This is a genomic window from Pseudomonas sp. MNR3A (genome assembly GCF_009650575.1).
GTDB lineage: Bacteria > Pseudomonadota > Gammaproteobacteria > Pseudomonadales > Pseudomonadaceae > Aquipseudomonas > Aquipseudomonas machongensis.
The window spans coordinates 1-55968 of sequence record NZ_VZZS01000006.1; the positions used below are offsets into that span (position 1 = coordinate 1).

The 55968-nt window shown below is 63.2% G+C and carries 51 protein-coding genes, 2 tRNA genes, 1 pseudogene and 1 riboswitch (1 of these 55 only partly in view); of the genes and pseudogenes, 31 read left to right on the plus strand and 23 right to left on the minus strand.

Annotated features, from left to right (window positions below; translation table 11 throughout):
- Window positions 1-615 (plus strand): DUF4113 domain-containing protein (locus F6X62_RS04310; protein WP_153772790.1); only part of this gene is annotated, 615 nt, incomplete at its 5' end.
- Window positions 616-675: 60 nt separating this feature from the next.
- Here the strand turns inward: F6X62_RS04310 and F6X62_RS04315 are convergent.
- Together F6X62_RS04315 and F6X62_RS04320 are read right to left on the minus strand one after the other, a co-directional pair.
- Window positions 676-2490 (minus strand): DUF4365 domain-containing protein, encoded by a 1815-nt coding sequence (locus tag F6X62_RS04315; RefSeq protein WP_153772791.1) that lies wholly within the window; start codon window positions 2488-2490, stop codon window positions 676-678.
- 397 nt (window positions 2491-2887) lie between these two features.
- Complete coding sequence (locus tag F6X62_RS04320) at window positions 2888-3094, minus strand: hypothetical protein (RefSeq protein WP_153772792.1); 207 nt, start codon at window positions 3092-3094, stop codon at window positions 2888-2890.
- Window positions 3095-4003: 909 nt separating this feature from the next.
- On the opposite strand from F6X62_RS04320, the gene F6X62_RS04325 reads away from it, so the two are divergent.
- Window positions 4004-4273 carry a DUF3077 domain-containing protein gene (locus F6X62_RS04325; RefSeq protein ID WP_153772793.1) on the plus strand — a complete coding sequence of 90 codons (270 nt, stop codon included), beginning with the start codon at window positions 4004-4006 and terminating at the stop codon, window positions 4271-4273.
- A gap of 97 nt (window positions 4274-4370) precedes the next feature.
- Here F6X62_RS04325 and F6X62_RS04330 read toward each other — a convergent pair whose 3' ends face one another.
- The 3 genes from F6X62_RS04330 to choX all read right to left on the minus strand — a co-directional run bounded on the left by F6X62_RS04330 (window position 4371) and on the right by choX (window position 7676).
- Window positions 4371-5663, minus strand: a complete 1293-nt coding sequence (locus F6X62_RS04330; RefSeq protein ID WP_153772794.1) for an MFS transporter — start codon at window positions 5661-5663, stop codon at window positions 4371-4373.
- Window positions 5664-5820: 157 nt separating this feature from the next.
- Complete coding sequence (locus F6X62_RS04335; RefSeq protein WP_256673896.1) at window positions 5821-6741, minus strand: alpha/beta hydrolase; 921 nt, start codon at window positions 6739-6741, stop codon at window positions 5821-5823.
- Window positions 6741-7676 (minus strand): choline ABC transporter substrate-binding protein, encoded by a 936-nt coding sequence (choX, locus tag F6X62_RS04340; protein ID WP_153772795.1) that lies wholly within the window; start codon window positions 7674-7676, stop codon window positions 6741-6743. The genes F6X62_RS04335 and choX overlap by 1 nt, the downstream gene beginning before the upstream one ends.
- A gap of 322 nt (window positions 7677-7998) precedes the next feature.
- Here choX and hda point away from each other — a divergent pair, with 322 nt between their 5' ends.
- The 3 genes from hda (at window position 7999) to F6X62_RS04355 (ending at window position 10142) form a co-directional block, all read left to right on the plus strand.
- Window positions 7999-8703 (plus strand): DnaA regulatory inactivator Hda, encoded by a 705-nt coding sequence (gene hda, locus F6X62_RS04345; protein ID WP_054890953.1) that lies wholly within the window; start codon window positions 7999-8001, stop codon window positions 8701-8703.
- 125 nt (window positions 8704-8828) lie between these two features.
- A complete protein-coding gene (locus F6X62_RS04350; protein ID WP_153772796.1) occupies window positions 8829-9470 on the plus strand; it encodes a C40 family peptidase in 642 nt (213 codons plus the stop codon).
- A gap of 135 nt (window positions 9471-9605) precedes the next feature.
- Complete coding sequence (locus F6X62_RS04355; protein ID WP_054890951.1) at window positions 9606-10142, plus strand: C40 family peptidase; 537 nt, start codon at window positions 9606-9608, stop codon at window positions 10140-10142.
- A 35-nt stretch (window positions 10143-10177) separates the two neighbouring features.
- Here the strand turns inward: F6X62_RS04355 and F6X62_RS04360 are convergent, their stop codons facing one another.
- Window positions 10178-10756, minus strand: a complete 579-nt coding sequence (locus F6X62_RS04360) for a hypothetical protein (RefSeq protein WP_063545852.1) — start codon at window positions 10754-10756, stop codon at window positions 10178-10180.
- A gap of 136 nt (window positions 10757-10892) precedes the next feature.
- Window positions 10893-11113: riboswitch (cobalamin riboswitch) on the plus strand.
- 144 nt (window positions 11114-11257) lie between these two features.
- On the opposite strand from F6X62_RS04360, the gene cobO reads away from it, so the two are divergent.
- The 14 genes from cobO (at window position 11258) to F6X62_RS04425 (ending at window position 22838) form a co-directional block, all read left to right on the plus strand.
- The gene (gene cobO / locus F6X62_RS04365) at window positions 11258-11869 is read left to right on the plus strand and encodes a cob(I)yrinic acid a,c-diamide adenosyltransferase (protein WP_125931596.1); all 612 of its coding nucleotides are present in this window, start codon (window positions 11258-11260) and stop codon (window positions 11867-11869) included.
- Complete coding sequence (locus F6X62_RS04370; protein ID WP_153772797.1) at window positions 11866-13164, plus strand: cobyrinate a,c-diamide synthase; 1299 nt, start codon at window positions 11866-11868, stop codon at window positions 13162-13164. Before cobO ends, F6X62_RS04370 begins: the two co-directional genes overlap by 4 nt.
- On the plus strand, window positions 13161-13811 hold the full coding sequence (gene bluB / locus F6X62_RS04375; RefSeq protein ID WP_054890947.1) for a 5,6-dimethylbenzimidazole synthase: 651 nt from the start codon (window positions 13161-13163) through the stop codon (window positions 13809-13811). The genes F6X62_RS04370 and bluB overlap by 4 nt, the downstream gene beginning before the upstream one ends.
- Window positions 13808-14716 carry an adenosylcobinamide-phosphate synthase CbiB gene (gene cbiB, locus F6X62_RS04380; RefSeq protein ID WP_054890946.1) on the plus strand — a complete coding sequence of 303 codons (909 nt, stop codon included), beginning with the start codon at window positions 13808-13810 and terminating at the stop codon, window positions 14714-14716. The genes bluB and cbiB overlap by 4 nt, the downstream gene beginning before the upstream one ends.
- The gene (cobD, locus tag F6X62_RS04385) at window positions 14709-15701 is read left to right on the plus strand and encodes a threonine-phosphate decarboxylase CobD (protein WP_153772798.1); all 993 of its coding nucleotides are present in this window, start codon (window positions 14709-14711) and stop codon (window positions 15699-15701) included. The genes cbiB and cobD overlap by 8 nt, the downstream gene beginning before the upstream one ends.
- On the plus strand, window positions 15698-17152 hold the full coding sequence (locus tag F6X62_RS04390) for a cobyric acid synthase (RefSeq protein ID WP_153772799.1): 1455 nt from the start codon (window positions 15698-15700) through the stop codon (window positions 17150-17152). The genes cobD and F6X62_RS04390 overlap by 4 nt, the downstream gene beginning before the upstream one ends.
- Before the next feature lies 1 nt (window position 17153).
- On the plus strand, window positions 17154-17675 hold the full coding sequence (gene cobU / locus F6X62_RS04395) for a bifunctional adenosylcobinamide kinase/adenosylcobinamide-phosphate guanylyltransferase (RefSeq protein ID WP_153772800.1): 522 nt from the start codon (window positions 17154-17156) through the stop codon (window positions 17673-17675).
- Window positions 17672-18727, plus strand: coding sequence for a nicotinate-nucleotide--dimethylbenzimidazole phosphoribosyltransferase (gene cobT / locus F6X62_RS04400; protein ID WP_153772801.1), 1056 nt, complete (start codon window positions 17672-17674; stop codon window positions 18725-18727). Before cobU ends, cobT begins: the two co-directional genes overlap by 4 nt.
- A complete protein-coding gene (gene cobC / locus F6X62_RS04405; protein ID WP_112898973.1) occupies window positions 18724-19293 on the plus strand; it encodes an alpha-ribazole phosphatase family protein in 570 nt (189 codons plus the stop codon). The genes cobT and cobC overlap by 4 nt, the downstream gene beginning before the upstream one ends.
- Entirely contained in the window at window positions 19293-20027 is a 735-nt protein-coding gene (locus F6X62_RS04410) for an adenosylcobinamide-GDP ribazoletransferase (protein ID WP_153772802.1), read from the plus strand. The genes cobC and F6X62_RS04410 overlap by 1 nt, the downstream gene beginning before the upstream one ends.
- 428 nt (window positions 20028-20455) lie before the next feature.
- Complete coding sequence (locus F6X62_RS04415; RefSeq protein WP_151926335.1) at window positions 20456-20860, plus strand: MarR family winged helix-turn-helix transcriptional regulator; 405 nt, start codon at window positions 20456-20458, stop codon at window positions 20858-20860.
- 63 nt (window positions 20861-20923) lie between these two features.
- Window positions 20924-22126: an MFS transporter gene (locus tag F6X62_RS04420; RefSeq protein WP_153772803.1), complete on the plus strand. Its 1203-nt coding sequence runs from the start codon at window positions 20924-20926 to the stop codon at window positions 22124-22126.
- On the plus strand, window positions 22123-22245 hold the full coding sequence (locus tag F6X62_RS25345) for a hypothetical protein (protein WP_256673900.1): 123 nt from the start codon (window positions 22123-22125) through the stop codon (window positions 22243-22245). The genes F6X62_RS04420 and F6X62_RS25345 overlap by 4 nt, the downstream gene beginning before the upstream one ends.
- A 41-nt stretch (window positions 22246-22286) precedes the next feature.
- Window positions 22287-22838 carry a glutathione peroxidase gene (locus tag F6X62_RS04425; protein WP_153772804.1) on the plus strand — a complete coding sequence of 184 codons (552 nt, stop codon included), beginning with the start codon at window positions 22287-22289 and terminating at the stop codon, window positions 22836-22838.
- Between the two features lie 24 nt (window positions 22839-22862).
- On the opposite strand, the gene F6X62_RS04430 is transcribed toward F6X62_RS04425, so the two are convergent.
- Entirely contained in the window at window positions 22863-23120 is a 258-nt protein-coding gene (locus F6X62_RS04430) for a DUF2798 domain-containing protein (protein ID WP_153772805.1), read from the minus strand.
- Window positions 23121-23238: 118 nt separating this feature from the next.
- Between F6X62_RS04430 and F6X62_RS04435 the strand changes: the two genes are divergently transcribed.
- The gene (locus F6X62_RS04435; protein WP_054890936.1) at window positions 23239-24168 is read left to right on the plus strand and encodes a LysR family transcriptional regulator; all 930 of its coding nucleotides are present in this window, start codon (window positions 23239-23241) and stop codon (window positions 24166-24168) included.
- A 43-nt stretch (window positions 24169-24211) separates the two neighbouring features.
- Here the strand turns inward: F6X62_RS04435 and F6X62_RS04440 are convergent, their stop codons facing one another.
- The 3 genes from F6X62_RS04440 to F6X62_RS04450 form a co-directional block, all read right to left on the minus strand.
- Window positions 24212-25474 (minus strand): OmpP1/FadL family transporter, encoded by a 1263-nt coding sequence (locus tag F6X62_RS04440; protein WP_065862202.1) that lies wholly within the window; start codon window positions 25472-25474, stop codon window positions 24212-24214.
- Between the two features lie 145 nt (window positions 25475-25619).
- Window positions 25620-26102: a hypothetical protein gene (locus tag F6X62_RS04445; protein ID WP_153772806.1), complete on the minus strand. Its 483-nt coding sequence runs from the start codon at window positions 26100-26102 to the stop codon at window positions 25620-25622.
- Between the two features lie 246 nt (window positions 26103-26348).
- A complete protein-coding gene (locus F6X62_RS04450) occupies window positions 26349-26573 on the minus strand; it encodes a hypothetical protein (RefSeq protein ID WP_054890933.1) in 225 nt (74 codons plus the stop codon).
- Window positions 26574-27528: 955 nt separating this feature from the next.
- Here F6X62_RS04450 and F6X62_RS04455 point away from each other — a divergent pair.
- Complete coding sequence (locus tag F6X62_RS04455) at window positions 27529-27951, plus strand: tetratricopeptide repeat protein (protein ID WP_153772807.1); 423 nt, start codon at window positions 27529-27531, stop codon at window positions 27949-27951.
- A 168-nt stretch (window positions 27952-28119) separates the two neighbouring features.
- Window positions 28120-29493 carry a DNA recombination protein RmuC gene (gene rmuC, locus F6X62_RS04460; protein ID WP_178117523.1) on the plus strand — a complete coding sequence of 458 codons (1374 nt, stop codon included), beginning with the start codon at window positions 28120-28122 and terminating at the stop codon, window positions 29491-29493.
- On the opposite strand, the gene F6X62_RS04465 is transcribed toward rmuC, so the two are convergent.
- Window positions 29465-32941: a NahK/ErcS family hybrid sensor histidine kinase/response regulator gene (locus F6X62_RS04465; RefSeq protein WP_153772809.1), complete on the minus strand. Its 3477-nt coding sequence runs from the start codon at window positions 32939-32941 to the stop codon at window positions 29465-29467. The genes rmuC and F6X62_RS04465 overlap by 29 nt on opposite strands.
- Before the next feature lie 113 nt (window positions 32942-33054).
- Window positions 33055-34239: an MFS transporter gene (locus tag F6X62_RS04470; protein ID WP_153772870.1), complete on the minus strand. Its 1185-nt coding sequence runs from the start codon at window positions 34237-34239 to the stop codon at window positions 33055-33057.
- Window positions 34240-34402: 163 nt separating this feature from the next.
- Here F6X62_RS04470 and F6X62_RS04475 point away from each other — a divergent pair, with 163 nt between their 5' ends.
- The 4 genes from F6X62_RS04475 to F6X62_RS04490 all read left to right on the plus strand — a co-directional run bounded on the left by F6X62_RS04475 (window position 34403) and on the right by F6X62_RS04490 (window position 38745).
- Complete coding sequence (locus F6X62_RS04475; RefSeq protein ID WP_153772810.1) at window positions 34403-35542, plus strand: TDT family transporter; 1140 nt, start codon at window positions 34403-34405, stop codon at window positions 35540-35542.
- A 209-nt stretch (window positions 35543-35751) separates the two neighbouring features.
- Window positions 35752-36483 (plus strand): GntR family transcriptional regulator, encoded by a 732-nt coding sequence (locus F6X62_RS04480; protein ID WP_153772811.1) that lies wholly within the window; start codon window positions 35752-35754, stop codon window positions 36481-36483.
- Window positions 36484-36611: 128 nt separating this feature from the next.
- Window positions 36612-37886 (plus strand): MFS transporter, encoded by a 1275-nt coding sequence (locus F6X62_RS04485; RefSeq protein WP_153772812.1) that lies wholly within the window; start codon window positions 36612-36614, stop codon window positions 37884-37886.
- 16 nt (window positions 37887-37902) lie between these two features.
- Window positions 37903-38745, plus strand: a complete 843-nt coding sequence (locus F6X62_RS04490) for an amidohydrolase (protein ID WP_371926208.1) — start codon at window positions 37903-37905, stop codon at window positions 38743-38745.
- 145 nt (window positions 38746-38890) lie between these two features.
- Here the strand turns inward: F6X62_RS04490 and F6X62_RS25580 are convergent, their stop codons facing one another.
- Both F6X62_RS25580 and F6X62_RS25585 read right to left on the minus strand, forming a co-directional pair.
- Window positions 38891-39754 carry a methyl-accepting chemotaxis protein gene (locus tag F6X62_RS25580; RefSeq protein WP_371926213.1) on the minus strand — a complete coding sequence of 288 codons (864 nt, stop codon included), beginning with the start codon at window positions 39752-39754 and terminating at the stop codon, window positions 38891-38893.
- A pseudogene (locus F6X62_RS25585) lies at window positions 39746-40810 on the minus strand (methyl-accepting chemotaxis protein); the annotation flags it as partial. The pseudogene F6X62_RS25585 and the gene F6X62_RS25580, both read right to left, overlap by 9 nt.
- 268 nt (window positions 40811-41078) lie before the next feature.
- On the opposite strand from F6X62_RS25585, the gene F6X62_RS04500 reads away from it, so the two are divergent.
- On the plus strand, window positions 41079-42953 hold the full coding sequence (locus tag F6X62_RS04500; protein ID WP_112898963.1) for an MFS transporter: 1875 nt from the start codon (window positions 41079-41081) through the stop codon (window positions 42951-42953).
- A 15-nt stretch (window positions 42954-42968) separates the two neighbouring features.
- Here the strand turns inward: F6X62_RS04500 and sugE are convergent, their stop codons facing one another.
- The 4 genes from sugE to rdgC all read right to left on the minus strand — a co-directional run bounded on the left by sugE (window position 42969) and on the right by rdgC (window position 46064).
- Window positions 42969-43286, minus strand: coding sequence for a quaternary ammonium compound efflux SMR transporter SugE (sugE, locus tag F6X62_RS04505; protein ID WP_063545829.1), 318 nt, complete (start codon window positions 43284-43286; stop codon window positions 42969-42971).
- Between the two features lie 154 nt (window positions 43287-43440).
- Complete coding sequence (locus F6X62_RS04510) at window positions 43441-43902, minus strand: hypothetical protein (RefSeq protein ID WP_153772815.1); 462 nt, start codon at window positions 43900-43902, stop codon at window positions 43441-43443.
- A 140-nt stretch (window positions 43903-44042) separates the two neighbouring features.
- Entirely contained in the window at window positions 44043-45005 is a 963-nt protein-coding gene (locus F6X62_RS04515) for a bile acid:sodium symporter family protein (protein ID WP_153772816.1), read from the minus strand.
- A 138-nt stretch (window positions 45006-45143) separates the two neighbouring features.
- Window positions 45144-46064 carry a recombination-associated protein RdgC gene (rdgC, locus tag F6X62_RS04520; protein ID WP_054890921.1) on the minus strand — a complete coding sequence of 307 codons (921 nt, stop codon included), beginning with the start codon at window positions 46062-46064 and terminating at the stop codon, window positions 45144-45146.
- 185 nt (window positions 46065-46249) lie between these two features.
- On the opposite strand from rdgC, the gene F6X62_RS04525 reads away from it, so the two are divergent.
- Window positions 46250-46325 (plus strand) — tRNA-Val (locus F6X62_RS04525).
- Between the two features lie 13 nt (window positions 46326-46338).
- Window positions 46339-46415, plus strand: a tRNA-Asp gene (locus F6X62_RS04530).
- Between the two features lie 131 nt (window positions 46416-46546).
- Here F6X62_RS04530 and F6X62_RS04535 read toward each other — a convergent pair.
- Window positions 46547-46927, minus strand: coding sequence for a hypothetical protein (locus F6X62_RS04535; protein WP_054890920.1), 381 nt, complete (start codon window positions 46925-46927; stop codon window positions 46547-46549).
- Between the two features lie 266 nt (window positions 46928-47193).
- Between F6X62_RS04535 and F6X62_RS04540 the strand changes: the two genes are divergently transcribed.
- On the plus strand, window positions 47194-48900 hold the full coding sequence (locus tag F6X62_RS04540; RefSeq protein WP_153772817.1) for a molecular chaperone HscC: 1707 nt from the start codon (window positions 47194-47196) through the stop codon (window positions 48898-48900).
- On the opposite strand, the gene F6X62_RS04545 is transcribed toward F6X62_RS04540, so the two are convergent.
- The 4 genes from F6X62_RS04545 to F6X62_RS04560 form a co-directional block, all read right to left on the minus strand.
- The gene (locus F6X62_RS04545; protein ID WP_153772818.1) at window positions 48901-51579 is read right to left on the minus strand and encodes a DUF805 domain-containing protein; all 2679 of its coding nucleotides are present in this window, start codon (window positions 51577-51579) and stop codon (window positions 48901-48903) included.
- The gene (locus F6X62_RS04550; RefSeq protein ID WP_153772819.1) at window positions 51576-52268 is read right to left on the minus strand and encodes a DUF1266 domain-containing protein; all 693 of its coding nucleotides are present in this window, start codon (window positions 52266-52268) and stop codon (window positions 51576-51578) included. The genes F6X62_RS04545 and F6X62_RS04550 overlap by 4 nt, the downstream gene beginning before the upstream one ends.
- 69 nt (window positions 52269-52337) lie before the next feature.
- Window positions 52338-53114 carry a type I methionyl aminopeptidase gene (gene map / locus F6X62_RS04555; protein ID WP_153772820.1) on the minus strand — a complete coding sequence of 259 codons (777 nt, stop codon included), beginning with the start codon at window positions 53112-53114 and terminating at the stop codon, window positions 52338-52340.
- A complete protein-coding gene (locus F6X62_RS04560) occupies window positions 53111-53314 on the minus strand; it encodes a ParD-like family protein (protein ID WP_054890915.1) in 204 nt (67 codons plus the stop codon). The genes map and F6X62_RS04560 overlap by 4 nt, the downstream gene beginning before the upstream one ends.
- Window positions 53315-53650: 336 nt before the next feature.
- Between F6X62_RS04560 and F6X62_RS04565 the strand changes: the two genes are divergently transcribed.
- Window positions 53651-55968: the 5' portion of a bifunctional nitrate reductase/sulfite reductase flavoprotein subunit alpha gene (locus tag F6X62_RS04565; protein ID WP_153772821.1), read on the plus strand. The gene runs 1711 nt beyond the window's last position; only the first 2318 of its 4029 coding nucleotides appear in the window; the start codon lies at window positions 53651-53653; the stop codon falls past the right edge of the window.

A 55968-nucleotide genomic window follows, 5' to 3' on the forward strand; every position in this document is an offset into this window, starting at 1 on the left:
GTGGTGGTGGAGAAGACCGCGCGCGAGCTGGCTGGCGTTCCCTGCCTCGAACTGGATGAGGCGGCGCCACCGAAGCAGGAGATCTGCTGCAGTAGGATGTTCGGCAAGCGGCTGACAGAGCTCGCCCCGATCAAGCAGGCCGTGGCCACCTACACCGGGCGAGCGGCTGAAAAACTGCGGGCTCAGGGCTCGGTATGCAAGCGCATGCGAGTGAGTATCCGTACCGGCATGTTCAACCCTGGTGAGCTGCACCATGCACAGGGAGCGCTTGTGGAGCTGCCTTACCCCACGAACGATACGCTGCTGCTCACCAGGGCGGCGACAAATGCGGTGGAGCGTGTTTTCAGGGAGGGCTACCGGTACAGCAAGGCGGAAGTGTTACTACTCGACTTGTGCCAGCCAGGTGACTTCACGGACGATCTGTTCGCGATCTCGCAGCCCATGGCGAGCGGCAGACTGATGTCGGTGGTGGACCAGATCAACGAGCGGTATGGGCGAGGGACAATGAGGTCGGGTAGCGTCCCCCGCACCCCCGATTGGGGGATGCGCCGGGAGATGAAGAGTCAATCTTATACGACTCGGCTCGACCAGTTATGGACTGTCCCTGCGCGCTAGGTTGGTTAATCATTACTGTTTGATGTCTTTGCCGAATCTCTAGGTGGTAGTCCAAGGCAGTTAAAACTGGTACGTGTCGATTATGTCCTTATTTAAGTTTCTGATCTCGTAATGCCATTTAAAGCTCCACTTCCACTCACTGGGTCTGGGAGAGCAATCGTTGCAGTTTTGGCAGTGTTTATTCTCAAAGCTAAGTGCAGGGACAGAGTGAGTGCCCAAATACAGATCTTTGATGCTCCCCCCGCTGGCCATCGCGTACTTATGCTTCAAACATATAAGCAGCTTAATTCCTCCAGCTGAATGCATTTGCAACGACTGAGCGACTATTCCGCCTGGTCTATAGTCTACGAATAAATGTTCGCATGTTTTCATTATCTCTGAAGGGTCATAGTTGGCCAGTGCCAGAGATACGATTTCTCCCAGTTCGTTATTCGGGTCGTCAGGATCCATTCCAAGGTTTTTGGCCATATCAATAAAGAATTTTTTTTGCTCGTCGACGCTCGCGTCAAGAAAGGAAGTTGGATTGAGGACTTTTTTGCATTCCTCTTCAATGCGTCCTAGAGCGGGGGACAATTCAGGGAGATTCTTTATTATGAAAGCTTTGGCTTCGGGTTTGGTTTTAGTGTTTTCTGGGTCTGAGGCTATGAGGCGGTATATGCATTGTGTGTAATAGGTGTTGTTTGTGTATACACAGTAATGAAGTACTAGTGATGAAAGGCTTTGGTGCCAGTGTTCAATAAATTCAATTGACTCAGTGGTGCCTCTTGCCTCATGTATTTGACGGAAAACTAATATAGAGGGTGATATCTCAATGAATAGGTCAGCAAGTATATGATACTGGCTGCTATTAAAAAGCCTGTTGCAAAGGTCGACCAGTTTTTGCAAAGCAAAACAGCATGCTCTATAAACTTGTTGTGTCTGCCCATCGAAGATCAAGTATTCCAACGAAGAATCGTTAAAATGATTCGTTGCATGATGTGCAGAAAATAATGTATCCATGCTGATTTTAAACTGCGTGCGACGCGCTTTCCCTAAGGCGATTAGTCTGAGTGGTTTTGATCGATCGAGCCGAGCCAAGTAAATAAGATTGTGACAGATTCGGAAAAGGCGATCAAAGTAATCTTGCTGGTTTCGAGTGTTAGGGGCTATCTGAAATGCGTGCCAGTAGTACAGGGTGGCGACAAACCGATCTTCTGAAGGTACTACAGGAGATGCAGATAGCGTTTCAGCTTTATCATAGAGGGAATTGTAATCCTTTGCGTGGAGCAAGTTGTCAAGTTGTTGGTGGTGCGCCTTGTAAAGAGCGTCACCAATTACATGTATTTTATGATCGAGCTCCGCTGAGGTCATCCTAGGATACTGAGCGATGGATGCTTTTATCCCAAGAATACTAAGATGATCCCAGCATAAGTTAACAGATGTCAGAAGGCTCTCTGCTAATGACGGTGAGCCTCTCGATAGTGTATTTGTCGTCGGAAGATGAACCTGAATGTAACTTTGATCTGTTGCGGTGAGTACTTTGCTCTTGAGTTCTTCGTCGATAGTTAAGGCCTTCCAGAATATTTTCTGGGTGGATACCTCTACGACAACTAGTACCACTGGGATTTTAAAGTTGTAGTAATATTTCAGTCGTTCTGTTGTTAGGGTGAATGATAGAGTTTGATTGTTATTGATGTAGGTGGAAAATTCCTCCCCCTTTATTTGGACTTTAAAGATGCTTTCTTTACCAAGTGCCTTCCCGTTGCTGTCTTTTAATTCAATTTCGCCGTCAATGCCAAAATCATTTTGATCCTCTTGGCTGCGGTAGATCCAAGCACTTGGTAAATTGTATGCGAAAATGCGCCCGGCTTCGGTGCCAATTTCACCTGCATTCATGCCAGATTCCTTTGATTAAAGCTGCCAAGGTAATGCTTTGAAGTAATGCAATAGTTACAAAAATATTCGAACAGCTTGGATTTAGGAGTTTTTTTAGGGTATTGGTATTCTTTTTTAATTGTTCGATATTTTTTTTGATAATGAGATGCATGGCTATCCATTGCGGTGGCTGTTGGCTAGGTGCCAGTATGCCACCACTACGTTAGCATTCGGTATAGATTAGGGTAACGATGGACGCTCAGCACCATGCCTTCGGAGCTGAGCTGGAGTGCAGGATGGCAAATGAGGTGCTATAAAAGTGGTACGATCAAGGAAAATTCTCGATAAATCTTAAGAAAATCATAAAGTTAAATTTTTATTAGCCCAATCCATCATTGGCTTAACCAGCTCGGCCAGCTTACTCACGCAGCACCGCTATGTTGGCTGAGATCGCGTCGGCGTTCACGTCCAAGGCTCGCAGGGCACCCATGACATTCTCGTGGATCTGGGCAGATCCTCTCTGGCTAACCCATAGCGATAGCTCCTCCAGAGCAGCCCTTATAGCTACCTGGTTCAGAAACAAAAGCTCAAGCGTGTCAGCGGTGAAAGAAGCTTTTTCGTCCATAGGTGAGGTCCATTGCTGAGATTTTTAGGGCAAGTTTAGGGCGTTTTTCAGGGCGCTTCAGGCCACGCCAGCCCTACTACCCATGGGATCTTAGCTGATATTGTGGGCCTATCCCGGCCTCGTGAGTAAGTCGGGCGGGTTCAAATCCCTATCTCTCCGCCATACATGAAAAGCCCCGCTGATGAGAATCAGCGGGGCTTTTTTATGGGCAAAATTTCGACGGTAGTAGGCTGAGGCTCGCGAGAGTTCGAGGCAGATATCAGTGCTTAAAATGACTCCGCCGCCTTTCCATCGAATCCTACCAATCAGCTTTTCCTTATTCCCTGTAGTCCATTTCCCAAACATACTCCCGCTGCCATTCCGCCATTGCAGTGCTCCAAACCGGCCTCTAGTCTCGCCGGGTCGTTGCCAATTCAACGACCGGCTTTGACAGGCCGCTTCGATCACTGAAACACGTGCAAGCGCTATGGCGGCTGTGCGTGGGGCACCTTCGTGTGCGCCGAGTTTCAGTGTCCTCGGTCTGTCAACCCGCGCACAGCTGCCACCTTCCTGTTTGACAGCGGGTGATGGCAGCCTCAATGACACTGAGGTGAGTATGCTGAAGATTGTCCCCGATCCACCCCCGCTCGAATATCCCACCCGTTCGCTCGAATTCCTTTTAAAACAGATTGCTCAGGATCTGGGTGTTGCCTTGAGCATTGCAGACCGACGATTGCCTTGTGTTTTGGGTCAGGAGCTGGCCGCGGCCAGAGGTCTGGTCAGGATGGCTTTGACCAGGATGCCAATAGATCGCTATGGGTCTTTGCCGATAGCGGCGACCCCATCGCGGGACCAGCCCGCTCCTACAGGTTGGGCGGTGTTCCCCAAGGTTGCGGTATGGCAACGGGGTGTCAATGGAGGAGAGCATCAATGAGCGATGTTGTGCAGGCACCAGCGACGCCGGGACTCACTGCATTCAGTGCAGGGGATGGTTCGGGGCGGCCACTCTTTCGCGTCGAGCAGGGTATTCCCTGCAAGCATGCTCGCGAGCATGCGTCGGAATTGCTCGGTAGTGTCAGGCGACTGACATTTTTGGGTGTCATGGAGAGCGACACCGACTTGGCCTGGGCAGGTTATTACCTGGCGGGTATGGCCAAAGCACTGCTGGATGATGCTGAGCTGGGAATGAACCAGGACTAAGCCGAAAGCGCGCCCGAGATTCTCGGGCGCGCTTTTTCAGTTATGCGGAGTTACTTTCCAGCGCTCTGCACAGCACTCGTAAGAACCCGTCACACCCTCAGGCAACGGCCGTGCTGCGGGCAGGTCGGCGGCGATACAGCACAAGCGTTGCAGTGAACGCACACAGCGCTGCGAACATCAGCCAGTAAGCCGGGGCGGCCTTGTCTGACGTGGCATGGATCGCCCAGGTGGACACCGCCGGGGTGAAGCCGCCGAACACCGCGGTGGCGAGGCTATAAGCCAGGGAGAATCCGGCAACGCGCACTTCGGTGGGCATGATTTCGGTCAGGGCAGGGATCAGTGCGCCGTTGTACATGCCATAGAGGCACGAGAACCACAGCAGCACTTCCAGCATGTGAGCGAAGCTGGGGGCCTGGGCCAGGTAGGACAGCGCAGGGTATGCCGTGAGTACGGTCAGCAGGGACATTGCCGCCAGCAGCGGTTTGCGTCCCAGGCGATCGCTCAATGTGCCGCCGATCGGCAGCCACAGGAAATTGGACACGGCGACCAGCAAGGTCACCATCAATGCATCACTGGTATCGAGCTGCAGTACGGTCTTGCCAAAGGTCGGGGCGTACACGGTGATCATGTAGAAGGCGGTGGTGGTCATGGCCACCATCAGCATGCCCAGGATCACCACCGATGCGTTGGCGCACAGTGTCTTGAACACCTGGCTCATGGTCGGGCGATGCTCGCGTTTGGCGAACTCTTCGGTCTCCTGCAAGTTGCGGCGCAGCAGGAAGATGCACGGGACGATCAGGCAGCCCACGGCAAACGGAATCCGCCATCCCCACTGGGACAACTCCTCGGCGGACAACCACTGATTCAGGCCATAGCCCAGGGCTGCGGCAACCATGATGGAGACCTGCTGGCTGGCCGATTGCCAACTGGCGTAGAAGCCTTTGCGCCCGGGCGTGGCCATCTCCGCCAGGTAAACAGAAACGCCACCGAGCTCGGCACCGGCCGAGAACCCTTGCAGCAGCCTGCCGAGCAACACCAGGGCCGGCGCCCACAGGCCGATGCTGGCATAGCCGGGCACGAACACGATCAGCAAGGTACCGCTGGCCATGATCGCCAAGGTCACGATCAGGCCTTTGCGTCTGCCGACGTCATCGATGTAGGCGCCGAGGATGATCGCCCCCAGCGGGCGCATCAGAAAGCCTGCGCCGAATACGGCGAAGGTCATCATCAATGAGGCGAATTCGTTGCTTGCAGGGAAGAACGCGGCAGCGATCTGGGTGGCGTAGAAACCGAACAGGAAGAAGTCGAACTGTTCGAGAAAATTGCCGGAGGTCACCCGGAAGACTCTTCCGGCTTTGGACGGTGCTTTGGCAGGGAGGGGGGGATTCATCACGTGCTCCAGCTATTCAGCGAATCTTTGTAAGAGGTTGTAACAAAAGATTCTTGCAGAAAGAGCATGGGTCAAAACATGAAACTTTCATTAGGTAGGCGCTTCCCTCTCGTGACGAGCCCGCGCTTGCAGGTCGGGCGGTTTCGGTAAAAGGGGCTCAATCGAGGCTGTTCCTGAGCGCTGCAAACAGCGCCTCGTACAGGGCCTCCACCTCCGGCAACCCCCTGGCCCGCAGGCAGCCATGGACCAACCCATGGCCTGGGAAGTAATCGACCGCCACTCCGTCGTCTCTCAACCGTTGTGCATAGCGCAGGCCGTCATCGCGCAGTGGGTCGAACTCGGCCACGGCAATGAAAGCGGGCGCCAGCCTCGTGAGGTCGCGGGCGAGCAATGGCAGCGCCAGCGGGCTGAGAGTAGTGGAGGGCAGGTAGGCGTTCAGGCAGGCGCGCATGTCGTCGACAGACAACAGCGGTGCATCGGCACATTCGCGTCGCGACACGCTGTCCTCGTCACCCAGCGCGGGATAGATCAGCGCCTGCATGCGCGGCTGCGGCTCATCCGCTTCACGCAGTGCCAGGCACAGGGCGGCGGCGAGATTGCCCCCGGCGCTGTCGCCGATGGCTACCAGTCGTGTGGGGTCAACCGGTACATCCAGCGCGCCATCGCGCAGGGCGCGCCAGACGGCGAGGCTGTCGTGCAGCGCGGCGGGGAAGGGGTGTTCCGGCGCGAGTCGGTAATCCACCGCGACCACCGCCACTCCCAGGCGCGCCGTCAGTTCGGCGCAGAAGAACGCGTGTGAGTCGAGCCCACCGAGCATCCAGCCACCGCCATGCATAAATAGCAGCGCTGGCCACCCTCCGGCCGGTGCTGCTTGTGCCGGTTGGAACACGCGCAAGGGCACCAGTCCCGGCATATTCAGATCTCGCACCTGCACGCCTTCCGGGCATGGCGGGGTGAAGGCTGCGGCCATGCGCGAATAGGCCGCGCGCTGGGCTGCCAGTGCAGGATCGGCCACGCTGAAGGCGCGGGTCCGTTCGATGAAGGCCTGCATGTCGGCCGAGAGAGGGTAGCGCTGCATTACTGTTGCGCGACCAATGCCGCATTGGCGGGCTTGCCGTCGAACGTGGTCACGCCCTCGAGCCAGGCCGAGACCTGCTCGGGGTGCGCCTTGAGCCAGTCTCGAGCGGCATCGAGCGGTGCTTTGCGGTCGAGGATCGGCTCCATGACCTGGCTGACACCTTCGCTGGTAAAGCGCAGGTTGTGCAGCAGCTTGGCGACGTTGGCGCATTGTTGCTGGTAACCGGCTGCGGTCATGATCGAGACGGTGGCCGAGCCTTCGTTGGGGCCGAAGGCGTCGTCGCTGCCGGAGAGGTAGCGCATGTCGATCTGCAGGTTCATCGGATGCGGCTTCCAGCCGGCGAACACCACCCACTCGTTCTTCTGCACGGCACGCTTGACCGCCGTCAGCATGCCGGCCTCGCTGGACTCGATGCCCTTGAAACCCTTCAGGCCGAATTTGTCTTCGGCGATCATCTGTGCGGTGATGCGGTTCATGCCGCTGCCGGGTTCGATCAGGTACAACTGGTTCTTGAGCTTGTCGCGAAACCTGGCGATGTCGGCGAAGGTCTTCAGGCCCGCGTCGTAGGCGTAGGCGGGCACGGCATAGGTGGACTGTGCATCGGCGAGGGTGGCGGGGCTGATCACGTCGATCTGCTGTTTGTCCAGGAAAGGCTTGGCCACCGATTGCATGGTTGGCTGCCAGTAACCGAGAAACACATCGAGGCGTTTTTCCGCCATGCCGGCCAGGATGATCTGCTGCGAGGCGCTGGTCTGCTTGACCTTGTAGCCCAGGCTGTCGAGCAGGGCTTCGGCGACGGCGCTGCTGGCGACGACGTCGGTCCAGTTCACCGAGCCCATGCGCACGTTCTGGCAAGCGGCGGGTTCTGCGCCCCAGCTGGCTGCGCTGATACCCAGGAGTGCGGCGCAGGTGGCCGCCTTGATCGATCGCTGCATGACTTTTCCCCTCACGAGACGGTGATTATCGTTGTTATGTCATGACGCCCCGCGCGGCGGTGGCTGCCGTTCAGGTTATGAGTCGGGCGAGTGGAAAAATCGCACCCAGGCGACCTGCTTTTGCACCCAGGCGACTTCGAGTCTGGCACGCTATTGGGCGGGGCGCTTGGCCGAGGTGATGCTCTGATTGCTCAAAAATCACGCAACTTGTTGATTTTACTTGCGCTATTTCCTTCCCCGATTGTGCCGCCCGCGCTGCGGGTATAGACTTTGCGCACTCTTCACCAAAGGCCCCCTTTGGTCCTCGCGACCGCCAGCCAGCATGAAACCAATCCAGTTGCCCCTGGGTGTGCGCCTGCGCGATGACGCCACCTTCATCAACTACTATCCGGGCGCCAATGCCGCGGCACTGGGCTATGTCGAGCGGCTGTGCGAAGCCGACGCGGGCTGGACCGAGAGCCTCATCTATCTGTGGGGCAAGCAGGGCGCAGGGCGCACCCACCTGCTGCAGGCTGCCACCCACCGTTTCCAGCAACTGGGCGAACCCGCCGTCTACCTGCCGTTGGCGCAGTTGCTCGACCGAGGCGTAGAGTTGCTCGACCATCTGGAGCAGTACGAGCTGGTGTGCATCGACGACCTGCACGTGATTGCCGGCAAGGCCGACTGGGAAGAGGCGATGTTCCATCTGTTCAATCGCCTGCGTGACAGCGGCAGGCGTCTGCTGCTGGCGGCCTCGAGTTCGCCGCGCGAGCTGCCGATCAAGCTCGCCGACCTCAAGTCAAGGCTCACCCTGGCACTGATTTTCCAGATGCGTGGCCTGTCCGACGAAGACAAGCTGCGTGCCTTGCAATTGCGCGCCTCGCGCCGTGGCCTGCACCTGACCGATGAGGTCGGGCACTTCATTCTCACCCGTGGAACGCGCAGCATGAGTGCACTGTTCGATCTGCTCGAACGCCTCGACCAGGCCTCGCTGCAAGCCCAGCGCAAGTTGACCATTCCCTTCCTCAAGGAAACCCTCGGCTGGTAACCCTGAAAACACCGGGCCAGAGCGGCAAAACGCAAAAGTCACATTTTTTTCGATAAAATTTGCAAATAGGTCCGATAGAAGGCATAGTTTCCCCCTTCTAAAGGATTACAGACACGGTCGTGCCCATGCTCAAGCGCTTCGCACCCCTCGTGCCACTCGCACTCGTGACCCTGCTTTTTGGCTGCGCGGCCCAAGGCCCGATTTCCCAGCCCCAGGATCACCCATCGGTCACCGCGCAAACCGCGGTCAAGGCCAAGGCTTCGCATTCGTCGGTATTCGATGAAGAAGACCTCGCCACCGATGAAGACCTTCAAGCCTTCTCCAGCAACAGCAAGCCCTACCAGCTGCCCGTCCTTGCAGACAGCATTCTGGAGCGTGGCATGTCGCTGATCGGCACCCGTTATCGTTTCGGCGGTACCTCCGAGCAGTCCGGCTTCGATTGCAGCGGCTTCATCGGCTACCTGTTCCGTGAAGAGGCCGGCATGAACCTGCCGCGCTCGACCCGCGAGATGATCAACGTCGACGCCCCCAAGGTCGCACGCAACAAGCTCAAGCCGGGTGACCTGCTGTTCTTCAGCACCAACGGCCGTGGCCGTGTCAGCCATGCCGGCATCTACCTGGGTGACAACCAGTTCATCCACTCCAGCAGCCGCCGCAGCGGTGGTGTGCGCATCGATAACCTCGATGACCGCTACTGGAGCAAGACCTTCATCGAAGCCAAGCGTGCCTTGGCCATGGCGCCGACCACTACCCTGTCGCGCAACTGATATCAAAATGATGTATCCTCGCATGGCGGCGTAGCTGAAAAGCTAGCCGCCGTGCGCATTTACGAATAGCGTCTAATCTAAATCCTTAACTCTTTTTTCGGCTGCGGCCGATTGGTCTCAGACAGGTTCTGACCCATGGCGATGATGACGCGCTTCGCATTCCTTTCCTTGGTGGCACTGCTTGCCGCCTGTTCCAGCCGTGCTCCGGCACCGGCACCTGTGGCCAAGCCGCAGATCACCTTCATCGACCAACCTTCCTCGTCGCCTGTGGCTGACGATGTGTTGATCCGTGCCATCGGTCTGGTCGGCACCCCGTACCGCTGGGGCGGCAACACCCCGGATTCGGGTTTCGATTGCAGTGGCCTGATCGGTTACGTCTACCGCGGCGCGGCCAACATCAACCTGCCACGCTCGACCCGCGAGATGATCGTCATGCGTGCACCGACCGTGGACATCAATTCGCTGCAATCCGGTGACTTGGTGTTCTTCGCCACCGGCGGTGGCTCGCAGGTAAGCCATGCCGGGATCTACGTGGGGGAGGGGCGCTTCGTGCATGCGCCGTCCACCGGCGGTACGGTGCGCTTGGACTACCTGTCGAACAGCTACTGGTCCAAGGCCTACTTGCAGGCCAAGCGGGTGTTGGCGCCGGGGCATCTGGCGCAGAATCCCTGAGATTGTCGGGGCTGCGCAGCAGCCCCGGCGTACATTCAAGCCTGCTTGAGCAACAACGCCACACCCGGGTGGTATTGCCCTGACTCGTTATGCAGCTTGCGGTACGCATATGGGAAGTACCAGGCAATCGCGCAGGCCGTGTGCTTGTTCAAGTCATCGACCATATCCTGTAGTTCCTCGGGGCTTGCATGCTGCCCCGCCTTCCACGGGCTGACAAACAGCGCCCCGGCCTTGAGCTGGCTGGGATAGGCTGCCAGCCGCGCCAACGTCGCCGCCTCCTGCAGGGCGCCCGCCAGGTCCAGGCGGGCGATCTTCGGCCAGCGCTGCTCAGTGTGCAGATGAATGGATTGTTCGGCGCCAGCAATCGACAAATCGCAGCGGCCTTCGCGCTCGCCTTCGTCACGCTGCTTCTTGCTCTGATAGTGCTGCAGCGCCACCAGCTCGGCCTGCCAGGCAGCGGCGGCGAGGATACCGGCATTGGCCTGGGCGCCGTGCCAATAGGGCGCATCGCCATCGCCATGGATCTGGTTGAAGCGGTCGATGCAGTCGATCCAGCGCTCCAGGGCCGGGCGCAGGAATTCCAGGTGCGGGTTGTTGATGATCAAGCCTTGCATGCCGCGCTCTCCTTTTATTATGGTCGCGTACAGCCGGTGATGGCTATGTGATATCACTGCTTCAATAGTGAGACAAGCATCCAGATCAACCGTTCATCGTCCGCGTTTAATTGACGCTCCCTGTGCAACCCTCTAACCTTCGCGGCGTGTTTCAGGTGCTCTGCGGATCAGCTCCGGCAGGGTGAAACTGGGAAGCCGGTGGGCGCCAGCAGGGCGCGAATCCGGCGCTGCCCCCGCAACGGTAGGTGAGTCAAGGCCGCGCAAGGCCACTGGGTGTCCGCACCCGGGAAGGCGCGCGGTTTCGGGCCAAGGCCCGGCTCACGAGCCCGGAGACCGGCCTGTCACTGTCAACGGCATCACGGAGGGTGATGCGCGCTGCCCCGTGGTATCGCCACGGCCTTTGCGCGCTCCCTTCGCCTGCCTGCCTTGTTTATCTGTCGTTGCCTGGTGCCCGCCCGCGAGTGCCCGACCGGCGCGTCGACAGCCTGCGGAGAACCCCTGATGAGCGAATCCATCGAGCGCGACGAACGCCACCTGGCACGCATGCAGCGCAAAAAAGCGATCATCGACGAACGTATCGCCAATTCCCCGAATGAGTGCGGCCTGCTGCTGGTGCTCACTGGCAATGGCAAGGGCAAGAGCAGCTCGGCCTTCGGCATGCTTGCCCGTGCGCTGGGGCATGGCATGCAGTGCGGGGTTGTTCAGTTCATCAAGGGCCGTAACAGCACCGGCGAGGAGCTGTTCTTCCGCCGCTTTCCCAACGAAGTGCGCTACCACGTGATGGGCGAGGGCTTCACTTGGGAAACCCAGGACCGCCAGCGCGACATCGCCGCAGCAGAGGCGGCCTGGGCCGTCTCCCGCCAGTTGCTGCAGGACCCGTCGGTGCAGTTTGTAGTGCTCGATGAGCTGAATATCGCCCTCAAGCACGGCTACCTCGACCTGGACCAGGTGCTCTCGGACATCCAGGCCCGTCCTCCGATGCAACACGTGATCGTCACTGGCCGCGCCGCCAAGCCGGAAATGATCGAGCTGGCCGACACCGTGACCGAGATGGGCATGCTCAAGCACGCCTTCCAGGCCGGTATCCGCGCACAGAAGGGCGTTGAACTGTGAGTCGAGCCACCCGTCATTGCCCGGCGGTGCTGATTGCCGCACCAGCCTCCGGCCAGGGCAAGACCACCGTCACCGCCGCCTTGGCGCGCCTGCACCGCAACCTCGGGCGCAAGGTGCGGGTGTTCAAGTGCGGGCCGGATTTTCTCGACCCGATGATCCTGGAGCGCGCCAGCGGCGCGCCGGTGTACCAGTTGGACATGTGGATGATCGGCGAACAGGAGAGCCGCCGTCTGTTGTGGGACGCTGCCGCTGACGCCGACCTGATCCTCATCGAAGGTGTCATGGGGCTGTTCGACGGTACGCCGTCGAGCGCTGACCTGGCGCGGCACTTCGGCGTGCCGGTGCTGGCGGTGATCGATGGCACGGCCATGGCCCAGACCTTCGGGGCTCTGGCCCTGGGCCTGGCGCGCTACCAGCCTGACCTGCCATTCGCTGGCGTGCTGGCCAACCGGGTCGGCAGCCTGCGCCATGCGCAACTGCTCGAAGGTAGCCTGACCGAAGGCTTGCGCTGGTATGGCGGGTTGTCTCGCGAGCGCGGCATCGAGTTGCCCAGCCGTCACCTCGGCCTGGTCCAGGCCAGTGAGCTGAACGATCTGGATGCACGTCTGGACGCTGCCGCCGAGGCCTTGGGCGCCAGCTGCGATGCTGCCTTGCCGCCGCCGGTGGCCTTTGTCGAACCACACGCCGCCCCCTCGACCGCAAGCCTTGCCGGTGTGCGCATCGGTGTGGCCCGCGACGAGGCGTTCGCCTTCCTCTATGGCGCCAACCTCGACCTGCTGCGCGATCAGGGCGCGGAGCTCGTGTTCTTCTCGCCGTTGCACGACCGGCACCTGCCTGCGGTCGACAGCCTGTATTTGCCCGGCGGCTACCCCGAATTGCATCACCACGCCCTGGCGGCCAACGCGCCGATGCGCGAGGCGATCCGCGGCCACCATGACGAAGGCAAACCCTTGTTGGCCGAATGCGGCGGCATGCTCTACCTGCTTGAGGCCTTGACCGACGTTGCGGGCGAACGTGCCGAGCTGCTGGGCCTGTTGCCCGGCGAGGCCGTGATGCAGAAGCGCCTCGCCGCGTTGGCGCTGCAGGCCGTCGAATTGCCTGAAGGCACCCTGCGTGGCCATACCTACCACCACTCGCTGACCACCACCGAGCTTGCGCCCATCGCCCGTGGCCTGAGCCCCAATGGCGGACGTGGCAACGAGGCGGTCTATCGTCTGGGGCGCTTGACGGCGTCCTACGTGCACTTCTATTTCCCTTCCAACCCCGAAGCGGCGGCGGCGCTGTTGCGACCATGAACGAACACGCTTTCAGCGAGGCCGAGCGCGCTGCGGTCTACCGAGCGATCGGTGAGCGTCGCGACATGCGCCACTTCATCGGCGGCGATGTGGCGCCTGAGCTGCTCGCCAGGCTGCTGGCCGCCGCGCACCAGGCGCCCAGCGTCGGGCTGATGCAGCCCTGGCGCTTCATTCGTATCAGCCAGCGCGACCTGCGCCTGCGCATCCAGGCGCTGGTGGAGGAGGAGCGGATTCGCACCGCCGAGGCCCTCGGCGAGCGCTCCGACGCATTCATGCAGCTCAAGGTCGAAGGCATTGGCGAGTGCGCCGAGGTGCTGGTTGCCGCCTTGATGGACAAGCGCGAGCCGCACATCTTTGGCCGCCGGACCCTGCCGGAAATGGATTTGGCGTCGATGGCCTGCGCGATCCAGAACCTCTGGCTGGCCGCACGCGCCGAAGGCCTGGGGATGGGCTGGGTGTCGCTGTTCGACCCGCAGGCGCTGGGCGAGCTGCTGGGCATGCCGGCCGGGGCCAAGCCTGTGGCGGTGTTGTGCCTGGGGCCGGTGGCGAAATTCTACGAGGCGCCCATGCTGGTGCTGGAAGACTGGGCGCGTGAGCGGCCGCTGAGCGAGATGCTCTACGAGAACCAATGGGGAGAGCAGGCATGAGCATCGCCTTGCTGACTGTTGCCGGTGTGGCGCTGGATGCGCTGCTGGGCGAGCCGCAGCGGCGTCATCCGCTGGTGGCATTCGGCAATTTCGCCGGGCGTCTGGAGCAACGCTTGAATGCCGGTGGCCGCGGCTGGCGCAGCCATGGGGTCAGCGCCTGGTTCCTGGCCGTGGTGCCCCTGACCTTGCTGGCGCTGATCCTGTCGTGGCTGCCCTACATCGGTTGGCTGGTGGATGCCCTGGCGCTGTATTGCGCGCTGGGCATGCGCAGCCTGGGCGAGCATGTATTGCCCGTGGCCCAGGCCCTGCGCCAAGGGGATCTGGATGAAGCACGGCGGCGGGTGGGCTATCTGGTCAGCCGCGAGACCCGCGAGCTCGACGAGCCTGCCGTGGCCCGCGCCGCGACCGAGTCGGTGCTGGAGAATGGAAGCGATGCGGTATTCGCCGCGCTGTTCTGGTTCGTCGTGGCCGGTGCGCCGGGCGTGGTGCTGTACCGCCTGAGCAATACCCTGGATGCCATGTGGGGTTATCGCAACGAACGTTTCGAGCGCTTCGGCTGGGCCGCAGCGCGTATCGACGATGTACTCAACTACCTGCCGGCCAGGCTGGTGGCCTTGACCTACGCATTGCTGGGCAAGACTCGCCTGGCGCTCAGTTGCTGGCGCAACCAGGCGCCGCTGTGGGACAGCCCCAACGCAGGCCCGGTGATGGCCGCAGGGGCCGGTGCCCTCGGCGTGGAGCTGGGAGGTCCGGCGGTGTACCACGGTGAGCTGCACGAACGAGCGCGCCTGGGCGAGGGGCCGGTGGCCGACGCCGATGCCATCGAGCGCGGCTGGAGCCTGGTGCAGCGCGGCGTATGGCTGTGGCTGCTGGTGATCTGCACGGGGGCCTGGCTCTATGCTTGAACATGGTGGCCGCCTGCTGCGCGCTGTGCACCAGTACGGTATCGCACGCGAAGACTGGCTCGACCTGTCCAGCGGTATCGCCCCCTGGTCCTTCTCCATCCCATCGATTCCGCTGGAGGTCTGGGCGCGCCTGCCTGAGGTCGAGGATGGCCTGGAGCAGGTCGCGCGCGCCTACTATGGTGTCGATGAACTGCTCGCGGTGGCGGGCTCTCAGGCAGCGATCCAGGCCTTGCCGCACTTGCGCACGCGCGGGCGGGTCGGCGTGTTGTCGCCGTGCTATGCCGAGCATCCGCATGCCTGGCAGCGCGCCGGGCATGAGCTTGTCGAGCTCGATGACGACCAGGTTGAAGCGGCCCTGGACCGCCTCGATGTGCTGCTGCTGGTCAACCCGAACAACCCCACGGGGCGCTGCGTGCCGCGCGAGCGCCTGCTCGACTGGCACGCACGCCTGGCTCGACGCGGCGGCTGGCTGGTGGTGGACGAGGCGTTCATGGACAACACCCCGGCACACAGCATCACCGATCAGAGTGGGCGTGGCGGATTGATCGTGCTGCGTTCGTTCGGCAAGTTCTTTGGCTTGGCCGGTGTGCGCCTGGGCTTCGTGATGGCCGAGGCGCCACTGCTGCAGCGCCTGGCCGAGATGCTGGGGCCGTGGACGGTCAGCGGCCCGACCCGGATCATCGGCCAGTCGTGCCTTGCCGATGGCCAGGCGCAGCGGGCGCAGATCGTGCGCTGCGCCGAAGCCAGCGCACGCCTTGCAGCACTGCTGGCCGAGTCTGGCTTGCCCGCCACTGGCGGCTGCGACCTGTTCCAGTACTTGCGCGATCCGCGCGCCGCCCAGCTTCACGACTTTCTCGCCCGCCGCGGCATTCTCGTGCGCCTGTTCGAGGCGCCTGCCGCCGTGCGTCTTGGCTTGCCTGCCAGTGCGGCGGATGAACAGCGCCTGCGCCAGGCGCTGCAGGACTACCAGAAGGAATCGGCATGACCACCCTCATGGTGCAAGGCACCACCTCCGATGCCGGCAAGAGCACGCTGGTCACCGCCCTGTGCCGTTGGCTGTTGCGCCAGGGTGTCGGCGTGGTGCCGTTCAAGCCGCAGAACATGGCGCTCAACAGCGCGGTGACCGCCGACGGTGGCGAGATTGGCCGCGCCCAGGCGGTGCAGGCCCAGGCCTGCCTGCTGGCACCGCATACCGACATGAACCCGGTACTGCTCAAACCCAACAGTGACACCGGCGCCCAGGTCATCGTCCATGGCCGCGCGGTGACCAGCATGAACGCCGTCGCGTATCACGACTACAAGGCCATCGCCATGCGGGCGGTCCTGGCCTCGCACCAGCGCCTGAGCGCTGCCTACCCGGTGGTGATGGTCGAAGGCGCAGGCTCGCCTGCCGAGATCAACCTGCGGGCCGGCGATATCGCCAACATGGGGTTTGCCGAGGCGGTGGACTGCCCGGTGATCCTGGTTGCCGATATCAACCGTGGCGGCGTGTTCGCCCACCTGGTCGGCACCCTCGAACTGCTGTCGCCCAGTGAGCAGGCGCGGGTGAAGGGGTTTGTCATCAACCGTTTTCGCGGAGACATCGCCTTGCTGCAACCGGGCCTGGACTGGCTCGAGCAGCGTACCGGCAAACCGGTGCTGGGCGTGTTGCCCTACGTCACTGACCTGCACCTGGAGGCCGAGGACGGCATCGACCGGCGCCAGTCGCTCAAGAGCGATCGTGTGCTCAAGGTGATCGTTCCGGTATTGCCGCGCATCAGCAACCACACCGACTTCGACCCGCTGCGCCTGCACCCGCAGGTGGACTTGCAGTTCATCGGCCCCGGCCAGCCGATTCCGCCTGCCGACCTGATCATCCTGCCCGGCTCTAAGAGCGTGCGCGGTGACCTGGCGCAGTTGCGCGAGCGCGGTTGGGACAGCGCCATTGCCCGTCACCTGCGTTACGGCGGCAAGCTCATCGGCATCTGCGGCGGGCTGCAGATGCTGGGGCGCCAGGTGCACGACCCGCTGGGGCTGGAAGGGCCGGCGGGTTCGAGCGCTGGGCTGGGCCTGTTCGACTACGCCACCGTGCTGGAAGCCGAAAAGCAGCTGCGCAATGTCGAAGGCGTGCTGAGCCTCGAGCAGGCACCGGTGTCGGGCTACGAAATTCATGCAGGCGTCACCCAGGGGCCTGCGCTGGAGCAGCCTGCGGTGATGCTCGAAGATGGACGTGCCGATGGCGCGATCAGCGCTGACGGGCAGATCCTCGCCACCTACCTGCACGGTTTGTTCGAGGGTAGCCAGTCGTGCGCCGCGCTGCTGCGCTGGGCCGGGCTGGATGACGTCGAGGTGGTCGATTACGAGGCGCTGCGCGAACGCGATATCGAACGCCTGGCCGACCTCATCGAGCAGCACCTGGACACCGCGCGGTTGCGCGCCTTGTGTGGAGTGGCCTGAGATGCGCAACCTGATCCTCGGTGGTGCCCGCTCGGGCAAGAGCCGCCTGGCCGAGCAACTGGCCGTGGCCAGTGGTTTGCCGGTCACCTATATCGCCACCAGCGAGCCGCTGGACGGCGAGATGAATGAACGCGTGCGCCTGCACCGCGAGCGCCGGCCTTCTGACTGGGGGCTGATCGAAGAGCCTCTGGCCCTGGCCCGCGTGCTGCGCGCCGAAGCAGACGAAAGGCGTTGCCTGCTGGTGGATTGCCTGACCCTGTGGCTGACCAATCTGCTGATGCTCGATGACCCGCAGCGCCTGGTCGAGGAGCGTGACGCGCTGCTCGACTGCCTGGCCAGCCTGCCTGGCACGCTGATCCTGGTCAGCAACGAAACCGGCCTGGGCGTGGTGCCCATGGGCGAGCTGACCCGCCGTTACGTCGACCTGGCCGGCTGGCTGCACCAGGCCGTGGCCGAACGCTGTGAGCGCGTGGTGCTCACGGTTGCCGGCCTTCCTCTCATGCTCAAAGGACCTGCTCTATGAACACCTCCTGGTGGCTCGATGCCTGCCAACCCCTCGACAACGATGCCATGGAGCAGGCGCGCACCCGTCAGCAGCAACTGACCAAGCCCGCCGGATCGCTGGGCCAACTGGAAGCGCTGGCGATTACCCTGGCCGGCCTGCAAGGTCGCGAGCGTCCGACCCTCGAGCGCGTGGCGATCGGCTTGTTTGCCGGTGACCATGGCGTGGTGGAGGAGGGTATCTCCGCCTATCCCCAGGCTGTGACTGGCCAGATGTTGCGCAATTTCGTCGGCGGTGGGGCGGCGATCAGTGTGTTGGCGCGTCAATTGGAGGCGACGCTGGACGTGGTCGACCTGGGGACCATCGACCCGGAACTGCAACTGCCGGGCGTGCATCACCTGCGCCTGGGCGCCGGCACTGCCAACTTCGCCCGCCAGCCGGCGATGACCGACGCGCAACTGCGCGCCGCGCTCGGGGCCGGGCGCGACAGTGCCTTGCGCGCCGCAGGCCAGGGCGCACAGCTGTTTATCGGTGGCGAGATGGGGATTGGCAACACCACGGCAGCGGCAGCCCTGGCCAGCGCATTGCTGGGGTGCCCGGCCGATGCCCTGAGCGGCCCGGGTACTGGGCTCGACAGTGCCGGCGTGCGGCACAAGGCCGAGGTGATCGAGCGAGCCCTGGCACTGCATGGCCTGCAGAACGCTGACCCGCTGCGGGCATTGGCCTGCGTCGGTGGTTTCGAGATCGCGGCGCTGGCGGGTGCATACCTGGCCTGCGCGCAGAGTGGGGTCGCGGTGCTGGTCGACGGCTTCATCTGCAGCGTGGCGGCCTTGGTTGCCGTACGCCTCAATCCGCAGTGCCGTCAGTGGCTGCTTTTCGCCCACCAGGGCGCCGAGCCTGGACATCGTGTCTTGCTCGAGGCGCTGCAGGCTGAACCGTTGCTGGCCCTCGGGCTGCGCCTGGGCGAGGGCAGTGGTGCCGCGCTGGCGGTGCCGCTGATGCGCCTGGCCTGCGCCCTGCACGGGCAGATGGCGACCTTCGCCGAAGCGGCGGTGGCGGATCGTCCGGCATGATCCTCGATCTGCTGCGTCATGGTGAGACCGAACTGGGCGGCGGCTTGCGCGGCAGCCTGGACGACGCCCTGACCGCGCAGGGCTGGGCGCAGATGCGCGCGGCTGTCGCGGTGGGTGGGCCTTGGGATGTGCTGGTCAGTTCGCCGTTGCAGCGTTGCGCACGTTTCGCCGACGAACTGGGCGCAAGTCTCCAACTGCCGGTGCAACTGGAAGCGGGTGTGCGCGAGCTGCACTTTGGCGAGTGGGAAGGACGCAGCGCGGCGCAGATCATGCAGACCGAAGCGGACGCGTTGGGGCGTTTCTGGGCCGACCCCTACGCCTTCACGCCGCCTGCAGGCGAGCCGGTGGCCGACTTCGCCGAGCGTGTGCTGACAGCGGTCGAAACCCTGGCCCGGCAACACTCCGGCAAGCGCGTGCTGCTGGTGACCCACGGCGGTGTCATGCGCCTGTTGCTGGCCCGCGCCCGTGGATTGCCGCGCGAGCAGTTGCTGCAGGTCGAGGTGCGGCACGCTGCGCTGATGCGTCTGGCGCTGCAGGCCGACGGCCAGTTGCGTGAGGTGGTTTGATGCTGCCGTTCTGGATTGCCCTGCAGTTTCTCAGCAGCCTGCCGGTAAGCCTGCCGGGCATGCCGGAGCCGCGGCAGATGAGCCGTTCGCTGCTGTTCTACCCGGCAGTCGGGTTGCTGTTCGGCCTGCTGTTGTGGGCTGCCAGCGCGCTGCTGCAGGGCGTTGCGGCACCGTTGCAGGCTGCACTGCTGCTGGCCTTGTGGGTGCTGCTCAGCGGCGCCCTGCACCTGGATGGCCTGGCCGACAGTGCCGACGCCTGGTTGGGTGGCTTCGGCGATCGCGAGCGCACCTTGCAGATCATGAAAGACCCGCGCAGTGGCCCGATTGCCGTGGTCACCCTGGTGTTGGTGCTGCTGCTGAAGTTCTGTGCCCTGTGGGTGCTGGTCGAGCGTGGCGCGGGTGCCTGGCTGGTTCTGGCGCCAGTGGTCGGGCGGGCTGCGATGCTCGGTTTGTTCCTCTGTACACCTTATGTGCGTGCCGGGGGGCTGGGCTCGGCACTGGCCGAACACCTGCCCAGGCGTGCGGCGGGCTGGGTACTGCTGGGTACTGCCGGGGTTTGCCTGGTGCTGGGCGGTTGGGTGGCGTTGTGGGTAATGTTGCTGGCACTGGCGGTATTCGCTGGGCTGCGGCGGCAGATGTGCCGACGATTGGGTGGTACCACAGGTGATACCGCAGGCGCTTTGCTGGAGCTGCTTGAGTTGACGGTGGTGGTGGGGCTGGCGCTTTCGTATTGATACACGTGCCTTTCAAGGTGTTTGCGTAGAGGCTGGCATGTGCTTGCCGAAAGGTTTTCAGCGCCTGTGAGATCGAGCGCCGCCCGCGCGGCGCTTCGCGGGCAAGCCCGCTCCCACATTTGTTTCGGGTCAGTTTCTCCTGTTTCCATCGGTGCCCGCCGCCTTGGCGCATGGCTGGATATGGATGAAAGGCGATCGCTCAAATGTGATAACGGATAGAGCAGATAAGGGGCACCCGCCAATCACTCAGGAATAATTGGCCCGAAATAGATGTGGGAGCGGGCTTGCCCGCGAAGCGCCGCGCGGGCGGCGCTCGATCTCATAGACGCTGAAAGACTTTCGACGAGCACCTGCCAGCCCTCACGCAAGCCCTGAGCAGGCGCAGAAATTTCTTGCAACATCCAAGGTGCGGGTATATACACGCATTTATGTTGACCAGTGAATGCATCTGCACCCATCTACGTCGTGCCGCCCGTGGGGTGAGCCGACATTACGACGAAGCCTTGGCGGATTTCGGGATCAATGTCGCGCAGTTTTCCTTGTTGCGTCATCTGCAGCGGCTCGACCAGCCGAGTATTACCAGCCTGGCTGAGGCCATGGGCCTGGATCGCAGTACCCTGGGCCGCAACCTGCGTGTGCTGGAAGCTGACGGGCTGGTGACGCTCGGCGAGGGCAGCGACCAGCGCAATCGCCTGGTGTGCCTGACCGAAGCAGGCAAGGCGTGCCTGGCTGCCGCACATCCTGCCTGGGAGCAGGCTCAGCTACAGTTGGTCGAGCATCTGGGCGAGAGTCAGCGCGATGAACTGGTTCGCTTGCTGGAGCGTTTGGCCTGAAATGTGCCCTATAAAGCGGGTATATACCCGCACAAACCTTGCGATGGCTAGGAGACAACAACAATGACTTCTGTTTGGCGAACCAGTGGCTGGGTGCTGCTCGGGGCGGCGCTGATCCTGGCGCTGTCGCTGGGTGTGCGACATGGCTTTGGCCTGTTCCTGGCCCCCATGAGCGCCGATTTTGGCTGGGGGCGCGAAGTCTTCGCCTTCGCCATTGCCCTGCAGAACCTGATCTGGGGATTGGCCCAGCCGTTCGCCGGCGCGCTGGCCGATCGCCTGGGCGCGGCGCGGGTGGTGATCATTGGCGGCATTCTCTACGCTGCCGGCCTGGTACTGATGGGCATGGCCGATTCGATCTGGTCGTTGTCGCTGAGTGCTGGCTTGCTGATCGGCATCGGGCTTTCCGGTACCTCGTTCTCGGTAATCCTCGGTGTGGTTGGCCGTGCGGTGCCGCCGGAGAAACGCAGCATGGCCATGGGTATTGCCAGCGCGGCGGGATCGTTCGGCCAGTTCGCCATGCTGCCGGGTACGCTTGGGCTGATCCAGTGGCTGGGCTGGTCGGCAGCGTTGCTGGTGTTGGGTTTGATGGTGGCGCTGATCGTGCCTTTCGTCGGGCTGCTGCGTGATCGGCCGCTACCCAGTCAAGGCGGCGAGCAGACGCTGGGCCAGGCACTGCGCGAGGCGTGCTCGCACTCCGGTTTCTGGTTGCTGGCCCTGGGCTTTTTCGTCTGTGGCTTCCAGGTGGTGTTCATCGGTGTGCACCTGCCGGCCTATCTGGTCGACCAGCACTTGCCGGCGACCATCGGTACCACGGTGCTGGCACTGGTCGGGTTGTTCAACATTGTCGGCACCTACACCGCCGGCTGGCTGGGCGGGCGCATGTCCAAGCCGCGTCTGCTGACCAGCCTGTATCTGCTGCGGGCGGTGGTGATCGTGCTGTTCCTGTGGGCACCGGTGACCGAATTCAGCGCCTACCTGTTCGGCATCGCCATGGGCCTGTTGTGGTTGTCGACGGTGCCGCTGACCAACGGCACGGTGGCGACCCTGTTCGGGGTGCGTAACCTGTCGATGCTGGGGGGCATCGTGTTCCTGTTCCACCAGCTTGGCGCCTTCCTCGGTGGCTGGCTGGGCGGGGTGGTCTATGACCACACGGGCAGCTATGACCTGGTCTGGCAGATCTCCATTCTGCTCAGCCTGCTGGCGGCGGCCCTCAATTGGCCGGTGCGCGAACGCCCGGTTGCGCGCCTGCAGGCCAAGGCGGCATGAACCGCTCCTGGCTGCGCGGGCTGCTGGTGGCGGGTGCGCTGCTGGTGCTGGCGCTTGCCTGGTGGGGCTGGCATCAGGGCGGATTGGCATTGATGCAGCTGGGCATGGGCGTTTGTTAAGCGCTACCCTGCAAGGAATTGTCTTGTAGGAGATTGGGAACATGCTTACGCGTTGGCTCGCAGTACCCTTGCTCGCTTTGGCGGCCACTTCCTCCAGCTGGGCCGCCGATTGTCCGGCGCTGCTGCAAGGCAGCCTGCCGGAGCTACGCGGCAAGGGCCAGGTCGATCTGTGCCAGCGGTACGCTGGCAAGCCGCTGGTGGTGATCAATACCGCCAGCTACTGCGGCTTCGCGCCGCAGTTCGAGGGGCTGGAGGCTGCCTACAAGGAGTACCACGAGCAGGGGCTGGAAATGCTCGGCGTGCCCTCCAACGATTTCAAGCAGGAAGATGCCGACAGCGAGAAGACCGCCAAGGTCTGCTACGCCAACTACGGTGTCACCTTCACCATGACCAAGACTCAGCCGGTGCGCGGCAAGGATGCGATCCCGCTGTTCGTCGAGCTGGCAAAGCAGAGCAGTGCACCCAAGTGGAATTTCTACAAGTACGTGGTGGACCGGCGAGGCAAGGTGATCGGCAATTTTTCCAGCCTGACCAAGCCGGATGATCCGGCGTTCCGGGCGGCTATCGAGAAGGCCATAGCTTCGCAGCCCTGATGCGGTGCTGTCTCGTGCGGGCGGTCAGTGCGGATGCACGGTGATGGCCACCAGGCGCATCACCACGGGCCGCACCATGAGCACGCAGACGAACGCCACCGGCATCGCCAGTTGGTAGGCCTGGAGCACCTTGCGCAAGTAGCCTTGGTCGATGCCGGCCGTGGCAGCGGTGATCACGAAGCACATCAGCATCGCCATGATCGCCGACATGTAGAAGGCGAAGACATAGGGTGTGGCACTGGCGCGGAGCTTGCGACGGCGTGGCTGGGGCAAAGGGGTCATGAGGGCGCCTCTCGGTTGGACATGAGAAGCGCAGGTTAACAATGGTCAGTTGTGCGCTGTAGACCAGCCGGGTTGAGTTCTTTATAAAGAGATTCTTACGAATCCCAAGAGCGCAGCCATGGATCTGCTCAATGCCATCCGCAGTTTCATCAAGGTCGTCGAGGCTGGCAGCATTGCCGGTGCAGCGCGCACACTGGGCCTGAGTGCGGCAGCGGTCAGCCAGAACCTGGCGCGCCTGGAGGCGCACCTGCAGGTCCGTCTGCTGTCGCGCAGCACGCGCAGCATGGCGCTCACGCCTGCTGGCAGCCAGTATTACAGCCGGGTCAAGCATGTAGAACGTGACCTGATCCTGGCCGAACAGGAGGTCACCACCCCCGATACCGAGCCGCAGGGGCGCTTGTGCATTGCCGCCTCATCGGCGTTCGGGCGCCGCATCCTGGCGCCCCTGATTCCTGCCTTCAGTGCGCGCTATCCGCTGCTTTCGATAGAAATGGTTGCGAGTGATCGCCGGGTCAGTCATGCCCGCGAAGATGTCGATGTCAGTCTGCGTATTACGCCGCAGCTGGAAGATCATCTGCTGGCGCGACATATCGCCCGGATTCCGTTCATCTGTTGCGCCTCGCCGGGATATCTGGCCAGGGCTGGCCGACCCACCACGCCCGAGGCGCTGCGTGATCATCGCTGCCTGGTGTTGCGTTATCCGGTCGATGGTCGCCTGCTGCGCTGGGGCTTTGTGCGTGATGGCATGCGCTTCGAGGCGGAGTTCGACAATGTATTGATCAGCGACGACATCGAGGCCCTGGCGGAAATGGCGCTCAATGATGGTGGGGTGACGCGCCTGGCCGAGTTCCTTGTGCGTCCGCACCTGGACAGCGGTCAGTTGGTGCCGTTGTTCGACTCTGCCCAACCTGGCGAGGCCTATGCGCAGACCGAACCGATGGATGTGTTCCTGTGCGTGGCCGATCGCTTTGCCATGACCACCAAAGTGCGGGTATTCATGGAGTACCTGCAGGCGAGCCTTGGCGAGCATTGGCGCGTGCAGGCATGAAAAAACCGCCACGAAGGCGGTTTTTCATGCAGCCTGAACCCACTCAGAAGCGGTAGGTGAGCGACGCTCCGATGCCGTGAGCGCTGTTCTCGTACTTGGCCTGGTAGGTGCCTTTGGTGGCGCTGGCCAGGTTCACCTTGGTGTCCTCTTCCCACAGGTAGGAGTAGGCCACGTCGATGGTCACGTCGTCGGTCGGGCTATAGCCGGCACCCAGGCTGAAGATCTTGCGATCGCCAGTAGGGATGCGCGGAGAGCGGTCGTGGTTGTTGGTTGGCGACTGGTCGACGGTGAAGCCGGTGCGCAGGGTCCACTCCTTGTTCACCTTGTACGAGGCACCGATGGCGTGAGCCCAGGTGTCGTGCCAGTTCTGCTCTTCGCTGATGGTGCCGAACTGGCCGGCCAGCGGTGCAGGGACGTCGTTGGTGACGGTGATGTCCTTCAGACGGCTCCAACGGGTCCAGGTGCTGCCTGCGTACAGGGTCCACTGGTCGTCGAGTTCGTGGGTGACCGAGAAGTCCACCGACTCGGGCGTCTTGATCTTCAGGTCGGCGTCGAATTTGCTGCCGCTGAACGGGCCGATCAACGCGTTGTTGATCTTGGTCTTGCCTTCGAGCTTGTAGTCGACCATCGAGTGGTAGGTCAGGCCGAGGCGGGTGCGGTCGGTGGCCTGCACCAGGATACCGATGTTGTAGCCAACGGCGGTGTCATCACCCTTGATCTTCACTTCGCCATCGTTGCGGCCAGGGGAGCGCGGGTTGATGGTGCTCGAACCCAGCTCGCCCTCGATGCGGTTGATGGTCGGGCCGAAACCGATCGACACCTTGTCGTTGAAGGCGTAGCTGACGGTCGGCTGGAAGGTGACCACTTCGACGTGGCTCTTCTTGCCCCAGTAGCGTGCCGCGTGGTTGCTGCCGTAGTCGGTGACCAGGCCGAAGGGCACGTAGACGCCGAAGCCCAGGCTCCAGTGATCGTCGATTGGCTTGACGTAGTAGCCCATGGGCACGCCTACGAACGGCACCATGTCACCGTCCATTTTCCCGCCCAGGTTGCTGCCGCGGCCGGAAATGTCGGTCTTGGCGATGACGGCTGCGCCGCCTACGGTGATCTGTTCGCGCTTGAGGCGCGACATGCCGGCAGGGTTTCCGTAAATGGTGCTGGCATCGTCGGCAGAGGAAGAACGACCCGCAAAACCTGTCCCCATGCCACTGACGCTCTGTTCGTTGAGGGCGAAGCCGCTGGCGAACAGTTGGCTGGAAGCGAGCGCGATAGCGACGCCGAGAGAGGTTTTGAGCATGACTGTTTTCATTATTAGAACTCCTTGGGATCTCCGGGGCGAAAAGCTACCAACAAATCACGCACTACGCCATAGCCTGTATCGGCGGAGATAGAGCGGTTTTGTAGGACAATCCGACCAAAATTCCCTTTTTTCCGGTTTGCTTGTAGGACGGTTCTTAAGATGCCTGGGACATTATCGGATTTACCCAGCAGTGCCAGGCCTGCGTGAAGTCGCGGAGGCGTCCCTGGGGGTGGAAGGTCTGTCGCCAGATTCGTGCGAGCCCTAGAAGATCGTCGGGGGCGGGTAGAGGCGTGGCCTGTTCTTCGATGAGCATCCAGGCGATGGCGGTGGCATAGCGCAGGTTGACCGTCAGCTCCAGGTGCGGGCCACCAAGGAAGGCATGCTGACTGGCAAGCCCGCGGACCAGGCTTGCCAGCTCGGGATCGCGGGCCAGGTAATCGTCCCAGAGGGTTTGATGGCGCGTCTCGCCGATCCTGTACAAGCCGTGACCGCGACGGTCATGCAGGGCTGCTCCAAGGCTGGACTGGCTAGCTGCGACGCCCAGCAGCAAGGCTTCGGCGCTCGCGCTATGGCGATCCAGGTAGATCAGCGTGGGGCGGATCACATATTGACTCAACTCGTTCGCAGCGATACCCATGATGCCCTCGAACTGTCAGGGGCCGACGGGCGCTGGAGCTTGGCAGCTAATGGATGATCAGGCCCGCCGGAAGCGGCTCGCACCGCTCGAGTTGAAGTGTAGTGTGATAATCATGGTGTAAAGGGCTGTTTTTAAATCGATTGCTGCCGCAGCGCCTCTGCCATATGCCTTGTGGCAATTAAGCAAAGAGCGTTTCGGGCAGCAATCAGGGGCGGTCATTCATGGGGTGAATCCTCACCCATTCATTCATGCGACCAACGACTGGCGGGTGCGATCGATCACCGCCTGCAGCGGCTCTGCGTGGGTGTATTGCTCTGGATACAGGCGCTCGGTGTGGCAGGCCACGCCGTGTTCGTCGACCAGGGTGAAGCTGAAGCTGCCCTTGCGAGGGGCAACGATGAGGCACTTCAGTGGGGCGAAGGCCTGAGAAAGCGTGCCGAAGGCGCGCTGGATCTGATGGTGATTAGTCATTTTTTTAGATTTCCTGCTCAAGACACGGGTTTCGATCCATGCACAATAGAAACGTTCCGGTGACGCCTTTATTAAGGGAGGCGAAAAACCTGACCGGAACAGAGCAGCCAGAGGTAGCGCAAGCACAAGTAAGGCGCCGGGCTGACTGGTAGGTACTTCGGAAGGCGGGCAGCATCCCACGGACCAGGTTCGAGGCCACTGGGTGAAGATCCCGATCAATCTGTCATTAGGTGATTCGTGCTGGAGCGGCTGTTGCCGTCGAGGGAATCATCGAGTGGGCCGGTCCTGGTTTCAGCGGTGCTACCCGGGGAGGGTGGCCATTCGCAAGGACGTTGCGGCCAGAATTGACGTTCAGCTTGGTACTAACGGCGGCCACACTACTGGAAGGTTTGCGGCATGGCAAGCGTTTTTTGATTTTCTTCAGCGAAGCCGAGCATTATCTCTGTTCGTGGTGCATCTGTGAAGGGATGGGTTGCGGTAACACGATGCTGTTTTCCCGCCGTGGTGCGAGCCTGCGCACTTTGTTGGCGCACTTGTGCACACTTGGAGCATGACTTGTAACTGTTCTGCAACGTCTTCCCCGGACGCCGCCAATGACTTGACTGAGCCCTTAAGTCAATGAAAAAAAACACTTATTTAGGCTGGTGAAAAAATCGTCAGTTTGACTGTAAGCCCCATTCCACAGGGGTTTGCGGGCGCCAAGGGGGGGTTGTCCACCGAGTTATCCACAGGTTCTGTGGATTGTCCCTAGGGCTTGCTCTAGGACGGGCGTGCCAGCTGTTTTCGGAAGGGTCCGACACCTAGCCATGGAAAATACTTACCGCCTTTCTCTGGGGTGAAAACGTCAAGAAAAGAACCATGAAATATTTTTTTCCGACGCCCCAATGTTGCCCCGGGCCTTTGTCGAAAAAATCGAGTAGAGTGGCGCGCCTCTCGAATCACCATCGCTGTTGTCATGAAGTTTCGTGGTAAATCCCCCGCCGGTTCCCCCGCCATTGCGCCGTTGGTTTCTCCCAAGCGCTTTTCCCTGAAAGTGGCCCTGTGGCTGCTCGACAACCCGCGCCTGGCTGACAAGCCCAGCGTCAAGCACCTCGCTGGGCGCATGCTCAAGCAACCCGCCCGGCAGGGCGTGGTGGTAGCGCAGAGTCGCCTGGGGCAGATGCTCTGCCGTGACTGTGGCACTGCGCGGGATCGGCGTATCGGCCATGAGCTGCTGCGCCAGGCCGCCCGCGCCGGTGACAGTCGGGCTCAGCTCGAATATGGCCGGTTGTGCCAGGCGCAGGATCCCGAGCAAGCGCGGTACTGGCTGGAGCTGGCGGCGGGACAGGGTTCGCAGGAGGCGCGGCGGCTGCTTGGCCTGCTGCCTTCGGTGCAATAGCACCGGCAAAAAACCTGTAAGCTGCGCACAATCTAAGCGTTGACCGGAGCAAGCATGGCAGTGGACCTGGCCAGTATTCTATTGGGCATCGTGGCTGCCGCGGTGCCGTGCCTGGGGTGGGTGTTGCAGGTCCAGCGTCGGCTCGCCGCCCGCCAAACCGAAACCGGCCTGATGCAGGAACGCCTGAGTGCCGCGCAGTTGGCCCAGGCTGGCCTGCAGGCGCAGCTCGAAGCCTGCCGCGACGAGATCAGCGACCTCAGCGAAGCCAACAGCCACAAACAGGCGACACTTGCTGCGCAGAATCGCGAGCTGGAACTGTTGCAGAACGAGCGCGACAACGCGCGCGATGCCGCCCATGCCTGGAGCCTGGAGCGCGCTACCCGCGAAGCCGAACTGCGTCGCCTGGAGGCTCAGGCTGCGCGGCTGGACGCCGAACTGCGCGAGCAGCAGGAAAGCCACGCCCAGCGCCTGGACGACTTGCAGGAAGCCCGCGATACGCTACGTGCCCAGTTCGCCGAGATGGCCACCAAGATTTTCGACGAGCGCGAGCAGCGCTTCGCCCAGACCAGTCAGCAGCACCTGGGACAATTGCTCGATCCGCTCAAGGAGCGCATCCAGGCCTTCGAAAAGCGTGTGGAAGAGAGCTACCAGCAGGAGGCCCGCGAGCGCTTCTCGCTGGGCAAGGAGCTTGAGCGCCTGCAGCAACTCAACCTGCGTCTGTCTGATGAGGCCACCAATCTCACCCAGGCGCTCAAGGGCCAGAAGACCCAGGGCAACTGGGGCGAGTTGATTCTCGAGCGGGTACTGGAGCATGCGGGCCTTGAGAAAGGCCGCGAGTACCAGACCCAGGTCAGCCTGAAGAGCGCCGATGGCGAGCGTTTCCAGCCCGATGTGCTGATCATGCTGCCGGGGGACAAGCAGGTGGTGGTCGATGCCAAGGTCAGCCTCACCGCCTATCAACAGTTCGTCTCCGGCAATGACGAGGCGGCGCTCAAACAGCACGTGCAGTCCTTGCGCAGTCACGTCAAAGGCCTCTCCAGCAAGGATTACAGCCGGCTGGATGGCTTGCACAGCCTGGATTTCGTATTGCTGTTCGTACCCATCGAAGCGGCCTTCTCGGCAGCGCTGCAAGCGGAGCCGGGCCTGTTCCAGGAAGCCTTCGACCGACAGATCGTCATTGTCAGCCCCACCACCTTGCTCGCGACCCTGAGGGTCATCGACAGCCTGTGGAAGCAGGAGCGTCAGGGCCAGAACGCCCGCGAGATCGCCGAGCGTGCGGGTTGGCTGTACGACAAGTTCGTGCTGTTCATCCAGGACCTGGACGAGCTCGGTGCGCGCCTGCAGCAGGTCGACAAGGCCTACGCCGCAGCGCGCAACAAACTGTGCGAAGGGCGCGGCAATCTGATCAGCCGCAGCGAGCAGCTCAAGCTGCTGGGCGCGCGCGCCAGCAAGAGCTTGCCTGCCGACCTGCTGGAGCGTGCGCTGTCGGATGAGGCGCTGGCCGATGCAACGCTTACTGAACCAGGCTCAGATGCCGATTGAGCAACGCACGCAGGGCGGCGGGCTTGACCGGCTTGGCCAGGTAGTCCAGCCCTGCAGCATGCACCTGGGCGATGGTTTCGTTGCGCCCGTCGGCACTGATCACCACGCCTGGAACGGGTTCGCCCAGGCGCGTGCGTAGCCAGGCCATCAGGCCAGTACCGGTTTCGCCGTCGTCCAGGTGGTAGTCCACCAGCGCCAGGTGCGGGCGCATGCCCTTCAATAGCAGCGCCTCGCACTCGGCCTGGTTGCGTGCGGTCCAGACCTGGCAGCCCCAGCGCCCGAGCAGGCTGTTCATGCCGATCAGGATGCTGTCTTCGTTGTCCACGCACAGTACCTGCAGCCCGGCGAGCGGTTGCCCGCCCGGTTCCACGGGCGCTGCGGGCGCTGCCACCGGATGCCTGGCGATCGGCACGCTGACCCGGAACACGCTGCCCTTGCCTGGCCACGAGCGCACTTCCAGTCGATGCCCGAGCACCCGGCACAGGCCATCGGCGATTGCCAGGCCCAGGCCCAGGCCTTTTTCGGCGCGGGTCTGATGGCTGTCCAGGCGTTTGAACTCCTGGAAGATCACCTGCAGTTTGTCGTCGGCGATGCCCGGACCGCGGTCCCAGACCTCCAGCCAAAGGTGCTCGCCTTCGCGTCGAGCGCCCAGCAGGATCGGGCTCTTGCCGTAACGCAGGGCGTTGGTGAGGAAGTTCTGCAGCACCCGGCGCAACAGTTTCATGTCGCTGGCGACTTGCAGCCGGCTGCCGCGCAGGCGGAATTCCAGGCCTTTCTCGGCCGCCAGTACCTTGAACTCGGCGCCCAGGGTGTCGAACAGTTCGTTGAGCGCGAAGGGCTTGATGTCGGGGGTGACCTTGCCATTCTCCAGGCGCGAGATGTCCAGCAGGTCGCTGATCAATTCCTCTGCCGAGCGCAGCGAGCTGTCCATGTGCTGCACCAGTTGCTGGGCCTCTTCACTCAGGCCCTCGGCCTGTTGCGACAGGGCGGCGGAGAACAGCCGCGCGGCATTCAGCGGTTGCATCAGGTCGTGGCTGACGGCAGCGAGGAAGCGGGTCTTGGACTGGCTGACCGCCTCGGCATGGCTCTTGGCCTCCGACAACGCCTGGTTCAACTGCGACAGCTCGTGTGTGCGCTCGGCCACGCGCTGCTCCAGGCCCTCGTTGGCGTCCTTGAGCGCCTGTTCGGCTTCGCGGAACGGGGTGATGTCGGTAAAGCTCATGACGAAGCCACCGCCGGGCATGGGATTGCCGATCAGTTCGATCACCCGCCCGTTGGGGAACAACCGTTCCGAGGTGTGCGCCCGGCCCTGGCGCATCCAGTGCAGGCGCCTCGCCACGTGCACCTGCGCCTCGCCCGGGCCGCACAGGCCGCGCTCGGCGTTGTAGCGGATGATGTCGGCGATCGGTCGGCCGACACTGATCAGCCCGTCGGGGTAGTTGAACAGTTCGAGATATCGACGGTTCCAGGCCACCAGGTGCAGGTTCTGGTCGACCACACTGATGCCCTGGTTGATGTTCTCGATGGCGCCTTGCAGCAGGGCGCGGTTGAATTGCAAAACCTCGCTGGCTTCGTCGGCGATGCGCACCACGTCTTCGAGCTGCATGTCGCGGCCTTCGATGGCGGCCTTGACCACCGCACGGGTGGAGGAGGTGCCGAGCACGCCAGCGAGCAGGCGCTCGGTGTGTTCGATCCAGTCGCCGTCGGCGTTCTGGTTGGGGTTGAAGCCCTTGCCCTGGCGGTAGGCGAAGCGGATGAAGCTCTGCCGCGCGCGTTCCTCGCCGACGAAACGCGCGGCAAGGTTGAGCAGATCGTCGATCTGCACGGCCAGCAGAGGGCGGCTGCTGGGGCGGGCGCTGGTTTGCTGGCCGATGAAGCGCCCGGCCTGCCAGTGCTCGGAAACCCGGGTGCGCGACAGAATCGAGACCCAGGCAAAGAGCATGAAGTTGCCCGCCAGCGACAGCACCACCCCTTGTGTCAGCGGGGTGATCGGCAGGTCCAGCGGGTTGCCGTGCAGCCAGGCAAGGCCGGGGAACAACTGCAGCGACCAGCCCAGGCTATGGGCGGCGATCGGCAGCACCAAGGTGTAGAACCACAGGAAGATGCCCGCAGCGAGGCCGGCGAACACGCCGCGGCGGTTGGCCTGCTTCCAGTACAGGGCACCGAGCATCGCCGGGGTCAGCTGGGTGACTGCGGCGAAGGCGATCTGGCCGATGGTCGCAAGGCTGGCGGTGGAGCCGAGCAGGCGATAGCTGACGTAGGCCAGCAGCAGGATGACCACGATGGCCACCCGGCGCACCGAGAGCATCCAGTGGCGGAACGCCTCGAACGGGCGCTCGGCGTTGGTGCGTCGCAGCAGCCAGGGCAGCAGCATGTCGTTGGAGACCATGGTCGACAGCGCCACCGCCTCGACGATCACCATGCCGGTAGCGGCCGAGGCGCCGCCGATGAAGGCCAGCAGGGCCAGGCTCGGGTGGGCTTCGGCCAGCGGCAGACTGATGACGAAGGAGTCGGAGATCACCGTGCCTGGCAGCATCATCTGCCCGGCCAGGGCGATCGGCACCACGAACAGTGCCGCCAGCACCAGGTACAGCGGGAACACCCAGCGGGCCAGGCGCATGTCCTGAGGCTCGATGTTCTCGACCACGGTGACGTGGAACTGCCGCGGCAGACAGATGATCGCCATCATCGCCACGGCGGTCTGCACCACCATCGATGGCCAGTTGATCGTCTCCTGCCAATAGCTTTCCAGGTGGATCGACTGGCGCGCCTGGCTGAACAGGTCGTCGAAGCCGTCATACAGGTTGAACACCACGAAGGCGCCCACGGCAAGAAACGCCAGCAGCTTGATCAGGGACTCGAAGGCGATGGCCAGCACCATGCCGCGATGGTGCTCGGTGACATCCAGGCTGCGCGTGCCGAAGACGATGGCGAACAGCGCCAGCACCAGCGACACCACCAGCGCCGTGTCCTGCACCCGGGTGCCGGTAGCGTCGGGAGTGGCCCCGATCAGCAAGTTGACGCCGAGCACGATGCCCTTGAGCTGCAGGGCGATGTAAGGCAGCACGCCGACCAGACAGATCAGTGCAACCACCACCGCGAGCGTCTGCGACTTGCCGTAGCGGGCGGCAATGAAGTCGGCGATCGAGGTGATGTTCTGCTGCTTGCTGATCAGCACCATCTTCTGCAGCACCCAGGGTGCGAAGATCAGCAGCAGCACCGGGCCCAGGTAGATCGGCAGGAACGCCCAGAGTTGCTCGGCCGCCTGGCCGACGGCGCCGAAGAAGGTCCAGCTGGTGCAGTACACCGCCAGCGACAGGCTGTACACCCAGGCGCGCAGGCGCGGCGGCAACGGCGTGCTGCGACGGTCGCCGTAGAAGGCGATGGCGAACATGACGGCCATATAGGCCAGGGCGACCACGGCGATCAGCCCGCTGGACAACGACATGCAAACTCCGGAGCAAAAATGAAAACGCGGTCCCGATCAATCAGTCTGGCACGCGGGCGCGGGTTCGTCAGCGCAGACGATGGTCGCAGTGGCAGGTGGTCGCAGGGGGCGCTCTAGACCTTCGCCCCTCGCGTCCCCAGGTAATAGAAGAGTGCCGCCAGCAGCACCGACAGCACCAGCAGGTAGAACACCGCCACCGGCACTACATACCCCAGGGCAAACCCGACCAGTACCGGCCCCAGTGCCGCGCCGAGGTTGGAGAGGTTCTGCGCGCCATAGTAGACGCCGCGCAGATGCTCCGGTGCGATCAGGTCGATGAACATGTACTCCGCCGGGATCACGATGATCTCGCCGAGGGTGAACACCAGCATTGCCAGGCACCAGCCCAGCACCGAGCCTGCCAGCGAGAAGCCCAGCAGCCCGGCGACGAACAGCGCCATCCCGGCCATCAGCCAGGGCATCAGGTACTGACGGCTGATGCGTCTGCCGATCAGGTATTGCAGGGCGATCACCGTCACGGCGTTGGTCGTCACCAGCACCCCGACCAACCGCGCCGCTTCGCTGGCGTGGGCCGTCACCACCAGGTATTGCGACAGGTAGGCGGTGAACTGGCCGAACACCACTGCACTGAGGGCGCCGCCCAGGGTGAAGCACACCAGGCGCCGGTCCCGCGCCAGCCCGATAGCCACTTGCATGAAGCCGACGCCGGGCAGTTGCGGCTCGCTGGGGCGTAACTGCCGATCGCCCAGACGCTGGTAGACCAGGCACATGAGCAGGCCGATCAGCGCCGAGACCAGGAACGGCAGATGGCCATCGAGCTCGATCAGCGCCACCCCCAGCAACGGGCCGACGGCGTAGCCGATGTTGCTGAGGGTGTACTTGATGGCGAACACCTCGGCGCGCTCCTCCACCGGCAGCAGGGCGCAGAATCCGGCCTTGCTGGCGATGTCGACCACCGCCAGGGCGAGGTTGATCAGCACCAGGCACAGGAAGAACAGCGCCACCGAGGGGCTGAACATGGCGACGGCGAACGACAGCGTGAACACCAGGGTTGCGACGATGATCACCGTATGGTTGCGCAGCGTGTCGACCAGATGACCGCCATACAGGCTCAACAACGAGGCGACGATCAGTGCCCCGCCGATCAGCAGGCCGATATGGCTGACCGACAGCTGGAAGCTGTCCGACAGATAGACGACCAGATAGGGCAGGGTGATCGCGCGCGCCAGGGTCAGCACGAAGGTGGTGAGCAGCAGCAGGCGGACAGCGGAAGGGTAGCGTTTGAGTGCGGCGAGCATTGCCACGTCCTTGTTGTTGGAGTTGTCGCAGGCAGCAAGCATAAGCCACCGGCTCTGGCTTGCGCTATATCTGCAAAATAGATAACAGATAGAGAAAATAACCGTTATATGGATATTCTTTGCAGGCATAAGATGATTCCACCTTACACGAGGAATCTTTGCCATGACCTGCCCACAGACTCGCGCTGCGTCCTTGCGGCCCTTCCACCAGTTGGCCCGCCCGCTGGAAGTGATCCGTCAGTTCACTCCGAACTGGTTTGCCGCGACCATGGGCACCGGCGTTCTGGCCCTGGCCTTGCGACAATTGGAGATTCCGGCTCTGCACGGTGCGGCAGAGGGTTTGTGGTGGCTGACCATCGGCCTGTTCATCTTGTTCTGCGCCCTGTACGGCGCGCGCTGGCTGCTGTTCTTCGACGAGGCACGGCGGATCTTCGCCCACTCCACGGTCTCGATGTTCTTCGGCACCATCCCCATGGGCCTGGCGACCATCCTCAATGGCGCGCTGGTGTTTGGCCTCGAGCGCTGGGGCGACGGCGTGGTGCCTTGGGTCGAGGCGCTCTGGTGGGTTGACGTGGCACTGGCATTGCTGTGTGGCGTGGCAATCCCTTATCTGATGTTCACCCGCCAGGAGCACAGCATCGACCAGATGACTGCAGTGTGGTTGCTGCCGGTGGTGGCGGCCGAGGTGGCGGCGGCCAGTGGTGGCCTGCTGGCGCCGCACCTGGCGGATGTCCATGCGCAGTTCCTGGTGGTGGTGACCAGCTACGTACTGTGGGCGGTGTCGCTGCCGGTGGCGTTCAGTATCCTGACCATCCTCATGCTGCGCATGGCGCTGCACAAGCTGCCGCCGGCCAACATGGCCGCATCCAGCTGGCTGGCGCTGGGCCCGATCGGCACCGGGGCGCTGGGCATGCTGCTGCTGGGTGGCGATGCACCGGCGGTGTTCGCGGCCAATGGCCTGGGGAACCTGGGTGAAGTAGCACGCGGGTTGGGGCTGGTGGCCGGGATGGTGTTGTGGGGAGCCGGCCTGTGGTGGCTGCTGACCGCGGTACTGATCACCCTGCGCTACATGCGCCAGGGCATGCCATTCAACCTGGGCTGGTGGGGTTTTACCTTCCCGCTGGGGGTGTACAGCCTCGCCACCTTGAAGCTGGCGGCCTGGCTGGGCCTGGGTTTCTTCACGGTATTCGGGCAGGTGCTGGTGGTGATGCTGGCGCTGCTCTGGCTGGTGGTGGCGAGCCGCACGCTCAAGGGCGCCTGGCGTGGTGAGCTGTTCACCTCGCCCTGTATCGCAAATCGTTGAATGTGCTGACCTTTTAGTGGGTGGTCGCGCTCCCCGGTTACCTGGCAGTGCTCAAGAACGCTGTGCACCTGTGGGAGCGGGTTTACCCGCGAAGAAGCCACCGTGGCTTTCAAGCCGATAGGCGGAGGATTGACAGCGTTCAGGGCAGCAGGAATACTCTCGGAAAAATTCATATATATGTTTATATAACAAGACGAGAGACAGGCCCCATGAACACACTGCCCGGTGATGCGCGTCTGCCCCGCTACCAACAGCTGCGCGACCATATGGTCGAGCAGATCGCCAACAACCGCTGGCGCCCCGGTGAGGCCATTCCCACCGAATCGGCCCTGGCCAGCGAGTTCGACATGTCGGTCGGCACCGTGCGCAAGGCCGTCGATGTGCTGGTGACCGAGGGCGTGCTGGAGCGCCAGCAAGGCCGCGGCACCTTCATTCGTCGGCCGCAGTTCCATTCCTCGCTGTTCCGCTTCTTCCGCTTCGAGTCGGCCAATGGCGAACGTGCCGTGCCCGAGAGCCGCATCCTGTCCATCGAGCCAGTCCCGGCGCCCTCGGCGGTTGCCAGTGCCCTGGGCTTGGCGCCGGAAGCCGAAGTCATTCACATCGTGCGCCTGCGTCTGCTCGGTGCCCAGCCGGTATTGGCCGAGGAAATCTGGCTGCCACGGCAGACGTTCCAGCCGCTGCTTGAGGTCGAGCTGGACCGCAAGGGCCCGCTGCTCTACCCGATCTACGAAGAACTGTGCGGTCAGGTGGTGGCTTATGCCGAGGAAACCCTCACGGCCGAGTCGGTCGACGCCATTCACGGGCGCCTGCTGCAGATGCCGGAGGGCAGCCCGGTGGTGGTGATCGAGCGCCTGGCCCGCGACTACGCCGGCAAACCGCTGGAGTGGCGCCGCTCGCGCGGCCATGCGCAGCATTTCCGCTACCGCATCGATATTCGCTGACCGGGCGTTCCACGCCCCGTTGTGACGTCCGGCGCCGTGCCAGCACGGTGCCGTGGTTCTGCCTGCCTGGCCGGCGTGCGTCCGGCTGCCTCTGACCTCGCACACACGACATAGAAGGATAAGAAATCATGTTCAGTTGGTATCGCGAAATCACCTCGCGCGAACGCAAGACGTTCTGGGCCTGCTTTGGTGGCTGGTCGCTCGACGCCCTTGAAGTGCAGATGTTCGGCCTGGCCATCCCGGCGCTGATCGCCGCGTTTTCCCTGACCAAGGGCGATGCTGGGCTGATCAGTGGCCTGACGCTGGTCACCTCGGCGATCGGTGGCTGGCTTGGCGGTACGTTGTCCGACCGTTACGGCCGGGTGCGTACCCTGCAGTGGATGATCCTCTGGTTCTCCTTCTTCACCTTCCTGTCGGCCTTCGTCACCGGCTTCTACCCGCTGCTGTTCGTCAAGGCCATGCAGGGCTTCGGCATTGGTGGCGAGTGGGCCGCAGGCGCGGTGCTGATGGCCGAGACCATCAACCCGAAATACCGCGGCAAGGTCATGGGCACGGTGCAGAGCGCCTGGGCCGTGGGCTGGGGCCTGGCGGTGGGGCTGTTTGCGCTGATCTATTCGCTGGTGCCGCAGGAGTTCGCCTGGCGCGTGATGTTCTTCGTCGGCCTGCTGCCGTCGCTGCTGATCATCTGGGTGCGGCGCAACGTACCCGAGCCGGACAGCTTCCAGCGCCTGCAGAAGGAAAAGGCCATTCCCGTCAGCTTCACCAAGTCCATGGCCGGCATCTTCCGTCCTGAACTGCTGCGCGTGACCCTGCTGGGCGGGCTGCTGGGTTTGGGTGCCCATGGTGGCTACCACGCGGTGATGACCTGGCTGCCGACCTTCCTCAAGACCGAGCGCAACCTCTCGGTGCTCAACTCCGGCGGCTACCTGGCGGTGATCATCTTCGCCTTCTGGTGTGGTTGCGTGGTCAGTGGCCTGCTCATCGATCGTATTGGCCGGCGCAAGAACATCCTGTTGTTCGCCCTGTGCTGCGTGCTGACGGTACAGGCCTATGTGTTCTTCCCGCTGAGCAACACGCAGATGCTGTTCCTCGGCTTCCCGCTGGGCTTCTTCGCCGCCGGCATTCCCGCGAGCCTGGGGGCGTTCTTCAACGAGCTGTACCCGGCCGATGTGCGCGGTGCCGGGGTGGGCTTCTGCTACAACTTCGGCCGGGTGCTGTCGGCCGTGTTCCCGTTCCTGGTCGGTCACATGAGCGAATCCATGTCGTTGGGGGCCGCCATCGGCATCGATGCCGGCATCGCCTACGGCGTGGCGGTGATCGCTGCACTGTGTCTGCCGGAAACCCGCGGTCGCAACCTCGAGGCCCCGGTCTCGCCGCAGGTTGCGGTTGCGGTCGCCAAGTAACCTTCAATCGTCCCGAATGAGCATCATGCCGCAAACCCCTGTATCCCCGTTCACCGCGATCGACAGCCACGCCCACGTGTTCAGCCGTGGGCTGAACCTGGCAGCGGAGCGCCGTTACGCACCCACCTACGATGCGCCGCTGGGCGACTACCTCGCCCAGCTGGCCGGGCACGGTTTCAGCCATGGCGTACTGGTGCAGCCGAGCTTTCTCGGCACCGACAACAGCTACCTGCTGGCGGCGCTGCAAACCGCGCCCAGGCAATTGCGCGGCGTGGTGATGCTCGAGCCTGGCGTTGCGCGCGACACCCTTGAGCAGATGGCGCGCCTCGGTGTACGCGGTGTGCGCCTGAATCTGATGGGGCAGGCCCTGCCTGATCTGCGCGACGCCGGTTGGCGGCCACTGCTGGAGCTGATCGGCGATCTGGGCTGGCATGTCGAGCTGCATCGACAGGTGGCCGATATACCGGCACTGGTGCGTGCCTTGCAGCCATATGGTGTGGATATCGTGATCGATCACTTCGGCAGGCCGGATGCGCGCCTGGGGTTGGGGCAGCCGGGATTTGCCGAGCTGCTGACCCTCGGCGGGCAGGGCAAGGTGTGGATGAAGGTATCGGGGATCTATCGATTGGGCGGCTCGCCTGGGCAGAACCTGGATTTCGCCCGCCAGGCTCTGTGCGCCCTGGAGGCGCACTATGGCGCGGACCGGTTGATGTGGGGCAGCGACTGGCCGCATACCCAGCATGAATCGGTGATGAGCTTTACCGCGGTGGTCGAGCAGTTCGATGCTCTGGGCTGCTCGGCGTCGTTGCGTCGGGCGCTATTGGTGGACACGGCGCGGGGGTTGTTCGGGTTCGCGTAGGGGCAACTGTCTTTTTCAAAATCTAAAGGCCAGCCCAATCCCTCCGTAGGAGCGGGCTTGCCCGCGAACACGGGCGTAGCCCGTGCCAGGCACCGTGGTGTCTTTTTCGCGGGCAAGCCCGCTCCTACAAGAGGTGCTCGGGCTGTCAGAGTTGGAACCGGCTGATCATCTGCTGCAATTGCCCACCCAGCCGCGCCAGTTCGACGCTGGACACCGAGGTCTGCTCACTGGCCTCGGCGGTCTGTTCGGAAATGTCCCTCACCGTCACCACGCTGCGGCTGATCTCCTCGGCCACGGCGCTCTGCTGCTCGGAGGCGGCGGCGATCTGCTGGTTCATCAACTGGATGCCCGACACCCGCTGAGTGATGCCCTCCAGCGCAACGCCGGCCTCGCGTACCAGTGCCACGCTGCTTTCGGTCAGGCTCTGGCTTTCTTCCATCAGGTCGCTGACCGAGCGCGTGCCTTGCTCCAGGCTGCTGATCGCCGATTCGATTTCTTCGGTCGAGGCCTGGGTGCGCTGGGCCAGGCTGCGTACCTCGTCGGCGACCACGGCAAAGCCACGACCGGCCTCGCCAGCGCGGGCGGCCTCGATGGCGGCGTTGAGCGCCAGCAGGTTGGTCTGCTCGGCCACGGCCTTGATCACGTCCATCACCTTGCCGATGCGTTGGCTTTCGTTGCGCAGGGCGTCCATCGCCTCATTGGTGGCGTCGACCTGGCTGGCCAGGCGGCCGATCTGGGTCACGGCGCGGGTGACCACACTGTCGCCTTCGCGGGCCTCGAGATCGGTGGCGCTGGCGGCCACCGAGGCTTCGCCGGCATTGCGCGCCACTTCCTGCACGGTGGCGGCCATTTCCTGCATCGCAGTGGCGACCTGGTCGGTCTCCTGGCGCTGGCTGCTGGCGCCGGCGCTGGTCTGCGCGGTGATCGCCGAGAGCTCTTCGGTGGCACTGGCAATCTGCGAGATGCCGTCGCGCACGCCGCCGATCAGCTGGCGCAGCTTGGCAGTCATGCCATGCAGGCTGTTCTGCAACTGGCCGAGTTCATCGCGGCGATTGCTGCTGGGTTGTTCGCCCAGGTTGCCGTCGGCCACCTGCTCCATGGCGCGCAGCACCCTTTGCAGCGGCTGGCTGATCTGCCGGGCGATCAGTATCGCCAGCAGGGCACCGAGCAGCAGGGCGAGGGCGGTGGTGGCGAACTGCAGCGTCTTGGCGAACTGACTGTCATTGACCACGGCCACTGCCTGACTGTCGAGCAATTGCCCGATCAGGGTGTTGAGGGTCGCGACGTCATTGCCCATGTTGGCGCGGTAGTCCATCAGTTTGCGGGTTTCGCCGCGGAAGGCCTCGACGGCGGCGGCGTAGGCGCGCACCTGTTCGTTCAGTTGGCGGAATTGCTCGGCGAACTGGCCATTGAATGCCGCGGTCAGGGCTGGCAAGTCGTTCACCGTGGTGGCGATCTGCGCATTCATCGCCTGCTCGGTGTCGGTGTTGGTGTTGCCGGTGTAGCCACGCACCTGGTAGCGCAGCAGGATCAGGTTCTCGCGAATCTGGTTGATCGCTTCGCTGCGCACGTAGCGCTGTTCGGCATCGGGCAACGCGCGGACCTGCTTGCGGATGCTGTCGATCGTGGCGAACGACTGGGTGGCAAGCCCACCCATCTCCTTTTGCGCCGCGCGCATGGTGCGGTACGACTGCAGGCTCTGTTCCTGGTTGCGGGCATAGGCCTGCAGGGCCTGCTCGGCCTTGTCGAGGGTCTGCAGGTTGGTCGCGTTGCGCAGGATGCCGTGGAGTTTCGCCAGGGGTGCCTGGAAGGCCGCCAGTGTCTGCTGCAACGCCTTGCCTTGTTCTTCGTCACCATTGGACATGGCGTGGCGCAAGCGCGCCTCGCGCAGATCGCCCAGGGCATCGTTGAGTGCGGAGACGTCGCTGACCACTTCGCTGCGCCGCACCAGGCTGCCCAAAGCGTCCCAGCCGATCAGCGACTGGGCCAGGGTCAGCACGAGGACCAGGCCAAAACCGAGCCCGAGTTTGTGTGCGATCTTCAGATCGCCGAACCAGGTGAACATCTGCTGCTGTGCTCCTTTTCTTGTGCGTTGGAGGAGAGCCGAAGGCTGATCCTGTTACCGGATGTAGTCATCTATATGAATTATCGGCAGCCTTGCAACATTCTGAAAAGGGGTTGCAGAAAAAATAATGGCATATAGCCATTAATTGGTTCGTCGGCGTGATGCGCTTCGCAGGCCTGTTGCCAGAGGTGGGCAATCGCGTGCAGATTTGTGGCTTCTCGCGATGAGCGGACCTCCAATTGACAACGCCCTCTCAGGAACAAGGACGATGAGTCATTCCTCGCAATTCACCTTGCTCGGCAAGCGGCGCTTCCTGCCGTTCTTCATCACCCAGTCGCTGGGTGCCTTCAACGACAACCTGTTCAAGCAGTCACTGATCCTGGCGATCCTCTACAAGTTGAGCCTGGAGGGCGACCGTTCGATCTGGGTCAACCTTTGCGCGCTGCTGTTCATCCTGCCGTTCTTCCTGTTTTCGGCGCTGGCCGGGCAGTTTGGCGAGAAGTTCGCCAAGGATGCGTTGATCCGTGCGATCAAGCTGGCTGAAGTGGTGATCATGTTGATCGGCGCGGTGGGCTTTCTCAGTGATCACCTGGAGCTGATGCTGCTGACATTGTTCGCCATGGGCACTCATTCGGCGCTGTTCGGGCCGGTGAAGTACTCGATCCTGCCCCAGGCCTTGCGCGAGGACGAACTGGTCGGCGGCAACGGGCTGGTGGAAATGGGCACCTTCCTGGCGATCCTGGCCGGCACCATCGGTGCCGGGGTGATGATGTCCTCGGGCAACTACGCCACGGTGGTGGCCGGAGGCATCGTCGGCACTGCGGTGCTCGGCTACCTGGCCAGCCGCTGGATCCCGCGGGCGGCGGCGGTGGCGCCGCAGATGAAGCTGGATTGGAATATCTTCAAGCAGTCCTGGGCCACCCTGCGCCTGGGCCTGGGGCAAACCCCGGCGGTGTCGCGCTCGATCGTCGGCAACTCGTGGTTCTGGTTCGTCGGGGCGATCTACCTCACGCAGATCCCGGCCTATGCCAAGGACTGGCTGCACGGCGACGAGACCGTGGTCACGCTGGTGCTGACGCTGTTCTCGGTGGGCATTGCCGTCGGTTCGCTGCTGTGCGAACGCCTGAGCGGGCGCAAGGTGGAAATCGGCCTGGTACCGTTCGGGTCGTTCGGCCTGACCCTGTTCGGTCTGCTCTGGTGGTGGCATTCGGGTGACGTGCCGGCCGCTGCTGCGCCGCACGATTGGCTGAGCCTGTTGGGCATGAGCCAGGCCTGGTGGATCATGGTCTCGATCGTCGGGCTTGGTGTGTTCGGCGGTTTCTACATCGTGCCGCTCTACGCCCTGATCCAGGCGCGTACGCCTGAAGACCAGCGCGCCCGGGTGATCGCCGCGAACAACATCCTCAATGCCCTGTTCATGGTGGTCTCGGCGATCGTCACCATCGTCCTCTTGAGCCTGGCCGACCTCAGCATCCCGCAGCTGTTCCTGGTGGTGTCGCTGCTCAACATTGCGGTCAACGCCTACATCTTCCGCATTGTTCCTGAATTCACCATGCGCTTCCTGATCTGGTTGCTCAGCCATTCGATGTACCGCGTCGAGCATCGCGATCTCGATCGTATCCCTGACGAGGGGGCGGCGCTGTTGGTGTGCAACCATGTGTCGTTCGTCGATGCGCTGCTGATCGGCGGTGCGATCCGTCGACCGATCCGTTTCGTCATGTACTACAAGATCTACAACCTGCCGGTGCTCAACTTCGTGTTCCGCACTGCCGGGGCCATCCCGATTGCCGGGCGCAGCGAGGACGAGGCGACGTACGAGCGGGCCTTTGCGCGCATTGCCGAGTACCTGCAGGCCGGTGAGGTGGTGTGCATCTTCCCGGAAGGCAAGCTGACCGCCGATGGTGAGATCGATGTGTTCAAGGGTGGCGTAAGCCGGATTCTCCAGGAGACGCCGGTGCCGGTGATTCCGCTGGCGTTGCAGGGGTTGTGGGGGAGTTTCTTCAGCCGTGATCCGGCCAAGGGCTTCCTGCGTCGACTGTGGTCGCGGGTGACCCTGGTGGCGGGTGCCGCCATCCCGGTGGAGGCGGCCCAGCCTGAAGCGCTGCGCGAGGAAGTCAGTGCCTTGCGCGGCGACTTGCGTTGAGGGGAGGGTGGAAGGTCAGCTGGCGCTGACCTTCAGGCCGATCAGGCCGGCGACGATCAGCGCAACGCTGATCAGGCGCACCAATGCCATGGATTCGCCGAACAGGATGATGCCGGCGATTACCGTGCCGACTGCGCCGACGCCGGTCCAGATGGCGTAGGCAGTGCCCAGCGGCAATTCCTTCATGGCCAGGCCCAGCAGGCCCAGGCTCACGGCCATGGCGGCGACGGTCAGTGCGGTTGGGAGTGGGCGAGTGAAGCCATCGGTGTATTTGAGGCCGATAGCCCAGCCGACTTCGAACAGGCCGGCGAAGAACAGGATGATCCAGGACATGATGATTCTCCATCGTTGAAAGATGGGGCCGTCCCCGGATTGGTCACGCCTTGCGTCGTGAGGCCGTCCTCACAGTGCGCACTATATTGCACATCTGTTGGCTTTGGAGCAAGTCGGGAGTCGGTGGGCTTCAGGCTGTTCGTCAGCAAAGATTTCAGAAATGGTAGACACCGATCCTTTGAATCTTCAGACGCAGTGTGCTGCCATTGCCTGTCAGGGCCCTGAAATCGTTATCGGTTGCAGTCCAGCGTCTGCCGCCTTTGGTCGAGATCGAAACCAGAGCATTCGGCGTGCCTATGGGTGTCAGTGCGCTGTCATCCTGGTTAAGAATCACCCAAGGCCTCTGGGAGTCGGAGTAGAAGCCCAGATAGCCATTGCTGTTCATGCTCAGGACCGCGCCGTGCTTGCTACCGCCTTTAGTGAACTCCTTGATGATGTAGACATCCTGGCCGTCATCCCGATAACAGCCGAACCATAGGGTGGTGGGAAGAATGTGTCCGTCGAGTATCTCCAGCCAGCCACTGTCGTTGATGCGCACGGGACGATCTATATCGCCTTGGACCAGCGACAGCTGAGCGGTGAATGTCTTTGAAGTATCGAGCCTTGATTCGTCCATTTGTCTGCTCCTGATTGATGCCTGTGAAAGTCAGGCCAGCGCACGGTATTCCAATGCCTGGGAGCCAGGCACCAGGAAAACTGCCCAATCAGGGCATCGGATTGCGAGTACGTTTTTTCAGGCGCAACCCGGCGATGATCTCACCGGCTTTCGGACGCATGCCCCCTGATGTCGAGAGGTTCATCCATGCGCCTGAACCAGGTCGAGAGCAAGGCCCCGGAGATGTTGTGCCAGACGCTGAACAGCGCGCTGGGCACCGCCGCCAGCGGTGAGAAATGTGCCGCTGCCAGGGCCGCGCCCAAGCCTGAGTTCTGCATTCCCACCTCCAGCGCCAGCGACTTGCGCTGGGCCAGGGGCAGCTTGCACAGCTTGCCGGTCAGATAGCCCAGCAGGAAGCCGAAGCTGTTGTGCAGGATCACCACCGCCATGATCAGCAGGCCGGACTCGGCGATCTTCGCCTGGCTGGCCGCGACCACCGCGCAGACGATCATCACGATGCTCACCACCGACACCAGTGGCAGCACCTGCACCGCCAGTTGCACCCGCGCACCGAGCAGCTTCTGCGCCAGCACGCCGAGCACGATCGGCAGCATCACCAATTGCAGGATCGACCAGAACATGTCCATGAACGAGACCGGCAGCCAGGCCGAGGCCAGGAACCAGATCAGCGCCGGGGTCAGCAAGGGCGCGAGCAGGGTGGTGACTGCGGCGATGGCCACGGCCAGTGCCAGGTCGCCCTTCGACAGCCAGACCATCACGTTCGAGGCGGTGCCGCTCGGGCAGCAGCCGACCAGGATCACGCCCACGGCGATTTCCGGTGGCAGGTGAAACAGTTGGCATAGCAGCCACGCAACGCCCGGCATGATCACGAAATGCGCCACCACTCCCAGCGCCACGCGCCAGGGTTGACGGGCGAGGGCGGCGAAGTCGTCGAGCTTGAGCGTAAGGCCCATGCCGAACATCACCAACCCCAGCAGTGGCACGATGGCTACCTTCAGGGCGATGAACCATTGCGGTTGCAGGAAGGCCAGGCAGGCGAACACCAGCACCCAGAGGGCGAAGGTGTTACCGACGAAACGGCTTAAGGCGGCGAGGGCGCGCATGGGGGATTCCTTTTCTATTTATAGCTTTGTGAAATTCACTGGCCCTGTGGGAGCGGCGGTTCGGCGCCCCGACTTGTCCCGCGAAGAGGTCGGTGCTGGCGACCACACAACCACCCAGCACCGGCCTTTCAACCTGAATCAGACCCCCTGCGGAATCTCTTCCCCACCCAGGGCTTCGAACAGCACCGGCAGGAATTCGTTGAGGGTCATCATCATCAACAGGAAGCTTGCGTCGAACTGTTGCGCGGCTTCGTCGCCACCATCCTGCTCGGCCTGCTCCTGCAGCAATTCCTCGAACTTCAGGCGCTTGATCACCATCTTGTCGTCGAGCACGAACGACAGTTTGTCTTGCCAGGCCAGGGCCAGTTGCGTGACCAGCTTGCCGGTGCTCAGGTGCAACTGGATTTCCTCGCTGGCCAGGTCCTGGCGCTTGCAGCGCACGATGCCACCGTCTTCGGCGGTGTCGCGCAGCTCGCATTCATCCAGTGGATAGAAGCCTTCGGCAGGCTGCTGCGACTTGACCCAGTCGGTCATGGTCGCGGTCGGGGCGATCTTCACGGTGGCCGGGCGCACCGGCAGCGAACCCATGACTTCACGTAGCGTGGAGAGCAGGTCTTCGGCGCGCTTGGCGCTGGCCGAGTTGACCAGGATCAGGCCCTGGCGCGGAGCGATGGCAGCGAAGATCATCGAACGGCGGATGAAAGCACGCGGCAGGAAGGCCTGGATGATCTCGTCCTTGATCTGGTCGCGTTCCTTCTTGTAGACCTTGCGCATCTGCTCGGTCTCGATCTCTTCGACCTTCTCCTTGACCGCGTCGTTGACCACGCTGCTGGGCAGGATGCGTTCTTCCTTGCGTGCGGCAATCAACAGGAATTCACCGCTGACGTGTACCAGGGGAGCGTCTTCGCCCTTGCCGAACGGAGCGACAAAGCCGTAAGTGGTCAGCTCCTGGCTGGCGCAGGGGCGGGCCGGCTTGCTGGCCAAGGCGGTCTCCAGCGCTTCAGGCTCGAACGGGACATCCTGGGTCAGGCGGTAGGTCAGCAGGTTCTTGAACCACATGAGGGGGAATCTCTCCTTAATACATAAGGCGGGCATTATTCTCCGAGCAGTGGTTGCAGGCCAACCCTGTCAGAGGGCCAGCAGTGACTTATTCATAGGTCTTTGAAAGATCAGATAAAAAATTTGAAAAAAGTGCTTGCCAGGGTACAGGCTCCTCCGTAGAATGCGCGCCACACCGAGACGAAGGGTGATTAGCTCAGCCGGGAGAGCATCTGCCTTACAAGCAGAGGGTCGGCGGTTCGATCCCGTCATCACCCACCACTCGATGTATAGCGCAGCGGTAGTTCAGTCGGTTAGAATACCGGCCTGTCACGCCGGGGGTCGCGGGTTCGAGTCCCGTCCGCTGCGCCATATTCCAGCTTCCAGGGCCCACTGAACACCCGGAAGCCACAAAGAAAGCGACCTTAGGGTCGCTTTTTTTGTTTCTGTCTTGCACAAACACCACGGGGGCTGTCCATCGACACCCCCGTGGTGTTTCAGCTTCAGGGTTTGGCCACGTGCCAGACCTGGCCGACCCCTTCGCCGGTGGTATCGCCCGGCTTCTGGTCCTTGACCCAGCCGTACAGCGGCTGGTCTTTGTAAGCCCACTGCTTGCTGCCATCGTCGCGGGTAATCACGCTGTAGCCATCGGCGGCCTTGGCGTAGGGGCCGGCGGCCAGCGGCGGCCAGTTCTGCGCACATTGACCGTTGCACGCCGACTTGCCAGCGCTGTCCTTGGTGAAGGTGTAGAGGGTCAGGCCTTTGCTGTCGACCAGGACCTTGCCCAGGGCGCTGTCGCCGACCTTCGCGGGGGCATCAGCCAAGGCCAGGCCAGACACGCAGGTCAGAGCCAATGAAAGAACGAGTGCGCTTTTCTTCAACATGAGAGATACCTCTGGCGGTTATCCGAATCCGTTCGGGGGAATGATGGCCTTATGCATCGGCCATGCAGGGACAACGCCCCGGTGTCGGCTTCTATTCCCGTGTTCGATGAATATTTTTCCGTCCCTGGTGCCGCCCTGGGTCAGCAGGCACGCCGGGTTCGCATCTACGCCTTCAACTCGCTGGCTCATTGCGTCAGAATCCCCCTACACGCCGGATGCAGCCAGCAGGCCGCGCGCCGGCTCTACCTTGCAAGCAGAGACCGACCATGCAGGATGCCAGCACCTCTCCAACGCCCACGCCGTCGACCCCACTGCTGGGTATCGACCTGGGGACCACCAACAGCCTTATCGCGGTCTGGCAGGACGGCAAGGCGCAGCTGATCGCCAACGCCGTGGGCGAGGTGCTGACGCCGTCGGTGGTCAGCGTCGACGACGACGGCAGCATCCTGGTGGGCAGCGCCGCCCGCGCCCGCCTGACCACCCACCCCCATCGCACCGCTGCGGCCTTCAAGCGCTTCATGGGCAGTGACAAGCGCTTCGAGCTCGGCGAGCACCGCTTCACCCCGGAAGAGCTCTCGGCTCTGGTGCTGGGTGCGTTGAAGCAGGATGCCGAGGCGTATCTGGGGTGTGCGGTCAGTGAAGCGGTGATTTCGGTGCCGGCCTATTTCAGCGACGAGCAGCGCAAGCGCACGGTCTTCGCTGCGGAGCTGGCGGGGCTGAAGGTACAGCGCCTGATCAATGAGCCGACCGCGGCCGCCATGGCCTACGGGCTGCACGAGCAGAAGTTCGAGCGCACCCTGGTGTTCGACCTGGGCGGCGGGACCTTCGACGTCACTGTGCTGGAATACGCCTTGCCGCTGATCGAGGTGCATGCTTCAACCGGTGACAACTATCTGGGGGGCGAGGACTTCACCGAGGCCTTGCTCAATGCCTGCCTGCGTGACTGGAACCTCAGTGCCGAAACCCTTGAGCCCCAGGCGCTGTCGAGCCTGCATGATGCGATCGAGCAGCTGAAACGCGAGGTGGGCGAGGGCAGTCGCACCCTGTACTGGAGCGGTGATGGCCAGGCCCGCGAATGGGTGCTTGACCAGGCCCGGCTGCAGTCGATCTGGGCGCCGTTGCTGGCACGGGTACGGACCCCCATCGAGCAGGCCCTGCGTGATGCGCGCCTGAGCCCGCGCGAACTGGACAGCCTGGTGCTGGTCGGCGGGGCCACGCGCATGCCGCAGATCCAGCAACTGGTGGCCAAGCTGTTCGGCCGCCTGCCGTACCGCCACCTCGATCCGGACACCATCGTCGCTCTTGGCGCCGCCAGCCAGGCAGCCTGCAAGGCGCGGGATTCGGCGATCGACGAGTTGATCCTGACCGATGTCTGTCCTTACACCCTGGGGGTCGCCTCGTCCCGTGGCGAGGACGTGTCCGGGGCCTTTACCCCGATCATCGAGCGCAACACGGTGATCCCCACCTCGCGTGTGCAGCGCTTCTACAGCAGCCATCCGGAGCAGAAAGTGGTGCGCATCGCCGTGTACCAGGGCGAGCGGCCCTGGGTGCGCGACAACATTCTGGTCGACAGTTTCGAGATTCCGTTGCAGCCGACCGGCCAGGTGCAGTCGCTGGATGTGCGCTTCAGCTACGACATCAATGGCCTGCTCGAAGTGGACGTGACGTTCCTCGAAACCGGACACAAGCACAGCCACAGCATCGACCGCAGCCCGACCGGGCTGGACAGCGACGCCCGCCAGGCCAGCCACGAGCGCCTGGCGAGATTGAAAATCCACCCGCGCGACGCCTTGCCCAACCGCACCCTGCTGGCCCGCCTGGAGCGCGCCTGGATGCAGAGCCTGGGAGATGAGCGCGACCTCATCGGCAGTTGGCTGGACGCCTTCAATGCCGTGCTCGCTGGCCAGCAGGCCACCGAGATCAGTCGCCAGCGCCAGCAGTTGAGCCAGGCGCTGGACGAGCTGCGCTACTGATCAGGGATGATTCAGGCGCCGCAGGGCCACTTGCAGGCCCAGTTGCAACTGGTCGGGGTCGTCCGGTGAAGGGCCATAGCGGTTGGCCAGCTTGTCGCCGGGTAGCCCCACCAGAAGCAGCGGTGCGAATGGCAGCAGGCGGCTGACGGCCAGCAACCCCACCAGTGCCCAGACGCCCTGGCCCAAGTCGCGCAAGCGCCGCAGGAAGGATGTCAACAGCAGCAACACGACAAGGGTCCAGAGCATCGGGCTCTTGGTCGCGGTGGTCAGCGCCGTGCCCGCCAGCAGCATCACGATCACGTGGGCGATGAGGTCGCTGCGATTGAGGCGGCTGTCCAGGCGCCAGAATGCCCAGGAGGGTACCGGCGTCTGGCTGACACGGGCCATCAGCAAGCGTTCGGCGCGAGCCAGTATCGCCATGCTGGCGCAGCGCAGGCCGGTGTCCTGGTCCGGGTCATCCTTGGCTTTCTGCAGGCGCATCAGGCTGCGGGTGCCTGGCGGGGATGCGGATTTGACCAGGTGATTGAAGGCATCGAGGATCTCGTTGAGCAGCTTGCCGTCGACCTTCTCTTCCTGCTCTACCGCTTGGCGCGGCGGACGTTTGACCTTGCCGGCGATCAGGCCATCGCGCAGCGGGGCGAACCAGGGGCTGTCGTTGTTCATCGCCTCGAGGCGATCGCGCAAGCGGGCGCGCTGTTGAGCATCGAGCTCTGGGTCGTGGTATAGCACTGCGCATAGCAGCATGTAGCCCAGTGGGTGGCCGTCGAGGGTACCGACGTCTTCTTCCAGGCATTCGAGCAGACGTACCGCGCTGGGCAGGCGAGTGCTGCCGAACACGTAACCCAGTGTGTGCAGGCGGCTGGCGACCAGTGCCTGCAGCGGGTCGCGGTCGTCCATCCAGCCGAGCAGGGCATTGTGTTCGTTGAACTGAGCCTGACGGGCGATCAGTACCTTGTGCAGGGGGGCGAACGGATGGTCGCTCGGGTAGGTGAGCTGGGCGGCCAGTTGCGGTGGCGCCAGGTCCAGCCAGCGTTGCGGCTGTTGCGCCGTGGCCAGCATGAACAACTGTTGGCGATGCCAGTTCCACAGCGCTTCGCCCTCGACCATCGGCGGCAGCTCGATGCCGTTCAGTGCCAGTTCTTCCATCAGCACCAGGCCGAATGGCACGGTGAACATGCGGCGCATGTCGAAATGCTCGTTCAGCTCGCCCAGCGCTCGCGGCGAATAAACCCGCATGCGCCGCAGCCACTCGCGGCAGGCCGGGTGCAGTGCGTCGGACTTGAGCGCCTCTGGCAGTTCCACCGGCCCCTCGTCACGTGCGCAATACTCCACCAGTGCACGCGCCACCAGTGAATGTTCGAGCCAATGCAGTTGCTGCGCCGCCTGGCGCTGGAAGCCTTCGAGGATCAAGGCATCGAGCGGGTCGTTGCCCAGGCGCTCATCGACAATGGTGCGCAGCAAGCCGGCTTCACCGCGTTGCAGGGCCCAGGCCTGCCAGTAGCGGCGGTGCAATTCGCGATCGTCCTGGTTGGGCAGCAGCCAGGCGAGCAGCGGCAGTTCGTCGTCGCCGTCCAGGCGCCAGTCGATGTAGGTGGCGGCGATGCCCTCAAGGCCCAGGCGCGAGGCTTCGGACCAGCGCGCCAGTGTCTGCGGCGACTGTGCCGGGCTGCCCAAGACCTGTGCCGGATCGGCCAGGTCGGCGGGCCAGGTGTCGGGCGTGCTCTGCTGGTCGAGGGCCTGGATCAGCAGTGGCAGGCGTTGCGGCTGGTAGCGCGCGCAGAGGTCGAGCAGCCAGCGTTCGGCCTGCGGGTGGCGGTGTTCGCGCCACAGCCGTAGCCAGCAGTCCAGGGCTTGCTGCTCGGCGCCCAGGGCGTCGGCCTGGCGGGCCAGCAAGAACAGCAGGTCGACATCGTCCGGCGCCTGCTGGTGCTGGAGCTGCAGGCGTGCATGCAGGGTGAGGCTGCCGATGCCCACCTGGCTGAACTGTTCGGTCAGACGCTGAACCAGATGCTCGTCGTCTGGGAACGCCACGCAGGTGTGGCACCCGGCGAACTGTGCGTACTCGAACAGCGGGCGCTCCTGATGGTAGTAGCCGAGGCTGCGGAAGTACCAAAGGGTTTCCAGTTGCGCGGCGGGCGACCAGCTTTGCATCAGGCGGGTGTCGAAGGGATCGGGTTCCTCGATGCGCTGCAGGAAGGCCTCTATCTCCTGGGCATCCTCCGGCGCCAGGCGCAGCAACTGCTCGGCCCAGCCCATGCGCTGGGCCAGCAGGCGTGCGCACTGGTACGAGATCGGTCCGCAGTTGCGCAGGTTGTGCAGCAGTCGCCAGCTGAGGTCTTCCAGTTGCTCCAGGGGCAGTTCGTCGAGCTGGGCGATGTAGTCCTGCCAGGCTTGGGGTTCGTAACGGCGAGTGGAGTCTTCGAGCAGTGCATGGAACGCCTCGAAGACTTCGCTGGTGGACGCTTCGCTCTGTCCGTCGGCTGCTTGCTGCTCGGGCGCCGCGCCGGTTTCGGCGTGTTCGCGGGCCAGGCGCTGTGCTTCCTCGTAGGCGGCGCGCAGGGCCTGGAAGCCTTCGGGGTCGGTTTCCGGATGGTGCGTCGGCAGGCGGCCGCGGTAGGCCTGGCGGATGGTGTCGAGGTCCTGGGTCGGCTCGATGCCCAGGCGAATCCAGCAACTCATGACCAGCAGTCCTCTTCCAGTGATGCCGGGCGTTCCGGCTCAGGCAACGGCAGCTCCCAGGGCAGGTCGGCGAGCAGCGCGTTGGCGCCGATCCTCAGGTTCAGGACAATGCAGCGATTCCAGTGTTCGTTGCCCTGACGCTCCAGGTTGGCGGCGAACGTTTCGTCGCTGCTGTCGGAGACATTCCACAGCGCCTTGCCGAACAGGTACCCGGCGATGTAGCTGTCCCAGCGGTTGTAGTAATGGCGGGCGCGCAAGGCCAGGCGATAGTGCAGGTAGAGGCTTTCGTCGCGGCTGATATGATCCTTTTTCACCCCGGCGCGCAGCAGAAAGCTCATGCGTCCGATGTCCCAGGCGCGGGTTCCGCCCGGGCCGCAGTCGGGAAAGGTGCGGGCGGCGTAGTTGTACTTGACCTGGTCACGTGGTGTCAGCGTAGCGAGCAGTGCCTGCCACTGGCTTGGCAGGCAGCGCTGGAACTGCCAGTAGGCGTTGCTCATCTCGCTGGCGTGGCCGTTGTCGGCCATGCCGAGCACGTCGAGCAACTGGGCACGGGTGCTGATGCCCCAGCCGCTTTCCAGGTCGGTCTGGTCTTCGCCTTCGAAGTATTCGGCGGCGGTGTAGCTGGCACCGTTGAGTGCGGCCATCGGGGCGGAGAGGGCATGCAGCCAATGCTGTGCGGATTCGTCCATGAAGAGTGTCCGGGGCGAGGGGTGTGGCGCGATTGTAGAGAGGCAGCAAGGGGGCCGTCTACGCAGGCCTCAACGCCGGCCTTCTTCCGCTCGCAGCGTCAGCACTTCATAGCCCTGCTCGGTCACCGCGACGGTGTGCTCCCACTGCGCCGACAGCCCGCCATCGCGGGTGATCACCGTCCAGCCATCTTTCAGCGTGCGCGTGCCGCGGGCGCCCTGGTTGATCATCGGCTCGATGGTGAACACCATCCCGGGCTTGAGTTTCAGGCCCATGCCGCGCTGGCCGTAGTGCAGCACCTGCGGCGCTTCGTGCATCTGCCGGCCGATGCCGTGGCCGCAGTACTCGCGTACCACGCTGTAGCCCGCCGCCTCGGCGAACTGCTGGATGGCGTGGCCGATATCGCCCAGGGTGGCGCCGGGGCGCACCTGTTCGATGCCTTTCCACAGCGCCTTGTAGGTGGTGTCGACCAGGCGCCGGGCCTCCTCGCTGATTGCGCCGATGCGGTACATCTTCGACGAGTCGGCGATATAGCCGCCCTGTTCCAGGGTGATGTCGACGTTGATGATCGAGCCTTCCTGCAGCACCTCGTCAACCTTGGGCATGCCGTGGCAGACGACCTGGTCCACCGAGGTGTTCAGCGAATAGGGGAACCCGTACTGGCCCTTGCTCGCCGGGCGCGCCTTGAGCGTCTCGACGATGAAGGCTTCGGCGCGGTCATTGATCTGCATCGTGGTCACCCCGGTGCGGATGAAACCGTCGAGGTCGGCGAACACCTGTGCCAGCAACTGCCCGGCCCTGCGCATCAGTGCCAGTTGCTCTGGGTTCTTGAGTATCACCTCGCTCATTGCAGCAGCTCCTTGAGATTCGCTTGTTCCTGGCGCAGCAGTTGACGCAGCAGTTCCTGGTAGGTGGCCTGGGGGTGCAGTTCGGCGAGCATGCCGATGCGGATCCAGTGTTCGGCCTGGGCGTTGATCGAGCGCGACATCGCGGCGCTGGCGATGCGCAGGTCTTCGTGGAGGTCGTCGCAGATCTTGACGATGCCCATGGGGAGTCTCCCTGGTATATGAAACGTATACGGATCATATAGTCGGTTGGGCGTCGTGTCATCTTCTGGTGCGCGGGGGCATCAAGACGGGGCGGATATCGCGTCGATGTTTTCGCGGGGCGACCCGCCCTCTGGGGCTACGCAGGCCTGCGGGTGCGGGTTGCCCGCGCCAAGGCCACCGCCATTGCGCAACTGGCCCGCAAATTGCTGATTCAGCAGCATCCGGACCCCTCAACGCCGAGGGGCCCTACATCTTCACGACAAAGGCGCCGTGTTACCCCGCTTGCCCTGCAGGCCGGGTAGCCGGCGCCTTTTGCGTTTTCAGGGAGACCGCCCATGAGCAGCAGCGAGGTGCGCAGCGTTTGCCCGTATTGCGGGGTCGGGTGCGGCATTGTCATGACCGTGGCCGAGGGCAAGGTGGTCAAGATCAGCGGTGACAAACAGCATCCGAGCAACTTCGGACGCCTGTGCACCAAAGGCCTCACCGCACACCTGCCACTGTCCGCTGCCGGACGCATGGAGCACGCCTTCGTGCGCCAGCAGCGCAGCCAGCAGCCGGTGCGCACCGGCATGGACGACGCCATTGCGCAATCGGCCGCGCGCCTGCGCGCGATCATCGACGAGCATGGGCCGGATGCCGTGGCGCTCTATGTGTCCGGGCAGATGTCGCTGGAGGCTCAATACCTGGCCAACAAGCTGGCCAAGGGCTTTATCCGCACCCGCCATATCGAATCCAACTCGCGGCTGTGCATGGCCAGTGCCGGCAGCGGCTACAAGCAGTCGCTGGGCGCCGACGGCCCGCCGGGCAGCTACCAGGATTTCGAGCGTGCCGAGGTGTTCTTCGTCATTGGCGCCAACATGGCCGACTGTCATCCGATCCTGTTCCTGCGCCTGCTCGACCGAGTGAAGGCCGGGGCTCGGCTGATCGTTGTCGACCCGCGTCGCAGTGCCACCGCCGACAAGGCCGACCTGTTCCTGCAGGTGCGCCCGGGCAGTGATCTGGCCCTGCTCAACGGCTTGCTCTACCTGCTGCACGAGAACGGCCATACAGACATCGACTTCATCGCCCGCCACGCCGAGGGCTGGGACGAGATGCCTGCGTTTCTCGCCGACTACCCCCCCGAACGGGTCGCGGCCCTGACCGGCCTTGCCGAGGCCGATATCCGTCAGGCGGCTGCCTGGATCGGCGGGGCGTCGGAGTGGATGAGCTGCTGGACCATGGGCCTCAACCAGAGCATCCATGGCACCTGGCACAGCAACGCGCTGTGCAACCTGCACCTGGCCACCGGCGCGATTTGCCGACCTGGCAGCGGACCGTTCTCGCTGACCGGCCAGCCCAACGCCATGGGCGGCCGTGAGATGGGCTACATGGGCCCGGGCCTGCCGGGCCAGCGTTCGGCGCAGGTGGCGGGCGACCGTGCGTTCGTCGAGCAGCAGTGGGGCCTGGCGCCGGGCGCGCTGCGCAGTGAAGGCGGTGAAGGCACGGTGGCGCTGTTCGAGCAGATGAAGGCCGGGCAAGTGAAGGCCTGCTGGATCATCTGCAGCAACCCGGTGGCCAGTGTCGCCAACCGCCAGCAGGTGATCGACGGCCTGCACGAGGCGCAGTTGGTGATCGCCCAGGACGCCTTCCTCGACACCGAGACCAACCGCCATGCCGACATCCTGCTGCCGGCCGCGTTGTGGGCCGAGGGCGAGGGCGTGATGATCAACAGCGAGCGCAACCTCACCCTGATGCCGCGTGCGGTCGCAGCGCCCGGCGAAAGCCTTGAGGATTGGCGCATCATCGCCCGCATCGCCTGTGCCATGGGCTATGCCGAGGCGTTCAGCTATACCGATGCCGAAGCGGTGTACGACGAGATCCGCCGTTTCTGGAATCCCACCACCGGCTATGACCTGCGTGGCATCGGCTACGCCGAGCTACGCGACAAGCCGCGCCAGTGGCCAAATGCGCCCGGGCGCGCGGACGACCGCAGCCCGCTGCGCTATCTCAACGACGGCAGCAGCCAGGCGCTGCTGCACGATGCCCAGGGCGAGCGCCCCGCACTGGCCTTTCCCACGCCCAGTGGCAAGGCGCGGTTCTTCGCTCGGCCCTGGCTGGCGCCGGCCGAGCTGCCGGATGCCGACTTTCCGCTGGTGCTCAACACCGGCCGCGTGCAGCACCAGTGGCACACCCTGACCAAGACCGGCAAGGTGCCGAGCCTGAACAAGCTCGAGCCCGGCCCCTTCGTCGAGATCAATCCCGAGGACGCCCGACGCCTGGGCATCGCCGACAAGGACCAGGTGGCGATCCGCTCGCGCCGCGGCCAGGCCGTGCTGCCGGCACGCATCAGCGAGCGGGTGCTGGTCGGCAACTGCTTTGCCCCTTTTCACTGGAACGACCTGTATGGCGAGCAACTGGCGATCAACGCCGTGACCTGCGACGCGGTCGATCCAACTTCCCTGCAACCGGCCTTCAAGCATTGCGCCGTGACCCTGGAGCGGGTTGCAGGCGAACGCATCGAGGCACTCGAGCTGCCCTGCGCCATTTCTACGGAGTCTGCCATCATGCCCACCGACACCCTGTCTCGCCTGCTGGGGCTGGACAGCCTGCCGGCCCCCGTCCTGGCGGACGAGGAGCGTCGTTACCTGCAGGGCTTTCTGCTCGGCCTTGGGCA

Excerpts from the sequence above, each read along its gene's own strand:
- F6X62_RS04350 (WP_153772796.1), top strand. The coding sequence starts at position 8,829 with ATGCTCAAGCGCTTCGCACCCCTCGTGCCACTCGCACTCGTGACCCTG.
- F6X62_RS04470 (WP_153772870.1), bottom strand. The coding sequence starts at position 34,239 with ATGCTCGCCGCACTCAAACGCTACCCTTCCGCTGTCCGCCTGCTGCTG.
- F6X62_RS04450 (WP_054890933.1), bottom strand. The coding sequence starts at position 26,573 with ATGACTAATCACCATCAGATCCAGCGCGCCTTCGGCACGCTTTCTCAG.
- choX (WP_153772795.1), bottom strand. The coding sequence starts at position 7,676 with ATGCAGCGATCGATCAAGGCGGCCACCTGCGCCGCACTCCTGGGTATC.
- hda (WP_054890953.1), top strand. The coding sequence starts at position 7,999 with ATGAAACCAATCCAGTTGCCCCTGGGTGTGCGCCTGCGCGATGACGCC.
- F6X62_RS04475 (WP_153772810.1), top strand. The coding sequence starts at position 34,403 with ATGACCTGCCCACAGACTCGCGCTGCGTCCTTGCGGCCCTTCCACCAG.
- F6X62_RS04490 (WP_371926208.1), top strand. The coding sequence starts at position 37,903 with ATGAGCATCATGCCGCAAACCCCTGTATCCCCGTTCACCGCGATCGAC.
- F6X62_RS25345 (WP_256673900.1), top strand. The coding sequence starts at position 22,123 with ATGAACCGCTCCTGGCTGCGCGGGCTGCTGGTGGCGGGTGCGCTGCTG.
- F6X62_RS04435 (WP_054890936.1), top strand. The coding sequence starts at position 23,239 with ATGGATCTGCTCAATGCCATCCGCAGTTTCATCAAGGTCGTCGAGGCT.
- F6X62_RS04390 (WP_153772799.1), top strand. The coding sequence starts at position 15,698 with ATGACCACCCTCATGGTGCAAGGCACCACCTCCGATGCCGGCAAGAGC.
- F6X62_RS04465 (WP_153772809.1), bottom strand. The coding sequence starts at position 32,941 with ATGTCGTTGTCCAGCGGGCTGATCGCCGTGGTCGCCCTGGCCTATATG.
- cobU (WP_153772800.1), top strand. The coding sequence starts at position 17,154 with ATGCGCAACCTGATCCTCGGTGGTGCCCGCTCGGGCAAGAGCCGCCTG.
- F6X62_RS04510 (WP_153772815.1), bottom strand. The coding sequence starts at position 43,902 with ATGGACGAATCAAGGCTCGATACTTCAAAGACATTCACCGCTCAGCTG.
- F6X62_RS04425 (WP_153772804.1), top strand. The coding sequence starts at position 22,287 with ATGCTTACGCGTTGGCTCGCAGTACCCTTGCTCGCTTTGGCGGCCACT.
- F6X62_RS04560 (WP_054890915.1), bottom strand. The coding sequence starts at position 53,314 with ATGGGCATCGTCAAGATCTGCGACGACCTCCACGAAGACCTGCGCATC.
- F6X62_RS04545 (WP_153772818.1), bottom strand. The coding sequence starts at position 51,579 with ATGAGTTGCTGGATTCGCCTGGGCATCGAGCCGACCCAGGACCTCGAC.
- F6X62_RS04325 (WP_153772793.1), top strand. The coding sequence starts at position 4,004 with ATGAGCGATGTTGTGCAGGCACCAGCGACGCCGGGACTCACTGCATTC.
- cobD (WP_153772798.1), top strand. The coding sequence starts at position 14,709 with ATGCTTGAACATGGTGGCCGCCTGCTGCGCGCTGTGCACCAGTACGGT.
- F6X62_RS04480 (WP_153772811.1), top strand. The coding sequence starts at position 35,752 with ATGAACACACTGCCCGGTGATGCGCGTCTGCCCCGCTACCAACAGCTG.
- cobT (WP_153772801.1), top strand. The coding sequence starts at position 17,672 with ATGAACACCTCCTGGTGGCTCGATGCCTGCCAACCCCTCGACAACGAT.
- F6X62_RS25580 (WP_371926213.1), bottom strand. The coding sequence starts at position 39,754 with ATGACTGCCAAGCTGCGCCAGCTGATCGGCGGCGTGCGCGACGGCATC.
- F6X62_RS04320 (WP_153772792.1), bottom strand. The coding sequence starts at position 3,094 with ATGGACGAAAAAGCTTCTTTCACCGCTGACACGCTTGAGCTTTTGTTT.
- F6X62_RS04535 (WP_054890920.1), bottom strand. The coding sequence starts at position 46,927 with ATGTTGAAGAAAAGCGCACTCGTTCTTTCATTGGCTCTGACCTGCGTG.
- F6X62_RS04540 (WP_153772817.1), top strand. The coding sequence starts at position 47,194 with ATGCAGGATGCCAGCACCTCTCCAACGCCCACGCCGTCGACCCCACTG.
- cobC (WP_112898973.1), top strand. The coding sequence starts at position 18,724 with ATGATCCTCGATCTGCTGCGTCATGGTGAGACCGAACTGGGCGGCGGC.
- F6X62_RS04355 (WP_054890951.1), top strand. The coding sequence starts at position 9,606 with ATGGCGATGATGACGCGCTTCGCATTCCTTTCCTTGGTGGCACTGCTT.
- cobO (WP_125931596.1), top strand. The coding sequence starts at position 11,258 with ATGAGCGAATCCATCGAGCGCGACGAACGCCACCTGGCACGCATGCAG.
- F6X62_RS04335 (WP_256673896.1), bottom strand. The coding sequence starts at position 6,741 with ATGCAGCGCTACCCTCTCTCGGCCGACATGCAGGCCTTCATCGAACGG.
- F6X62_RS04315 (WP_153772791.1), bottom strand. The coding sequence starts at position 2,490 with ATGAATGCAGGTGAAATTGGCACCGAAGCCGGGCGCATTTTCGCATAC.
- rdgC (WP_054890921.1), bottom strand. The coding sequence starts at position 46,064 with ATGTGGTTCAAGAACCTGCTGACCTACCGCCTGACCCAGGATGTCCCG.
- F6X62_RS04445 (WP_153772806.1), bottom strand. The coding sequence starts at position 26,102 with ATGGGTATCGCTGCGAACGAGTTGAGTCAATATGTGATCCGCCCCACG.
- F6X62_RS04430 (WP_153772805.1), bottom strand. The coding sequence starts at position 23,120 with ATGACCCCTTTGCCCCAGCCACGCCGTCGCAAGCTCCGCGCCAGTGCC.
- F6X62_RS04360 (WP_063545852.1), bottom strand. The coding sequence starts at position 10,756 with ATGCAAGGCTTGATCATCAACAACCCGCACCTGGAATTCCTGCGCCCG.
- F6X62_RS04550 (WP_153772819.1), bottom strand. The coding sequence starts at position 52,268 with ATGGACGAATCCGCACAGCATTGGCTGCATGCCCTCTCCGCCCCGATG.
- F6X62_RS04500 (WP_112898963.1), top strand. The coding sequence starts at position 41,079 with ATGAGTCATTCCTCGCAATTCACCTTGCTCGGCAAGCGGCGCTTCCTG.
- F6X62_RS04415 (WP_151926335.1), top strand. The coding sequence starts at position 20,456 with ATGTTGACCAGTGAATGCATCTGCACCCATCTACGTCGTGCCGCCCGT.
- F6X62_RS04485 (WP_153772812.1), top strand. The coding sequence starts at position 36,612 with ATGTTCAGTTGGTATCGCGAAATCACCTCGCGCGAACGCAAGACGTTC.
- F6X62_RS04455 (WP_153772807.1), top strand. The coding sequence starts at position 27,529 with ATGAAGTTTCGTGGTAAATCCCCCGCCGGTTCCCCCGCCATTGCGCCG.
- bluB (WP_054890947.1), top strand. The coding sequence starts at position 13,161 with ATGAACGAACACGCTTTCAGCGAGGCCGAGCGCGCTGCGGTCTACCGA.
- sugE (WP_063545829.1), bottom strand. The coding sequence starts at position 43,286 with ATGTCCTGGATCATCCTGTTCTTCGCCGGCCTGTTCGAAGTCGGCTGG.
- F6X62_RS04420 (WP_153772803.1), top strand. The coding sequence starts at position 20,924 with ATGACTTCTGTTTGGCGAACCAGTGGCTGGGTGCTGCTCGGGGCGGCG.
- F6X62_RS04515 (WP_153772816.1), bottom strand. The coding sequence starts at position 45,005 with ATGCGCGCCCTCGCCGCCTTAAGCCGTTTCGTCGGTAACACCTTCGCC.
- map (WP_153772820.1), bottom strand. The coding sequence starts at position 53,114 with ATGAGCGAGGTGATACTCAAGAACCCAGAGCAACTGGCACTGATGCGC.
- cbiB (WP_054890946.1), top strand. The coding sequence starts at position 13,808 with ATGAGCATCGCCTTGCTGACTGTTGCCGGTGTGGCGCTGGATGCGCTG.
- F6X62_RS04410 (WP_153772802.1), top strand. The coding sequence starts at position 19,293 with ATGCTGCCGTTCTGGATTGCCCTGCAGTTTCTCAGCAGCCTGCCGGTA.
- F6X62_RS04330 (WP_153772794.1), bottom strand. The coding sequence starts at position 5,663 with ATGAATCCCCCCCTCCCTGCCAAAGCACCGTCCAAAGCCGGAAGAGTC.
- F6X62_RS04440 (WP_065862202.1), bottom strand. The coding sequence starts at position 25,474 with ATGAAAACAGTCATGCTCAAAACCTCTCTCGGCGTCGCTATCGCGCTC.